General features: G+C 59.5%; 56 protein-coding genes and 2 riboswitches (2 of these 58 only partly in view). Of the genes, 29 read left to right on the forward strand and 27 right to left on the reverse strand.

Going from position 1 to position 56,569, the window contains the following annotated elements; translation table 11 throughout:
• Window positions 1-564, reverse strand: the 5' portion of a protein-coding gene (gene thiB, locus WGT02_RS00290) for a thiamine ABC transporter substrate binding subunit (RefSeq protein WP_029709898.1). 465 nt of this gene lie to the left of the window's left edge; 564 of the gene's 1,029 nt are visible here — the first part of the coding sequence; it begins with the start codon at window positions 562-564; its stop codon lies beyond the left edge, outside the window.
• A gap of 44 nt (window positions 565-608) precedes the next feature.
• Window positions 609-720, reverse strand: a riboswitch (TPP riboswitch).
• Window positions 721-780: 60 nt separating this feature from the next.
• Window positions 781-2,313 (reverse strand): MDR family MFS transporter, encoded by a 1,533-nt coding sequence (locus WGT02_RS00295; RefSeq protein ID WP_208249463.1) that lies wholly within the window; start codon window positions 2,311-2,313, stop codon window positions 781-783.
• 119 nt (window positions 2,314-2,432) lie between these two features.
• On the opposite strand from WGT02_RS00295, the gene WGT02_RS00300 reads away from it, so the two are divergent.
• The 4 genes from WGT02_RS00300 to WGT02_RS00315 all read left to right on the forward strand — a co-directional run bounded on the left by WGT02_RS00300 (window position 2,433) and on the right by WGT02_RS00315 (window position 6,251).
• On the forward strand, window positions 2,433-2,963 hold the full coding sequence (locus WGT02_RS00300; protein WP_208250534.1) for a MarR family winged helix-turn-helix transcriptional regulator: 531 nt from the start codon (window positions 2,433-2,435) through the stop codon (window positions 2,961-2,963).
• 48 nt (window positions 2,964-3,011) lie between these two features.
• On the forward strand, window positions 3,012-3,662 hold the full coding sequence (locus tag WGT02_RS00305) for a thiamine diphosphokinase (protein WP_024313334.1): 651 nt from the start codon (window positions 3,012-3,014) through the stop codon (window positions 3,660-3,662).
• A gap of 3 nt (window positions 3,663-3,665) precedes the next feature.
• Window positions 3,666-5,492, forward strand: coding sequence for an ABC-F family ATP-binding cassette domain-containing protein (locus WGT02_RS00310; RefSeq protein WP_208249462.1), 1,827 nt, complete (start codon window positions 3,666-3,668; stop codon window positions 5,490-5,492).
• Between the two features lie 141 nt (window positions 5,493-5,633).
• On the forward strand, window positions 5,634-6,251 hold the full coding sequence (locus WGT02_RS00315) for a DUF5666 domain-containing protein (protein WP_208249461.1): 618 nt from the start codon (window positions 5,634-5,636) through the stop codon (window positions 6,249-6,251).
• 4 nt (window positions 6,252-6,255) lie between these two features.
• Here WGT02_RS00315 and WGT02_RS00320 read toward each other — a convergent pair whose 3' ends face one another.
• Entirely contained in the window at window positions 6,256-8,082 is a 1,827-nt protein-coding gene (locus WGT02_RS00320) for an ABC transporter ATP-binding protein/permease (RefSeq protein WP_024313331.1), read from the reverse strand.
• Between the two features lie 150 nt (window positions 8,083-8,232).
• Window positions 8,233-8,310, forward strand: a riboswitch (SAM riboswitch).
• Window positions 8,311-8,345: 35 nt separating this feature from the next.
• Between WGT02_RS00320 and metA the strand changes: the two genes are divergently transcribed.
• The 8 genes from metA to WGT02_RS00360 all read left to right on the forward strand — a co-directional run bounded on the left by metA (window position 8,346) and on the right by WGT02_RS00360 (window position 14,764).
• Window positions 8,346-9,269: a homoserine O-succinyltransferase gene (metA, locus tag WGT02_RS00325; RefSeq protein WP_024313330.1), complete on the forward strand. Its 924-nt coding sequence runs from the start codon at window positions 8,346-8,348 to the stop codon at window positions 9,267-9,269.
• Between the two features lie 136 nt (window positions 9,270-9,405).
• Window positions 9,406-10,428, forward strand: a complete 1,023-nt coding sequence (locus tag WGT02_RS00330) for an aldose epimerase family protein (RefSeq protein ID WP_024313329.1) — start codon at window positions 9,406-9,408, stop codon at window positions 10,426-10,428.
• Window positions 10,429-10,542: 114 nt separating this feature from the next.
• Entirely contained in the window at window positions 10,543-11,316 is a 774-nt protein-coding gene (locus tag WGT02_RS00335; RefSeq protein WP_024313328.1) for a GntR family transcriptional regulator, read from the forward strand.
• Window positions 11,313-12,344, forward strand: a complete 1,032-nt coding sequence (locus WGT02_RS00340) for an SIS domain-containing protein (protein WP_024313327.1) — start codon at window positions 11,313-11,315, stop codon at window positions 12,342-12,344. The genes WGT02_RS00335 and WGT02_RS00340 overlap by 4 nt, the downstream gene beginning before the upstream one ends.
• Window positions 12,344-13,495 (forward strand): N-acetylglucosamine-6-phosphate deacetylase, encoded by a 1,152-nt coding sequence (nagA, locus tag WGT02_RS00345; RefSeq protein ID WP_208249460.1) that lies wholly within the window; start codon window positions 12,344-12,346, stop codon window positions 13,493-13,495. Before WGT02_RS00340 ends, nagA begins: the two co-directional genes overlap by 1 nt.
• Before the next feature lie 14 nt (window positions 13,496-13,509).
• Window positions 13,510-14,238, forward strand: coding sequence for an SIS domain-containing protein (locus WGT02_RS00350; protein ID WP_024313325.1), 729 nt, complete (start codon window positions 13,510-13,512; stop codon window positions 14,236-14,238).
• A gap of 137 nt (window positions 14,239-14,375) precedes the next feature.
• Window positions 14,376-14,522 (forward strand): hypothetical protein, encoded by a 147-nt coding sequence (locus tag WGT02_RS00355; protein WP_167546214.1) that lies wholly within the window; start codon window positions 14,376-14,378, stop codon window positions 14,520-14,522.
• A gap of 89 nt (window positions 14,523-14,611) precedes the next feature.
• Window positions 14,612-14,764 (forward strand): hypothetical protein, encoded by a 153-nt coding sequence (locus WGT02_RS00360; protein WP_167546215.1) that lies wholly within the window; start codon window positions 14,612-14,614, stop codon window positions 14,762-14,764.
• On the opposite strand, the gene WGT02_RS00365 is transcribed toward WGT02_RS00360, so the two are convergent.
• Window positions 14,761-15,486, reverse strand: coding sequence for a beta-ketoacyl-ACP reductase (locus WGT02_RS00365; protein ID WP_024313324.1), 726 nt, complete (start codon window positions 15,484-15,486; stop codon window positions 14,761-14,763). The genes WGT02_RS00360 and WGT02_RS00365 overlap by 4 nt on opposite strands.
• A gap of 68 nt (window positions 15,487-15,554) precedes the next feature.
• Window positions 15,555-16,736, reverse strand: a complete 1,182-nt coding sequence (locus WGT02_RS00370) for an acetyl-CoA C-acetyltransferase (RefSeq protein WP_024313323.1) — start codon at window positions 16,734-16,736, stop codon at window positions 15,555-15,557.
• A 235-nt stretch (window positions 16,737-16,971) separates the two neighbouring features.
• Between WGT02_RS00370 and phaR the strand changes: the two genes are divergently transcribed.
• Window positions 16,972-17,544, forward strand: a complete 573-nt coding sequence (phaR, locus tag WGT02_RS00375; protein WP_007528399.1) for a polyhydroxyalkanoate synthesis repressor PhaR — start codon at window positions 16,972-16,974, stop codon at window positions 17,542-17,544.
• A 3-nt stretch (window positions 17,545-17,547) separates the two neighbouring features.
• Here phaR and WGT02_RS00380 read toward each other — a convergent pair whose 3' ends face one another.
• The 5 genes from WGT02_RS00380 to mtgA form a co-directional block, all read right to left on the reverse strand.
• Window positions 17,548-17,955 (reverse strand): hypothetical protein, encoded by a 408-nt coding sequence (locus WGT02_RS00380; RefSeq protein WP_024313322.1) that lies wholly within the window; start codon window positions 17,953-17,955, stop codon window positions 17,548-17,550.
• Window positions 17,956-18,102: 147 nt separating this feature from the next.
• A complete protein-coding gene (gene rpmF, locus WGT02_RS00385; RefSeq protein WP_003543812.1) occupies window positions 18,103-18,288 on the reverse strand; it encodes a 50S ribosomal protein L32 in 186 nt (61 codons plus the stop codon).
• A 156-nt stretch (window positions 18,289-18,444) separates the two neighbouring features.
• The gene (locus WGT02_RS00390; RefSeq protein WP_024313321.1) at window positions 18,445-19,092 is read right to left on the reverse strand and encodes a glutathione S-transferase family protein; all 648 of its coding nucleotides are present in this window, start codon (window positions 19,090-19,092) and stop codon (window positions 18,445-18,447) included.
• A 13-nt stretch (window positions 19,093-19,105) separates the two neighbouring features.
• Window positions 19,106-19,825, reverse strand: a complete 720-nt coding sequence (locus WGT02_RS00395) for a DUF1868 domain-containing protein (protein ID WP_024313320.1) — start codon at window positions 19,823-19,825, stop codon at window positions 19,106-19,108.
• A 97-nt stretch (window positions 19,826-19,922) separates the two neighbouring features.
• Entirely contained in the window at window positions 19,923-20,669 is a 747-nt protein-coding gene (gene mtgA / locus WGT02_RS00400; protein ID WP_024313319.1) for a monofunctional biosynthetic peptidoglycan transglycosylase, read from the reverse strand.
• Window positions 20,670-20,803: 134 nt separating this feature from the next.
• Here mtgA and WGT02_RS00405 point away from each other — a divergent pair, with 134 nt between their 5' ends.
• Entirely contained in the window at window positions 20,804-21,718 is a 915-nt protein-coding gene (locus WGT02_RS00405; protein WP_024313318.1) for a polyprenyl synthetase family protein, read from the forward strand.
• Between the two features lie 117 nt (window positions 21,719-21,835).
• Window positions 21,836-22,474 (forward strand): LysE family translocator, encoded by a 639-nt coding sequence (locus tag WGT02_RS00410; RefSeq protein WP_024313317.1) that lies wholly within the window; start codon window positions 21,836-21,838, stop codon window positions 22,472-22,474.
• A 17-nt stretch (window positions 22,475-22,491) separates the two neighbouring features.
• Here WGT02_RS00410 and ispG read toward each other — a convergent pair whose 3' ends face one another.
• From ispG to WGT02_RS00425, 3 genes are all read right to left on the reverse strand, one after another.
• On the reverse strand, window positions 22,492-23,742 hold the full coding sequence (gene ispG / locus WGT02_RS00415; RefSeq protein ID WP_024313316.1) for a flavodoxin-dependent (E)-4-hydroxy-3-methylbut-2-enyl-diphosphate synthase: 1,251 nt from the start codon (window positions 23,740-23,742) through the stop codon (window positions 22,492-22,494).
• A 97-nt stretch (window positions 23,743-23,839) separates the two neighbouring features.
• Window positions 23,840-25,033 (reverse strand): MFS transporter, encoded by a 1,194-nt coding sequence (locus tag WGT02_RS00420; RefSeq protein ID WP_024313315.1) that lies wholly within the window; start codon window positions 25,031-25,033, stop codon window positions 23,840-23,842.
• Between the two features lie 58 nt (window positions 25,034-25,091).
• The gene (locus WGT02_RS00425; RefSeq protein WP_208249459.1) at window positions 25,092-25,868 is read right to left on the reverse strand and encodes a DeoR/GlpR family DNA-binding transcription regulator; all 777 of its coding nucleotides are present in this window, start codon (window positions 25,866-25,868) and stop codon (window positions 25,092-25,094) included.
• A gap of 246 nt (window positions 25,869-26,114) precedes the next feature.
• Here WGT02_RS00425 and WGT02_RS00430 point away from each other — a divergent pair, with 246 nt between their 5' ends.
• The 3 genes from WGT02_RS00430 to WGT02_RS00440 all read left to right on the forward strand — a co-directional run bounded on the left by WGT02_RS00430 (window position 26,115) and on the right by WGT02_RS00440 (window position 28,430).
• Entirely contained in the window at window positions 26,115-26,888 is a 774-nt protein-coding gene (locus WGT02_RS00430; protein ID WP_208249457.1) for an amino acid ABC transporter substrate-binding protein, read from the forward strand.
• A 103-nt stretch (window positions 26,889-26,991) separates the two neighbouring features.
• Complete coding sequence (locus WGT02_RS00435) at window positions 26,992-27,672, forward strand: amino acid ABC transporter permease (protein WP_024313312.1); 681 nt, start codon at window positions 26,992-26,994, stop codon at window positions 27,670-27,672.
• Window positions 27,669-28,430, forward strand: coding sequence for an amino acid ABC transporter ATP-binding protein (locus WGT02_RS00440; protein ID WP_024313311.1), 762 nt, complete (start codon window positions 27,669-27,671; stop codon window positions 28,428-28,430). Before WGT02_RS00435 ends, WGT02_RS00440 begins: the two co-directional genes overlap by 4 nt.
• Window positions 28,431-28,452: 22 nt before the next feature.
• On the opposite strand, the gene WGT02_RS00445 is transcribed toward WGT02_RS00440, so the two are convergent.
• The 3 genes from WGT02_RS00445 to WGT02_RS00455 form a co-directional block, all read right to left on the reverse strand.
• The gene (locus WGT02_RS00445) at window positions 28,453-29,013 is read right to left on the reverse strand and encodes an NADPH-dependent FMN reductase (RefSeq protein ID WP_024313310.1); all 561 of its coding nucleotides are present in this window, start codon (window positions 29,011-29,013) and stop codon (window positions 28,453-28,455) included.
• Between the two features lie 63 nt (window positions 29,014-29,076).
• Window positions 29,077-32,541 (reverse strand): pyruvate carboxylase, encoded by a 3,465-nt coding sequence (pyc, locus tag WGT02_RS00450; RefSeq protein WP_208249454.1) that lies wholly within the window; start codon window positions 32,539-32,541, stop codon window positions 29,077-29,079.
• Window positions 32,542-32,657: 116 nt separating this feature from the next.
• Entirely contained in the window at window positions 32,658-33,398 is a 741-nt protein-coding gene (locus WGT02_RS00455) for a LuxR family transcriptional regulator (RefSeq protein ID WP_024313308.1), read from the reverse strand.
• A gap of 322 nt (window positions 33,399-33,720) precedes the next feature.
• On the opposite strand from WGT02_RS00455, the gene WGT02_RS00460 reads away from it, so the two are divergent.
• The 3 genes from WGT02_RS00460 to WGT02_RS00470 all read left to right on the forward strand — a co-directional run bounded on the left by WGT02_RS00460 (window position 33,721) and on the right by WGT02_RS00470 (window position 38,057).
• Entirely contained in the window at window positions 33,721-35,484 is a 1,764-nt protein-coding gene (locus WGT02_RS00460) for a glucan ABC transporter ATP-binding protein/ permease (protein WP_024313307.1), read from the forward strand.
• Between the two features lie 112 nt (window positions 35,485-35,596).
• Complete coding sequence (locus WGT02_RS00465) at window positions 35,597-35,950, forward strand: VOC family protein (protein ID WP_024313306.1); 354 nt, start codon at window positions 35,597-35,599, stop codon at window positions 35,948-35,950.
• Window positions 35,951-36,170: 220 nt separating this feature from the next.
• Entirely contained in the window at window positions 36,171-38,057 is a 1,887-nt protein-coding gene (locus WGT02_RS00470) for an MFS transporter (RefSeq protein ID WP_024313305.1), read from the forward strand.
• Between the two features lie 72 nt (window positions 38,058-38,129).
• Here WGT02_RS00470 and WGT02_RS00475 read toward each other — a convergent pair whose 3' ends face one another.
• On the reverse strand, window positions 38,130-38,888 hold the full coding sequence (locus tag WGT02_RS00475) for a phosphatase PAP2 family protein (protein WP_208249452.1): 759 nt from the start codon (window positions 38,886-38,888) through the stop codon (window positions 38,130-38,132).
• Window positions 38,889-39,006: 118 nt separating this feature from the next.
• Complete coding sequence (gene leuB / locus WGT02_RS00480) at window positions 39,007-40,119, reverse strand: 3-isopropylmalate dehydrogenase (protein WP_208249450.1); 1,113 nt, start codon at window positions 40,117-40,119, stop codon at window positions 39,007-39,009.
• Window positions 40,120-40,299: 180 nt separating this feature from the next.
• Here leuB and WGT02_RS00485 point away from each other — a divergent pair, with 180 nt between their 5' ends.
• Window positions 40,300-41,232 carry a pyridoxal-phosphate dependent enzyme gene (locus WGT02_RS00485; protein WP_208249448.1) on the forward strand — a complete coding sequence of 311 codons (933 nt, stop codon included), beginning with the start codon at window positions 40,300-40,302 and terminating at the stop codon, window positions 41,230-41,232.
• A 30-nt stretch (window positions 41,233-41,262) separates the two neighbouring features.
• Here the strand turns inward: WGT02_RS00485 and leuD are convergent, their stop codons facing one another.
• The 3 genes from leuD to WGT02_RS00500 all read right to left on the reverse strand — a co-directional run bounded on the left by leuD (window position 41,263) and on the right by WGT02_RS00500 (window position 42,792).
• Window positions 41,263-41,871, reverse strand: a complete 609-nt coding sequence (gene leuD, locus WGT02_RS00490) for a 3-isopropylmalate dehydratase small subunit (RefSeq protein ID WP_037116583.1) — start codon at window positions 41,869-41,871, stop codon at window positions 41,263-41,265.
• A 138-nt stretch (window positions 41,872-42,009) separates the two neighbouring features.
• Window positions 42,010-42,438, reverse strand: a complete 429-nt coding sequence (locus tag WGT02_RS00495; protein WP_024313300.1) for a glyoxalase/bleomycin resistance/extradiol dioxygenase family protein — start codon at window positions 42,436-42,438, stop codon at window positions 42,010-42,012.
• Between the two features lie 111 nt (window positions 42,439-42,549).
• On the reverse strand, window positions 42,550-42,792 hold the full coding sequence (locus tag WGT02_RS00500; protein WP_208249445.1) for a hypothetical protein: 243 nt from the start codon (window positions 42,790-42,792) through the stop codon (window positions 42,550-42,552).
• A gap of 113 nt (window positions 42,793-42,905) precedes the next feature.
• Between WGT02_RS00500 and WGT02_RS00505 the strand changes: the two genes are divergently transcribed.
• The gene (locus WGT02_RS00505) at window positions 42,906-43,814 is read left to right on the forward strand and encodes a CoA ester lyase (protein WP_024313298.1); all 909 of its coding nucleotides are present in this window, start codon (window positions 42,906-42,908) and stop codon (window positions 43,812-43,814) included.
• A gap of 13 nt (window positions 43,815-43,827) precedes the next feature.
• Window positions 43,828-44,034 carry a DUF1737 domain-containing protein gene (locus WGT02_RS00510; protein ID WP_018855932.1) on the forward strand — a complete coding sequence of 69 codons (207 nt, stop codon included), beginning with the start codon at window positions 43,828-43,830 and terminating at the stop codon, window positions 44,032-44,034.
• 14 nt (window positions 44,035-44,048) lie between these two features.
• Here WGT02_RS00510 and WGT02_RS00515 read toward each other — a convergent pair whose 3' ends face one another.
• On the reverse strand, window positions 44,049-44,486 hold the full coding sequence (locus WGT02_RS00515; RefSeq protein WP_018855933.1) for a metallopeptidase family protein: 438 nt from the start codon (window positions 44,484-44,486) through the stop codon (window positions 44,049-44,051).
• A 161-nt stretch (window positions 44,487-44,647) separates the two neighbouring features.
• Here WGT02_RS00515 and WGT02_RS00520 point away from each other — a divergent pair, with 161 nt between their 5' ends.
• The 5 genes from WGT02_RS00520 to bfr are packed head-to-tail and all read left to right on the forward strand — an operon-like array spanning window position 44,648 to window position 51,412.
• Entirely contained in the window at window positions 44,648-45,595 is a 948-nt protein-coding gene (locus WGT02_RS00520) for an ImuA family protein (protein WP_024313297.1), read from the forward strand.
• A gap of 40 nt (window positions 45,596-45,635) precedes the next feature.
• Complete coding sequence (locus WGT02_RS00525) at window positions 45,636-47,051, forward strand: DNA polymerase Y family protein (protein WP_024313296.1); 1,416 nt, start codon at window positions 45,636-45,638, stop codon at window positions 47,049-47,051.
• The gene (locus WGT02_RS00530; RefSeq protein ID WP_208249443.1) at window positions 47,051-50,479 is read left to right on the forward strand and encodes an error-prone DNA polymerase; all 3,429 of its coding nucleotides are present in this window, start codon (window positions 47,051-47,053) and stop codon (window positions 50,477-50,479) included. The genes WGT02_RS00525 and WGT02_RS00530 overlap by 1 nt, the downstream gene beginning before the upstream one ends.
• A 59-nt stretch (window positions 50,480-50,538) precedes the next feature.
• Window positions 50,539-50,961, forward strand: coding sequence for a (2Fe-2S)-binding protein (locus WGT02_RS00535; protein ID WP_082321269.1), 423 nt, complete (start codon window positions 50,539-50,541; stop codon window positions 50,959-50,961).
• The gene (bfr, locus tag WGT02_RS00540) at window positions 50,927-51,412 is read left to right on the forward strand and encodes a bacterioferritin (protein WP_024313293.1); all 486 of its coding nucleotides are present in this window, start codon (window positions 50,927-50,929) and stop codon (window positions 51,410-51,412) included. The genes WGT02_RS00535 and bfr overlap by 35 nt, the downstream gene beginning before the upstream one ends.
• A gap of 36 nt (window positions 51,413-51,448) precedes the next feature.
• Here bfr and WGT02_RS00545 read toward each other — a convergent pair whose 3' ends face one another.
• From WGT02_RS00545 to rlmH, 5 genes are all read right to left on the reverse strand, one after another.
• Complete coding sequence (locus WGT02_RS00545) at window positions 51,449-51,982, reverse strand: RNA pyrophosphohydrolase (RefSeq protein ID WP_024313292.1); 534 nt, start codon at window positions 51,980-51,982, stop codon at window positions 51,449-51,451.
• 12 nt (window positions 51,983-51,994) lie between these two features.
• Window positions 51,995-53,200: a divergent polysaccharide deacetylase family protein gene (locus WGT02_RS00550; RefSeq protein WP_024313291.1), complete on the reverse strand. Its 1,206-nt coding sequence runs from the start codon at window positions 53,198-53,200 to the stop codon at window positions 51,995-51,997.
• 81 nt (window positions 53,201-53,281) lie between these two features.
• Window positions 53,282-54,604 carry a S41 family peptidase gene (locus WGT02_RS00555; protein WP_024313290.1) on the reverse strand — a complete coding sequence of 441 codons (1,323 nt, stop codon included), beginning with the start codon at window positions 54,602-54,604 and terminating at the stop codon, window positions 53,282-53,284.
• A complete protein-coding gene (locus WGT02_RS00560) occupies window positions 54,594-56,057 on the reverse strand; it encodes a murein hydrolase activator EnvC (RefSeq protein WP_024313289.1) in 1,464 nt (487 codons plus the stop codon). The genes WGT02_RS00555 and WGT02_RS00560 overlap by 11 nt, the downstream gene beginning before the upstream one ends.
• Window positions 56,058-56,149: 92 nt before the next feature.
• Window positions 56,150-56,569, reverse strand: the 3' portion of a protein-coding gene (rlmH, locus tag WGT02_RS00565) for a 23S rRNA (pseudouridine(1915)-N(3))-methyltransferase RlmH (protein WP_024313288.1). The gene runs 63 nt beyond the window's last position; the window shows 420 of its 483 coding nt (coding positions 64-483); the start codon falls outside the window, past its right edge; it ends in the stop codon at window positions 56,150-56,152.

Genomic DNA, 56,569 nt, shown 5'->3' on the forward strand with positions numbered 1-56,569 from the left:
GCCATAAACAGACTTTACCCACAGCAAGAGCCCGAGCCCGGGCGTCGAGGTGCGCGGATCCTCTATGACTATCTTCTGCGAAGGGTCGCCTTCGACCAGCTCCTTCATGCTTTGCGGTGGGTTCTTGATTGTCTGCGTGTCGTAGACGACGGCGAAGTGGCCATAATCATAAGGCACGAACACGTCGTCCCTGTAGTCGCCCGGCACCTCAAGCGCGGTGACATCGACACCACTTGCCTCGAACAGGCCGGTTGCTTTCGCTTCCGTAGTCAGGTTCGTGTCCAGGCCGAGCACGACGTCTGCCTTCGTAGTGGCGCCTTCGAGCTTGAGACGCGACAACAGCGCCACGCCATCGGCCACGCTGACGAAATTGACGCTGCAGCCGCAGGTCTTCTCGAATGCTTCCTTGACCTTCGGCCCCGGTCCCCATTCGGATGTGAAGCTCTCGTAGGTGTAGACGGTGAGTGTCTTGTCCGCTGCCTGCGCGCTTACGCCGGCAAGGCCGACAGACGCGACAAAGGCCGCAGCAAGCAGCGAACGGCTCGTCAATATGTGTTCGAACATGGCACCTCTCCTCTGGTTTGCTTGAAGGGGAAAAGGGCGGTGCCAGATGTCACGCGTCTAATCCCTCCGCCGGTGTTAGCCGGATCAGGTTCCGCGGGTTGGCTTTCAGCCTCTCAGCCGCGCACCGAATGGCACGAGGCACCCCGTTAGAGCGTTTGAAGATGTATCGCCACGCTTGGTCTCTTGCAAGTGGCGGCCTCAGTCCGCCACCGGCATTTACTCCGCTGCCTCGGCACTGGCAGCCGGCCGTACCTCGGCCGCGCGAGGCAACTGCGTCGGCTTCAGCATCAAGGCGGCACAAAGGCCGATGAGAGCGATCGCGCAGGAAGCCATGAAAAGCGGAATGAAGGCATTGGCATAGGCTTCGGCCACAGCCTGACGCGCAACCTCCGGCAAAGCTGCCAGCATCTTCGGCGTCAGCTGCTCGATATCGGTCACGCCGGGAATGGAAAGTCCCGTCTTGCCGAGCTGTGAGCCAACGATCGCGCCATAAATGGAGATGGCGATCGATGCGCCGCCCATGCGCGAGAGCGTTACCGACCCGGTCGCCGCGCCGACGTCGCGAGCGGGCGCCGCATTCTGAACGCCAACGACGGGCACCTGTTGTGCGAGGCCCACACCAAAGCCGTGCAGCGCCATCACCGCCCCGATAAGCAAGACCGGCGTTCCTGCATGAACCTGAGTGAGCAGCACGAATGCGATGGCACTGCAGGTCAAGCTTGCTATTGCAAACGGCTTGTAGCGCCCGGTGATGGAGATGATGCGCCCGGCCGAGAGCGACCCGCAAACGATGCCGCCGGTCAGGAGAATAAAGAACGCTCCGGCTGCCGACGGTGAAAGGCCGGTCGTCGTCTGCAGGAACAGCGCAAAATAATTGACCATGCCAATGCCGATCGCGCCGCTCATGATCGACATCACAAGCAACAGGCTGAACGTGGAATTGCGGAACAGCGACAGAGGAACAATCGGTTCGGCGGCGCGACGCTCGACGAAAACCCATCCGATGACTGCAGCGACGCCGAGCACCACCATGGCGAGGTTCTGCGGTGCCACCAGCGAACCGAAGAGCTGAGCGCCATCGGCGGCCAGCACGATGCTTGCGGTCGTCAAGGCGAGCAGCAGAGCGCCGGCATAATCGATCCTCGGACGACGATTCGGCTTTCGGTAAGGCAGCATCACAGCCAGACCGACAAGGACAACAAAACCGATCGGAACGTTGACGAGGAAGATCGAGCGCCAACCGAAGAGATCGCTCATCGCACCACCGAGCACCGGTCCGATAGCGCCGGACGCCATCAACACAAGGCTCGAATAGCTCTGGTAACGCGCGCGTTCGCGGGGCTCAAACAAATCTGCGTTGACCGCAAAGATCGATACCATGATCCCACCCCCGCCAAGCCCCTGCAGCACGCGGGCCGCAATCAGCGTGTTCATGGATATAGCCAGTCCGCAGACGGCGGAGCCGACCGTGAAGATCATGATCGCGGCCATCATCACATACTTGCGGCCGAAGAGATCACCAAGCTTGCCGTAAAGCGGCATCACTGCGCTCACAGCGAGAAGATAGGCCGAGCCGATCCAGCCAAACCGCTCGAGATGACCGAACTCGCCGACGATCGTCGGCAGGGCCGTTGCAACGATCTGGTTGTCGAGCGTCGCCATGAACATGGCTGCCATCAGGAAAAGGAAGAGGATGAACCGCCGACGATGATCTGTCACAAGCGGCGCCGCGGCAATTTGAGTGTTCATGAAGCGTCGTTCCGAATGGATGTTGAGACAACTCATGTGCTATTAGCATATATTTGTCAATGTCACTTGATTGACCTCGGCATATTCTCAATCGACATATGACATGCTATATTTCCGGAATGAACGAGAGCTTGATAAACCTCACCAACACGGACCCCGCCACCAACGAACCGGGCATTCTGCGCATCGGTCAAAGCATGACACGCATGCGCCTCATGACCGGGCGCCGACTGATCGGGCGGCTCGCCATCCAGAGTGTGGCTCCCGGTCTTGAGCTATCGCACCTTGACGTACTGGACGCTGTGCGGCGCGCTCAGGAGACCGGTGAAGTAACAGTCGGGACGATCGCCGAGATGATGCGGATCGATCCGTCGCGCGCAAGCCGCATCGTCGCGGATATGGTCGGACGCAATATTCTGCGGCGAAAGGCATCACAGACCGACGCGCGACGGATCATTGTGGTGATGACCCCACTCGGACAGAGGCTGTTGTCGGAGATACGCGCGCAGAAGCTCACGTTCGTTTCCGAAGTGGTCAAAGACTGGAAACCGGAAGAGATCGAGGCGTTCGGGGAGCTGTTCGAGAAGTTCATTTCCGGCTACGGGGACGTTTTTCAAGCGCGCATCAAGGATATCGTCGACGAAGCCTGAACGGCGGCCCTTTCCCTTCCCCCCCGCTTTGCGCTATGGGCAATGCGCATGAGCCAATCCACCTACACCATTCTGCTTGGCGGCGAGTTGCAGGTAACCGATCGTCTGCGCGACGCCATCTCGGACAGCCGTTTCATTGCGGCCGACGGGGGAATGCGTCATGCGGCTGCGCTCGGCGTCGTTCCGGAGCTCTGGGTCGGTGATTTCGACTCGACGCCGGTTGATCTTGCGGGCGCCTTTCCGGCTGTGCCGAGACAACCCTACCCCGCAGCAAAGGCTTCCACCGATGGTGAGATCGCCGTCTCCGAAGCGATCGCACGTGGGGCGAAACGACTTATTTTGGCAGGCGCCCTCGCGGGTGAGCGTTCCGACCATGCCATCCAGCACCTGCTCTATGCCGTCAGTCTTGCAGAACAGGGCTATGACATGCTTCTGACGTCGGGCCGGGAGGAGGCTGTGCCACTGGTTGCCGGTGCAATCGAGTTGGACCTGCCCCCTGACAGTCTCTTTTCGGTTCCCGGTTTCAGCGAACTTCGCGGCCTGACGATCGAGAACGCGCGCTACCCGCTGGCCGATTTCCATTTGCCCTTCGGCTCGTCGCGCACCATTTCCAATGTCGCGAAGGGCAAGGTGCGCTTTTCGCTCGAGAGCGGTCGGGCCATTGTGCTCGCCCGCCCCTATGACCTTTCCGGAGTCTGATCTTTGGCGCCCCCCATTCTGAAACTCGATGACGTCTTTCTCAGCTTCGGCGGCACCCCATTGCTTGCCGGCGCCGCCCTGCAGGTGGAGCCTGGAGACAAGATCTGTCTCGTCGGCCGCAACGGCTCTGGAAAGTCGACGCTTCTCAAAATCGCCGCCGGCATCGTCGAAGCGCAGTCGGGCGAGGTCTTCCGCCACCCGTCGTCAACGGTGCGCTACCTCGAACAGGCCCCTGATTTCGCAGGCTACAAGACCGTCCAGGCCTATGCCGAAGCGGGGCTTGGTCCTGGCGACGACCACTATCGTGTTACCTATCTCCTCTCGCACCTCGGGCTCACCGGCGACGAGGATCCCAACAACCTCTCAGGAGGCGAGGCGCGCCGCGCCGCCCTGGCACGTGTCCTGGCGCCCGAGCCCGATATCCTGCTCCTCGACGAGCCGACCAACCATCTCGACCTGCCGACCATCGAATGGCTGGAAAGCGAACTGCAGAAGAGCCGCAGTGCGCTCGTCCTGATCTCCCACGACCGGCGCTTCCTCGAGAAGGTTTCGACGGCGACCGTCTGGCTGGACCGCGGCACCTCGCGGCGGCTCGACAAGGGCTTCGCCCATTTCGAAGCCTGGCGTGACCAGGTGCTGGAAGCGGAAGAACTTGAACAGCACAAGCTCGGCAAGGCAATCGAGCGCGAAGAGCACTGGCTGCGTTACGGTGTCACCGCACGGCGAAAGCGCAACATGCGCCGCCTCGGCGAACTGCAGACCATGCGCACGCAATATCGCGGCCACAAAGGCCCGCAAGGGACCGTGCAGGCCACGGTTTCCGACGCGCAGGAATCCGGCAAACTCGTTATCGAGGCCGACAAGATCACGAAGACCTTCGGGGATAGGCCCATTGTCGCACCCTTCTCCATCCGCGTGCATCGCGGGGATTGCATCGGTCTCGTCGGCCCGAACGGCGCCGGCAAGACGACGCTCCTGAAGATGCTGACCGGACAACTCGCGCCGGACAGCGGCACGATAAAACTCGGGACCAATCTGGAAATCGCGACCCTGGATCAGAAGCGCGAAGACCTCGATCCCGACGAAACGCTCGCCCACTACCTGACAGATGGCCGCGGCGAGAATCTGATTGTCAACGGTGAACAGAGGCACGTGACCGGCTACATGAAGGAGTTCCTGTTCCAGCCTGAACAGACGCGTACGCCGATCAGGAATCTATCCGGTGGCGAGCGCGCGCGACTGATGCTGGCGCGGATCATGTCGCGTCCGGCAAACCTATTTATCCTCGACGAGCCGACCAACGATCTAGATATCGAGACGCTGGATCTGCTGCAGGAAATCGTTGCAGGCTTCCCCGGCACCGTCATCCTCGTCAGCCACGACCGCGACTTTCTCGACCGCACGGTAACGTCGACGATCGCTCCGGCGGTCCCGGATGCGCCTGATGGACGTTGGATCGAATATGCGGGCGGCTATTCGGACATGCTCGCGCAACGAAAGGGCATCGCCGACGAGCGAAGGAAGGCCGAGAAGGCGGCGCAACGATCGAAACCGCAGGAAGCAACTGCCCCGGCCGAGACGGCGAAAGGAAGGGCTAAGCTGTCCTTCAAGCAGAAGTTCGCGCTCGAAAATCTCCCGAAGGAAATGGCCAAGGCCGAAGCCGAGATCGCAAAACGGGAGGAGCGGATGACGGACTCCGGCCTGTTCACCAAGGACCCCACCACATTCAACCGTCTGGCAGCGGAGATGGAGAAGCTCCGGGACAGCCTGACGAACATGGAAGAGGAATGGCTGGAACTCGAGATGCTGCGGGAGGAATTGGAGGGCTAAGATCCTTTCGCGCCCGCTCAATCCGACCCGTCTTTGCCGCGCGAACTGGCTTTCACGTTTCATTGATTCGTCAGCGTTCGACCGGCAGGACTAAGCTGCGCCCCGTATCCGCAGCTTGCACGACGGCAAGGAAAGCAGACTATGCCACACAATCTCAAAGCATCTACCGCGCTCGTCTGGGCCGCGGGTTTCCTCGTTATTACGTCGCACGGCGCGCTTGCCCAGGAAGCGCAACGCGTGCGTGGCGCGATTGAAAGCCTGAGCGGCGACACGTTGGTGGTCAAAACACGAGAAGGCACCGAGCAAACGGTGACATTGAAGCCAGACTGGAAGGTGCGCGGCATCAAGAAGGCCGCCGTGGAAGATATCAAGCCGGGCGATTTCGTTGGGGTTGCATCACTGCCAAAAGCTGATGGCGGCGATGGCGCTCTCGAAGTGCTGATCTTTCCAGGAGCGATGAAGGGCACCGGAGAAGGCAGTCGCCCTTGGGACTTGAGGCCAAACAGCACGATGACCAACGCGACGGTCGCGAAAGCCGTCAAGGCAGTCGATGGCCACACCATCACGCTGACATATCAGGGCAAGGAAAAGACGATATCGATCGCCGACGATACACCGATCGTCACCTTCACCCCTGCCGGAAAGGCAGACCTTGTCGCAGGAGCGCGCGTGATCGTGATGGGAGAAAGAGCTGCAGACGGCACGGTGTGCGCAGCAAACGTCACAGTCGGTAAAAACGGCGTCGTGCCGCCGATGTAAGCCGTCAGAGCGCGGGTGCGGGTGCGTTTGGCGCTTTTGCCACGACCTTCACTTCCGGCTTCGCATGCAGAGCTTCCAGATGCAGCACGCGGGGCTTGAAAGTGTCGACGAAGGCGTCCGAGCGACCGATGTAGATCATCGTGGTGTCAGGCATCGAAGCCAGGACGTCCATCATCGATGATTGCCATTCCGGCTCCATGCCTTCCAGCACTTCGTCGAACACGATCCATTTCGGTCGTACGAGAAGCAGGCGAGCAAAACCGATCGCGCGCTGCTCGTCGGAATCGAGCAGCTTGTCCCACCGGGCCCGGGTATCGAGCCGGGAAACCAGATGGTGGAGGCCTGCCTTCTCCAGTGCTGCCACAACGTCGGCATTCTGATAGGTGTCCGCAGACTCGGGAAACGCCAGCGCTTCGCGGAGCGAACCCCCGGGGATGTAGGCCGATTGCGCGACGAAAAGCATGTCGTCCGTGGGCGGCAAGCCGATCTTACCGCCCCCGCATGGCCAAAGCTCGGAGAGTGCAAGGAAGAGCAGTTTGCGGTTCACGTTGTGATCGCCGTTGATCATGACCTTTTCGCCGGCCTTGATCGTCACGGCGCCTTCGTGGACGCGGAACCCGCCGCACTGGTCGATCTCTTCGCCAATCTTAGAAGCGATCCGTACATGGTCCAGCGTCAGTGTTCCAGGCGGGTTGCGCTCGTAGCTAATCGTGCCCCTGAGATTGATCTCGTCGCTCATGGTGGTGAGCGCTTGACGAAAATCGGTGACACGCATCAGTGTGGCGCGCCATTCGGCAATGGGACCGAAGTTCGCCACATACCAGCGAAGGGCCGTGTTGACCTGGTTGAAAGCACCGACCGATACCATCAGCTCGCCAAACGTCAGGCCGCCGGAGAAGTATGCCGGTGCGGCTACAATGATCGGGATGACCACGACAAGCCAGCCGTAGCCGGCTGACACCCAGGTGAGGTTGACGTTGGCCATCGCCACCCGCTTGATGACGGCGAGCACCGCGCTGATGTCGGTATTGATACGCTGCTGCTCATTCTCCTCGCCGCGCGCCACCGTGATCGCCGGCATGTTCTCGTTGGCATGCATCAGCGCAAAGCGAAGTTCCGCCTCCTTCGAGAAACGATCCGCATTGAGCTTCACAAGCTTGCGGCCTACCAGCTGGCTGAGAATCGATGCGGACGCCGCATAGAAGATTGCGGCCCAAACCATATAGCCCGGAATGGAGAAGGCATAGGTGCCGAAACGGAAGATAAAGCCGCTGGACAATTCCCATAGCACGCCGATGAAACTGATCAGCAAGATCGTCGCCTGCACCAGCCCGATCATCAGGGTCGTCGTGCTTTCCGCGAGGTTGCGGGCATCTTCGTGTAGGCGCTGATCGGGATTGACGCCGATGAGGCCGCTGGCCGAAAGCCGCAGCGCACGCTTGCGCTGGAGCCATTGGTTGACGAGATCGCGCGTCAGACCTTCGCGCATGTAGAGCGCGGTCATCTGGTTCAGCCAGGCCTGCACGACGTTGAGCAAGAGCAGCATGCCCGCGATCAGCGCGAAGACCTTCAGCTGATGAAAGAACCCATGCAAATCGCGCCGAGCGATGCTGTCGTAAAAGGGCGCGTTCCACTGGTTGAGGATGACGGTCGCATAGGCGGTGGCGAGAATGATGGCGATCAGCGCCGTTGCGATCAGCAAGACCCTTCCGCGCACGGGTGAATGCCAGAAAGCCGAGAACATGACCTTCAAGCGATAGCCCAGGCTCAGATCGTATCCTACTCTGTCTTGCCCTTGAATGCTTGGCCTGCCTTCGAGGTCATCTGCCATTACGCGTCCCTAGCCGTCATTCTACTTCAATAAACATCGTGATTCGTTGTGTCCACCAACAGATTCTAGCAGTCATTAACGTGGGAGTGACTTCGCATCGACCCCTCCGTTCGTTTGGGCAATTGATTCGCAGGTCGACTAACGCTATTTAGAACGCTCCGTGGTGATTTGGCCGGCCGGCTTGCAGCCACGTTAAAGAAGTCGCTAAAGGGCCGCGTGCGGACCGATAGCGATGTATTCGTTGTTTTGATCGAGTGACCGCAATGCCCATCAAGATCCCCGATACCTTGCCTGCATTTGAAACCCTGGTTCAGGAAGGCGTGCGCGTGATGACCGAGACGGTGGCTATCCGTCAGGACATCCGACCGCTGCAGATCGGGCTTCTCAACCTCATGCCGAACAAGATCAAGACGGAATTGCAGATGGCCCGCCTGGTCGGCGCGTCTCCACTGCAGGTGGAGCTTTCGCTCATCCGCGTGGGTAACCACAAAGCAAAGAACACCTCGGAAGACCATCTTCTCGCCTTCTACCAGACGTGGGAGGAAGTGAAGCACCGCAAGTTCGATGGCTTCATCACTACCGGCGCGCCGATCGAGACGCTGCCCTACGAGGACGTGAACTATTGGCGCGAAATGCAGCAGATTTTCGACTGGACGGAAACCAACGTCCATTCGTCGATGAACGTCTGCTGGGGCGCGATGGCCGCGATCTATCATTTCCACGGTGTTGCGAAGTATGAGCTCAAGGAGAAGGCCTTCGGCGTCTACCGGCACCGGAACCTGAAGCCGTCATCCGTTTACCTGAACGGTTTCTCGGACAATTTCGAAGTGCCGGTGTCGCGCTGGACCGAAGTCCGCCGCGGCGACATCGAAAAGTCGGAAAGCCTTGAGATCCTGATGGAATCCAACGAAATGGGCGTCTGCCTCGTGCATGAGCGGAAGGGCAAGCGGCTCTATATGTTCAATCATGTGGAATATGATTCAACGTCGCTTTCCGACGAATATTTCCGCGACGTGAATGCCGGCGTTCCGATCAAGATGCCGCACAACTACTTCCCGCACAACGATCCGTCGCTGACGCCGCAAAACCGCTGGCGCAGCCACGCGCACCTGTTGTTCGGCAACTGGATCAACGAGATCTACCAGACCACGCCGTACGATCTCAACGATATCGGCAAGAGCGACTGACACGAGCAACGCCAGGCCACTGGGCGGAGCGTGTCCCCGGCCTGGCAGCGTTTCTTTTTTGCGGCACACCGTTGCGGTTTGCGGCAAATGGGGGCAGGTTCGCTGCCTCACTCGAAGATAGATCTGGACGGTCGTTATGGCGGAATTGTTGAAACGGGAAGTTTTTGGGCAAACCAAGTCGGGAGAAACTGTCTATCGGATCGAGATCAAAGGTGGCGGGCTGACAGCCAAGATCATCACCTGGGGTGCCGTCATTCAGGATCTCCGCCTCGACGACCACGATGCCCCGCTTCTGCTCGGCTTCGACGATTTCGACAGCTACCCCGCTCACTCCTCCTACTTTGGCGCAACGCCCGGGCGCTGCGCAAACCGCATCGGCGGCGGCAGGTTCACGCTGGATGGCAAGAACTATCAGCTCGATCTCAACGAGAAGGGCGTGACCCATCTTCATGGCGGCAGCGACAACATCGCCAAGCAGAACTGGACAATCGTCGAGCATGATGTCGACCGCGTTGTGCTGAAGATCGTCGATCCGGACGGCCGCGCCGGCTATCCGGGCAACTGCACCATCCAGGCAACCTACTGGGTGCATGGCAACGGCGAATTCTCCGTCGTCTACGAATCGACCAGTGATCAGCCGACGATCGCCAACGTTTGCCAGCATGCCTATTTCAACCTCGACGGCCGCGACGATGCGCTCGGCCACGACATCATGATCGCAGCCGACGGCTACCTCGTCACCGATGAACTGCAGGTCCCGACGGGTGAGATCCGACCCGTCGCCGGAACTGTCTTCGACTTCCGCGAGATGTCGCCGATGAAGCGGTTCGACGGCAGCGAGCAGGCGCTCTACGATCACAATTTCTGCCTTTCCGACGACCGGACCGCCAAGCGGTCCGTCGCGCTTGCCCGCAGCCTGAACTCGGGCGTTTCGCTGGAAGTACGCACCACGGAGCCCGGCGTCCAGTTCTATGCCGCCTTCAAGCTCAACGTGCCTGTGCCCGGCCTCGGCGGACGCAAGTATGGTCCGTTCGCCGGCTTCTGCCTGGAAACGCAGATCTGGCCTGATGCAATCAATCACGAGGGATTTCCGGACGCCGTTCTGCGCCCGGGCGAAGTCCTGCGTCAGGAAACGGACTACGTTTTCACGAAGAGTTGACGCTCTGATCTTGTGCTCGAATGAACAAACCCTCGCAGGCCGCCTGCGAGGGTTTTTCTTTTTGGAGTTATTTCCCGCTTGCGATTGGTTCTAAATAGGTTCTATTACTGGAACATGGATAGAACCAGTTTGATAGCCGAGCTGAACAGCCGTGGTCTGCGCGACGAGGCGTTGACGGGACCGCTTTACAAGCGGCTGGCGCAGGCCTTGACTGGCCTGGTTCAGGAAGGATTGCTGAAGCCTGGAACGGCACTCCCCGGCGAGCGCGATATGGCCGAAGCGCTGAAGGTCGGACGCGTGACTGTTCGAACCGCCTATCGTGACCTGATGAACGCTGGCACGCTCGAGTCTCGGCACGGGAGCGGCACCTTCGTTTCCAGCAAGGTCGAACGCATGGAACAATCGCTGTGGCGGCTCTCTTCGTTCTCCGCCGACATGCGCTTGCGCGGTCGCGCCCCTGCCGCAAGGATCTTGTCTCGGACGGTCAATACGCCATCTCCTGAGGAGGCGTTCCTGCTTGGCCTCGGCCTTGATGAACCCGTCCTTCGCCTCGATCGTCTGCGTCTTGCCGACGGGCTGCCGCTTGCGATCGAACGCGCTGTCGTGCCGATAAAATTCCTTGGAGAAAATGGTGGTGGAGAGGGATCTCTTTACGAAGCACTCGCGGCAAACGGCCACCGGCCCGTTCGGGCGCTGCAGAGATTGACGGCGGTCACGCTCGATCCATCATCGGCCGCCGCGCTGCACGTGAATGCCGGCGCGCCCGCGCTACTGATTGAACGCGTCTCGCGCCTGGAAGACCAGCGTGTCGTCGAATACACCCGCTCCCACTATCGTGGCGATGCATATGATTTTGTTGCGGAATTGAGAATTGGAGATGACCTATGAGTGAAAGCCAGTCGCTAATGTTGCAGGAAGCCGGCCAATCGCCGGAGGTCGTCGCAACCTTGCTTCAGAAAGAAAAGTCCGCCTTCGATGAAATCGCGAAGCTGTTTGCATCGGGCGCTCCGACCGTGGTGACGACGGCAGCGCGCGGGTCGTCGGACCATGCCGCGACCTTCTTCAAATACCTGTTCGAGATCACCTGTGGCGTGCCGGTCGCATCGCTTGGCCCATCGATCGCGTCGGTCTATGGTGCGTCTCTGCATCTGAAGGGGGGCATCCACTTCACGGTGTCGCAATCCGGCGCAAGCCCCGACATCATTGCCCTGCAGGATGCGGCAAAGCATGGCGGCGCAACGACGATCGCCGTCGTCAACGTCACCGACAGCCCGCTCGCCAAGCAGGCCGACATCGTTCTCGGCCTCAATGCTGGCCCGGAGAAGAGCGTGGCAGCGACCAAGTCCTTCATCGCCTCGGTCGCCGCGCTTTCCGGTGTCACGGCTGCCATCAGCGGCAAGCGCGATCTGCATGCCTCCTTGGAAAAGCTGCCGGAAGCCCTCCAGGCGACCAGTGGGATCGATACGAAGGCAGCAGAGGACGTTCTTTTCGACGCCAGCTCACTTTATACGGCCGGTCGCGGCCCCGCTTTCGCCATTGCGCTCGAGGCAGCATTGAAAGCCAAGGAGACGGCCAGCTTGCACGCGGAAGCCTTCTCGCTTGCCGAACTGATGCATGGGCCGATGCGTCTTGTTCAGCCGGGCTTCCCGATCGTCGCCTTCACGCCTGATGATCCGGCATTCAGCAACAACGTCCAAGCACTTGAGCGGCTGCGGAAGCTCGGCGCAACCACCGTGCCGTTCTCGGGCCAGCCGGTCTCCGGCATCAATTTGCAGGTGCCGACGACGGGCAGCGGTCTGCTCGACCCGCTCGTTTCGCTGCTCGTCTACTATCGGCTGATCGAGTCAGTCACGCGTCGCAAGGGCTTCGACCCGGACAAGCCGGCCAATCTGCTCAAGGTCACGGAGACGATGTGATGGTTCGCAAGATCTTCTCCGGCGCCCGGATCTTCGACGGCCAACGCTTCTACGACGATAAGGCACTCATTGTGTCGGACGGGCGCGTTGAGGCCATTGCGACGGCAAGCGAACTGCCCGACGGCGAGCACACGCGGTTCGAAGGCGGCGTTCTTTCGGCAGGCTTCATCGATGCGCAGGTAAATGGGGGTGGCGGGCGAATGCTCAACGACGAGCCCTCTGCAGCCTCCATGTACATGATTGCCGACGGTCATCGGCCCTATGGCACGACTGCGCTGCTGCCGACGCTGATCACCGATACGGCGGACGCGACGGAGGCGGCGATCGAGGCGGCCAAGGAAGCCGTCAAGACGAATCGCGGCGTGTCGGGTCTCCATCTTGAAGGCCCACATCTGGCGCCGGCCCGCAAGGGGGCACATCTTGCCGAACTCATGCGCCCCGTTGAAGGCAAGGACGTGACAGCCTTCATTGCGGCCAAGGAAGCAATCGGTACCTTGCTGGTAACGATGGCGGCCGAGCAAGTAACCTCAAAACAGGTACGCGAACTCAGCGAAGCCGGCGTCACCATCAGCATTGGCCATTCCGATTGTTCCAGCGAGGTGGCGGAGGCTCGCTTCGACGCCGGCGCGCGAGGTGTCACCCATCTTTTCAACGCCATGAGCCAACTCGGCCACCGGGCACCCGGCCTCGTCGGTGCCGCCATCGATCATCCTTCGGTCTGGTGCGGCATCATTGCCGATGGCCATCATGTTGATCCGAAGGCGCTTCGAACCGCTCTTCGCGCCAAACGGGGTGAAGGCAGGCTCTTTTTCGTCACCGACGCGATGTCGCTGGTTGGATCGGAGCAAGACTCCTTCACGTTGAATGGCCGCACCGTCCGACGCGAGAGAGGTGGCTTCTGCTCGAAGCTGGTTCTGTCCGACGGCACGCTTGCCGGCTCCGACGTGGATATGGCGTCGACTATCCGCTATGGCGTTACCTATCTGGAACTGCCGCTCGCAGAGGCCCTTCGCATGGCGACGCTCTACCCGGCGCGCTTCCTGCGGCTTGAAGACCACGGCCACCTTTCGCCGGGTGCCCGAGCCGATCTGGTGCATCTGACCGATGCTCTCGAGGTCACTCGGACCTTCATCAGCGGCGAAGCGGCTTAGAAATCGAGGACGTGATGACAGCGATCACCGATGCTTACTTCTCCAATCTGATTGGCCGACTCGAGACTTTGAAGACGGAGCTCGCTGAGCCCATGGCTTTGGCGGCCAATGCGATCCTAGAAGCCGCACGCAATGACAAGCGGGTCTATGTGTTCGGCACCGGACACTCACATATGCTGGCAGAAGAGGTGCACTATCGGGCAGGTGGCCTCGCTTTCACCGTTCCGATTCTCGTTGGCTCCGCGATGCTGCACGAGGGCGCGGTGATCAGCTCCGTCTATGAGCGGACAGAAGGATTGGTGCGGCCGGTGCTGGAACGCTACGGCATGCAGCCGGGCGATGTCATCATCATCGCATCGAACTCCGGCGTGAACGCAGCGCCGATCGAAGCCGCCGATTATGGCCGCGAGATCGGCGCCAAGGTGATCGCGATCACGTCTGTCTCCTATTCGAGTGCGGTCGCGAACGGCCGACGCCGCCTTGCGGACATCGCCGATGTCGTGTTGGACAACGGTCTTCCTCCCGGCGATGCAGTGATTGCGCTCCCAGGCACGGAGCTAAAAGTCGGCCCGGTTTCGACCGCAATCGGCGCGACGGTGCTCAACGCCATCTTCGCTGACGTCGCTTTGGAGCTGTCGAAAGGCGGCGACGCACCGATTTATCTCAGTGCCAATATGCCTGGCGCTGCCGCGGTGAATCAGCGACTGGTGACGAAATATCGACCGCGCAATCCTCATCTCTAAGAGCGACCGATTGTCAACGCCACGCTGACAGTCGGTCGCCAAAGTTCAATCTACCGGGCTGTGAGGGCGAGGCGCATATTTCTTTCAAGAACAGCGGCGGAGGCTAAGCCCCGCCAGACTTTGAAAGGAACGGTCGCATGACTGAGATCATCTTGAATTCAGCGGTTGCCATCCTCATTGCGGCCGCCTTCGTAACCACAGCCACCGCCGCTCTTCGCGGCGAAGGCCGTGCAATGCAGAAGGTGCCGGTCAGGGCTAAAACAAAGCGCCACCCAAAGGGCTGAAAGACAGCCAAATAATTCCTCAAATCGGCCCCAATATCGACACCAGGTTGAACGACCAATGCGTCGTGGGGAATTTGGAGTGCAGGGCAATGACGAGAATTATCGGTGCGGCCGCAATGTTGACAATCGCCATGGCGGCCTATGCGGCATACTTGAATCCATACGATACGCGTAGCCAGCAAGGCCGCTATTCGCAGCAGATCGAGAGCCACGATAACGGCCTTACGGCGTCCATCCGCTAAACGAACAACTGACCGCCATTGGCGCTTAGCGTCGATCCGGTGATGAAACCTGCGTCGTCGGAAACCAGGAAGACGACACAGCGCGCCACCTCTTCCGGTTCGCCGAGACGGCCAACCGGAATCTGCGGAATGATCCGCTCGTTCAGCACTTTCTCCGGCACTGCAAGAACCATTTCCGTACCGATATAGCCTGGGCAGATCGCGTTCACGGTGATGTTCTTGGCAGCACCTTCCTGCGCAAGCGCCTTGGTGAAGCCGAGGTCTCCGGCCTTCGCAGCCGAATAGTTCGCCTGTCCCATCTGACCCTTTTGGCCGTTGATCGAGGAAATGTTGACGATCCGCCCGTAGCTTCGGTCGCGCATGCCGCCCCAGACCTGGTGTGTCATGTTGAAGAGACCGGTGAGGTTGGTGTTGACGACCTCGTGCCACTGCTGCGGTGTCATCTTGTGGAACATTGCGTCCCGGGTGATGCCGGCGTTATTGACAAGGACATCGATCACACCCAGTTCGGCCTCGACCTTCGCGATGCCTTCGCCGCATGACGCATAGTCGGAAACATCCCATTTGAAGACCGGAATGCCTGTGGCGCCGTGAAAGGCGCTCGCCTTTTCGTCGTTGCCAGCGTAGTTGGCGGCAACCGTATAGCCGGCATTCTTCAGCGCGAGAGAAATCGCGGCGCCAATGCCGCGGGTACCACCTGTGACAACAGCCACCCTGCTCATGTTCCGCTCCCTTATTTGAGGGCCCCGCTATGCTGCGGGGCTCAGGTTCTAGTTGGACTGCCTGCTATTCAAAGAGCTTCGAAACACATTGCGACGCCCATCCCGCCACCGATGCAGAGCGTCGCCAATCCCTTCTTCGCGCCACGGCGCTTCATCTCGAAAAGGAGCGTATTGAGCACCCGCGCGCCGGAAGCGCCGATTGGATGGCCGATCGCGATCGCACCACCGTTGACGTTGACAATCGAAGGATCCCAGCCGAGGTCCTTGTTGACCGCACAGGCCTGCGCGGCGAAGGCTTCGTTCGCTTCGACGAGATCGAGATCGCCGACAGACCAGCCCGCCTTCTCCAGCGCCTTGCGCGACGCCGGGATCGGGCCGGTTCCCATGAGCTGCGGATCAACGCCTGCTGTCGCCCAGGAGACAACGCGGACGAGCGGCTGGATGCCCCGACGGGAGGCTTCGGCCTCGGTCATCAGCACGGCTGCGGCGGCGCCATCGTTCAGGCCGGAGGCATTCGCTGCGGTAACCGTGCCGTCCTTGTCGAAAGCCGGGCGCAGTTTGGCCATCGAGTCCAACGTCGCGCCGTAGCGGATGTACTCGTCGGCATCAACCGTCACGTCGCCCTTTCGTGTCTGGATGACGAAGGGGATGATTTCATCGCTGAATCGGCCGGCCTTTTGCGCGGCTTCCGCCTTATTCTGCGACGCGACGGCAAATCGGTCCTGCTCCTCGCGGGAGAGCTGCCACTGGCGCGCGATGTTCTCGGCGGTGATGCCCATGTGATAGCCATAGAAGGCATCTGTCAGGCCGTCCTTGATCATGGTGTCGACCATCTTCATGTCGCCCATTTTCACGCCGCCTCGCAAATGCGCCGCATGCGGCGCCATCGACATCGACTCTTGGCCGCCCGCGACGATGATCTTTGCATCACCGAGCGCGATCTGCTGCATGCCGAGCGCGACGGCGCGAAGACCCGAGCCACAGAGCTGGTTGACGCCCCATGCGGTCGCTTCCTTGGGAACGCCGGCCTTCATGGCCGCCTGGCGGGCGGGGTTCTGGCCTTCGCCGGCCGGAAGAACCTGACCGAGAATGACTTCATCGACTTCGCCGGCCTCGACACCTGCACGCTCCAGCGCGCCCTTGACCGCAGCCGCACCCAGTTCATGGGCCGGAACGGTGGCGAAGGCGCCATTGAATGAGCCAACGGCAGTGCGACCTGCACTAGCGATGACGATGGATGAACTCGACATGACGATCTCCTCGTTAACTCCACCAGATACATCGAAACTGACAAAGCTTCATCGCCAAGTCAAACGACAAGACTCTACCATTGCATTTTAGGGATTGCTTACGCTGAGGCAAATTATCTCTGACTTAAAAGGGGTTGCCGCATCGCACAAAGAGATTGTCACTGGGCTTCGTTTGCGTCTACATTCCTCGGTGGAGGAATTTCCATAACAATCAGACGGGCTTCGGGAGACTGATATGGCGAAGAATGACGGGCAGATCGTAATCAAGAAATACGCCAATCGCCGCCTCTATAACACAGGCACCAGCACTTACGTGACGTTGGAAGACCTGGCGGAGATGGTGAAGAAGGGTGAGGATTTTACAGTCCAGGATGCAAAGAGCGGCGACGACATTACCCACTCGGTACTGACGCAAATCATTTTCGAACAGGAATCCAAGACGGGCAACACGCTCCTGCCGATCTCGTTCCTCCGCCAGCTGATTACCTACTACGGCGACCAGATGCAGATGGTCGTTCCGAGCTTCCTGGAACATTCCATGCGCGCCTTTACCGAACAGCAGGCGCAGATGCGCGAGCAGGTCACGCGCGCTTTCGGCGAAACGCCTATCGGCAAGAACCTGCAACTACCGATGCAGATGGTCGAAGACCAGGTCCGTCGCAATACCGAGATGTTCCAGCAAGCGATGCAGATGTTCTCGCCGTTCATGACACCGCCGGCTAAGGAGAGCCGCAAGGCGGAGGCAAAAGACATCGACGAGCTGAAAGAACAGCTGCGCGCGCTTCAGAACAAACTCGACAATCTATGAGCTTCAGAGCCCGATCGAAACATCGCGCCCGGCGGTGCGAATAGATACGGCAAAGCCGCCAATCACATCGATCAACGCAATCGTCATCAGGATGAAGAAAACCTGGGTGGCTGCATCTTGGACGAGAAGAAACTCGACCAGGAAGGCTATGAAGACGAGCATTGACAGCATGTGATTGGCCAGGCTGCCGCCAGCATTGCGCGTCGCCCTCAGTATTTCGAAGAATAGCACCGCAAGTGCGATGACGATGAAAAGATCGCCAAGCGACATGCTCCACATGGCTCCCGAAATCATCGACAAAACGATGACGTCGTTTTGCAACGAGGGAAGCCCGCCGCCGCCCATCAAGCCCAGCATCGACATATTGTAAAGAATGAATGGAATAATCATCAGCGGCACAGCATTGAACATCTGGCATATCTCCCCTCAGCGAGAGAATAGTGCCGTAAACAGCCGCATCACTTCAAGGCATCAAAAGAATGTATTTTTCGCGGGAAAAAGCAAAAGGCCGGCACAGGGCCGACCTCGCAAATCCTACTCAGGCAGAACGCAAATGTATTATGCGCTTTCCTTCGGCGTCAGAACCTGACGGCCGCGATACATACCGGTCTTCAGATCGATATGGTGGGGGCGGCGCAGTTCGCCGGAGTTCTTGTCTTCAACGTAGGTCGGAGCCTTCAGTGCGTCTGCAGAGCGGCGCATACCGCGCTTGGACGGGCTCGTTTTTCTCTTCGGTACAGCCATTTTTCTTACTCCACTTCACGGGCAAACACATCCAACGGCCAGACTGGCGGCCGAAACGACGGATCGCGATTTCGGAAATTTTTCGCGCTTATACATGCCTTGGGGGAGCTTGACCAGTCCCCAAGCTTATTTTTTGAGATTCACGCGATTCAGAGGTCAGACCTCGTCTTCCTCGACGATCCAGGCCTCGGCCCGCGCCGCCTCTTCCCACTTCTTCCAGGCCGGATGCCCCTTGACGGCGGCGATATAGCTCAGAGTATCGCTGGCAGAGACCAGGTCGTAGACGTCGAAGCGGTTGACAACAGGCGCGAACATCGCATCGGCGCCGGAAAAATCGCCAAAAAGGAACGGTCCGCCGGAGTGAGCGCGCAGGTCACGCCAGATCGTCTCGATGCGGGCGACGTCGGCCATGACGCCGTCAGCGAGCGCGATCTTGCCCTTCCTCCGCCGGATATTCATCGGACAAGCGTTGCGCAAGGCCCTGAAACCCGAAAGCATCTCCATGGAAACAGCGCGCGCCACCGCTCTCTTGTCGCGCTCCTTTGGCCAGATCCCGGCTTCCGGGAAAAGCTCGGCAACATACTCGATGATCGCCAGCGACTGCCAGACACGAACGTCGCTGTGCTGGAGCACCGGCACCTGACCCGTTGGCGAGAACTCCTTGAAGTGCAGATTGCCGGCCGCGAAATCGAAAGGGACAAGCACTTCCTCGAAAGGAACACCCGCGGCCGTCATGGCGATCCATGGCCGAAACGACCACGACGAATAGTTCTTGTTGCCGATATAGAGCGTCAGCTTGTCCAATAGGGTCTTCCTTTTAGGCTGCGGGCGCGAGCACAAGCCGCTCCTCGAAATGGTTCATATCGTCGAAAGTGCAGAAGGCCGGCGGCTTCAATCTTATCACGGGAGCGTTTTCGCGCAGCGCCGCGAGCGTGCTGTCGATCATCGCCTGCCATTCCGGGAGCGCTGCTTCCGGCAGTCGAATGATTGGATAGCAGAATGTGATGTGGAACGCATAGGCATCATGGTCCGGGTGCCGGTAGCGAAAGACATGCGCAAGAGCGTCCCGCCATTCCTTCATGGTTTGCCGATCTGCGACCGTAGCACCGTTGACTGTAAGCCCCACCGGCGTCACTTCGGTAACTTCAACATCGAAGGGGCCGAGCGGGTCGAAGGATTGCAATCGATCCAGATACATTTCGCTCATGTGCTCGATCGCAGTATCAAGCGCTACATCCTGCGGCCAGTAGGGCAACCTGCGGCGATACTCGATAATGCCCTGAAAAAGCGTCATGTGCAGACTGGAGATCGGAGTGAAGGCGAACCGAGATGCTTCCGGCGTCTCTAGAAAGCGCCGGCGCGCTTCAATGATCATCTGCTGCGCTGGCGATCCCTCGATCAGATGGCACACGACGGTATTGCCCGGCTCGCGCAGAAACGTGCCGGTTGCGTCGTAGCGCGTCCCGAAATGACTTGGCGGAGTAGGGTTATGGGTGGCGGAATAAGTCAGAAGTGCGGGCGAAAAGGCAGAAATCATTGCTGGTAGTCTAGTCGTTAGTGGCGGGATTTCCGTCCATACTTTTAAAGCACGAATGCCAGATGACACTCATGAACACCAACGACTTATTGCGATCTCAATCATAAATGCATCTGATGTAATCGCCCGACCCTCGCGCGCGCCGCTCGATGAGGCTGGCGAGCCGTCGCAATCCCCGCCCGGGCTTGCCGGCATTGCGATCAAAGGGGTTGGGAAGCGCCACGGCGAGAAGGGCAGCCTGCCGGCTGGTCAACTTCGATGCCGGCACTTTGAAATGGTGGCGCGCGGCAGCCTCGATGCCATAGATCCCGGGCCCCCATTCGGCAATGTTGAGGTAGATTTCCATCAGCCGTCGCTTTGACCAGATAACGTCTGCCGTCACAGCCAATGGCAGCTCCAGCGCCTTGCGAACGAAGGAACGGCTATTCCACAAAAACAGGTTCTTTGCCGTCTGCATCGGGATCGTGCTGCCGCCACGGGTGGAGTGACCGCTTAGCGTATCCTCCAAGAGCATGCGCATCTCACCCCAATCGACGCCACCATGGAAGCAGTACTGTCCGTCTTCGGACATCATTACCGACTGAACAAGAACCGGTGAGATATTATCGATTGAGACCCATTGCCGGTCGTAACCGCGCAGCAGCACCAGATCGCGAAGCATGAGCGTGGAAACCGGGTGGATGAAGGGCAGCAGGTAAAGGACGATCAAGACGTACGGAAGGATGACGAGCGCCGCCAGCGCGACAACGATGCGCATGATCACAGGGCGACCTTTAAGCCAAAGAAACACGTGCCTGTGAAACGGCACGGTAATGCGATCCTCTGTCTCCGGCGTTATGTCCAATTCCCCGACCCAGTCTCTTGCCCTTCTCCTCCATACCGTTTGCGAACTGGCATTGCCAGAGACAAAGGAAATCTTCGCCGCACCATCGACAATTCCGTTGCAAGCAGAAGGCGGCTCATGCCAAACAGCGCGCCATGGACGCAAGCTCTGAAACATTCGAAGCCAGACTGGCCGCCACCGCGCGCGAGGTCGAGGCTGTGCTCGACATCCTGCTGTCACCGGCTGCGCTGAACGACGAAATCGCTCGGCCGGAGAGCCTGTGTTCGGCGATGCACTATGCCGTCCTGAACGGCGGCAAGCGACTGCGGCCTTTCCTTGTTGCGGAAACGGCATCATTGCTCGGCGGCAACAGGAGCACGGCGCTGAGGGTGGGAGCGGCACTCGAATGCGTGCACTGTTATTCGCTCGTTCACGATGATTTGCCGGCGATGGACGATGACGACCTGCGCCGAGGCAAGCCGACGGTGCACATCGCATACGACGAAGCGACTGCCATTCTCGCTGGGGACAGCCTGCTGACCTATGCCTTTGACATCATCGCAGCGCCTGAAACGAGCTTGCCGGACACAGCCAAAGTGGCGTTGACGCTGGCCCTTGCGCGCGCCGCCGGAATTGGAGGCATGGCAGGCGGCCAGGCTCTCGACCTTGCTGCCGAAAAGCAGGTCCCGGACGAACAGGGCATCGTTACGCTGCAAGCCATGAAGACAGGCGCACTTATCCGCTTCGCCTGCGAGGCAGGCGCCATCATCGCCGGTGCGTCGGCAGAGGATCGCGCGCGATTGCGCCAGTTCGGCGAGAGGATCGGCCTCGCCTTCCAGCTCGCCGACGACATTCTTGATCTCACCTCCGATGCCGCCACAATGGGCAAGGCGACAGGCAAGGATGCCGGTCGCGGAAAAGGCACGCTGGTGGCACTGCATGGTATCGCATGGGCGGAAACCAAGCTTGCCGAGCATGTGCGCGAAGCCGAAGCATTGCTGTCTACCTACGCCGAGCGCAGCATCATTCTCGCCGAAGCTGCTCGCTTCATTGCCGGACGCAAGAACTGAAAAAGCGTCACCGGGACAATATTTCCGCCACCACACGAGACACAGTCTCTTGTCGATCGCCGGGAACCGCGCCTAAGAAACGAGGCCAAGATCCACCGACCGAATAAGAGACGTAAGATGCACGAGATCCTGACCTACCTACCGCAGATCCTGCCTGCTTACGTCGCTTATTTGATCGCCGTCATCAGCCCCGGCCCGGCAATCATGGCAATCGTGTCGACGTCGATGACGCATGGCCGGAAGGCAGGCATGACCATCTCGCTCGGCATCTTTGCGGGCTCGTTCACCTGGGCTTGTGCTGCCGCTCTTGGCCTGGCAACCATCCTCCAGACCTACGCCATCGCGCTCGAGATCCTGAAGATTTTCGGCGGCATCTATCTGCTATATCTCGCCTACAAGGCCTTCAAGGCCGTACGCGCCAACGATGGCCTGCCGCAGGCTGTCGTGCAAAAGAGCCTTACGGCGCGCGCCCTGCTGCTGCGCGGCTACGGCATTCACGTTACCAATCCGAAGGCCATCTTTGCGTGGCTGGCGATCATAGCGCTCGGCATGCCGCAGGGCGCCCGAGCATCCGTCGTCGGCCTCATCATCGGCGTCTGCATGGCAACAGGTTTTACCATCTTCATGGGCTACGCAGTATTGTTCTCGACACCGCACGCACTGAAGATTTACCGCAGCCTGCGCCGCTGGATCGAAGGGGCTATGGCCGCCTTCTACTGTGTTGCGGGGCTGAAGCTTCTGGCCAGCCGAATCTGAGTGTTTTCGACCGCGCCTTATTCCGCGGCCGTCTTCTGCCCAAATCGCTTTTCGATGTAGTCGGCGACAAGCGCCTCGAAGTCGGAAGCGATGTTCGGTCCGCGTAGCGTCAATGCCTTGCTGCCATCGATGAACACAGGCGCAGCCGGCGTTTCACCGGTGCCAGGCAATGAAATGCCGATGTCAGCGTGCTTGCTTTCACCCGGCCCGTTGACGATGCAGCCCATGACCGCAACGTTTAGCGCTTCGACGCCCGGATATTTCTCGCGCCAGACCGGCATGTTCTTGCGGATGTCGTTCTGGATGTTCTGCGCCAATTCCTGGAAAACGGTCGAGGTCGTGCGCCCGCAGCCGGGACAAGCGGCAACGACAGGGATAAACTGGCGGAAGCCCATCACCTGCAGCAGCTCTTGGGCGACCTGTACTTCGCGCGTCCTGTCGCCATTCGGCTCCGGCGTCAACGACACGCGGATGGTATCGCCGATCCCCTGTTGCAGCACATAACCCATGGCAGCCGATGAGGCGACAATCCCCTTGCTGCCCATGCCGGCCTCGGTAAGACCGAGATGCAACGCATGATCAGAGCGTTCGGAGAGCATCGAATAGACGGCGATCAGATCCTGTACCTGGCTAACCTTGGCCGACAGGATGATGCGGTTGCGCGGCAGACCTATCTCTTCGGCAAGATTGGCCGAAATCAACGCGGACTGCACGATCGCTTCGCGAGTCACTTGGCGCGCCGATAGCGGTGAGCCAGCTTCCGCGTTCCGATCCATCAGCGTCGTGAGTAGCTCCTGATCGAGCGAACCCCAGTTGACGCCGATGCGCACCGGCTTGTCGTAGCGGATCGCCATCTCAATGATGTCGCCGAACTGCTTGTCCTTCTTGTCCTTGAAGCCGACATTGCCCGGGTTGATACGGTATTTCGCCAACGCCTCGGCACAGGCCGGATGATCGGCAAGAAGCTTGTGGCCAATGTAGTGAAAATCGCCGAGGAGCGGCACGTCCATGCCAAGCCGCAACAGCCGCTCGCGAATCTTGGGAACCGCAGCCGCACTTTCGTCGCGATCCACGGTGATCCGGACAAGCTCCGAACCCGCCTTGAAGAGAGCCGCCACCTGCGTGACGGTCGCGTCGACATCCGCCGTATCGGTATTCGTCATCGACTGGACGACAACGGGCGCGCCGCCGCCCACGATGACGCCGCCAACATCGACGGCGACGGATGCGCGGCGCGGTTTCGGATCAAAATCTGCAGAAGAAGACATATAGAGTTCTTGAACCCCTGAAATTCGTGTCTTTCAGGTGGATCATGCCCGCTTTGTTGTCAACCGCCCCGCACATCACTTTTGCTTGGAACCTGCTTCAGTGCCCGCCGCCCGATATGCCGTCAGCATAGCGCGCCAGATTGGAAAACAGCAATACGACCACCAAGAGCACCGGCAGTGCCATGAACACGACGGTGAAGCCAATATGCTCGGCCACGAAGCCGATTGCCGACGGCGCGACCAGCATGCCGGAATAACCCATGGTGGTGACGACAGAGAGCCCGATCCCGGCTTTCAGACCTGGAATGTTGCCGGCGGCGGAAAAGGCGATCGGCACCATATTGGAAATGCCGATGCCACACAGGGCAAAGCCGACGATCGCCGTTTCGGCATCGGGCGCAAAGGCTGCAAGCAACATGCCGGCGATGGCAAAAAGCGTGCAGATGCGCAACGTTTTCACTCCACCCAGGCGATCACGAACGAGATCCCCCGCAAATCGCATGATGGCCATCGTCAGCGAAAACGCCGCAAAGCCAAAGCCGGAAAGGGCAATCGAGGCATCCAGCTCCTGCCGAAGATACAGAGCGCCCCAATCGAGCACTGCGCCTTCCGGAACCATTGAAAACAACGCCATGAGGCCGAGTAGCCAAGGAAGCGGTACAAGCGGCAGCCGCGCCTTCTCTTTCCTCTCGTCAGGATGCGGCGGATCGGCAAGGATCATCGGCCAGGCGACGCCCAGGAAGATTGCCGCAAGCAATGTTGCCAACTCGGCATGCCCGAGCACGCCGAGCTTGGCGATCAGCAGGCCACCGAGGCCCGAACCGATCAAGCCGCCCAGGCTCCAGAAGGCATGGCAGGACGACATGATCGCGCGCCGCATCGATTTCTCGACGGCGACGGCATTGGCATTCATCGCAACATCCATTGCGCCGATGAAGCCACCGAACAGAAAGAGCGAAACCGCTCCCGTAGCAATATTGGGCGCCAGAGTGAGCGCCAGAAGGATCGGCAGCAGGCAAAAGGCGGCCGCTTGCACGACGAGCCGCGAGCCATGGCGTGCAATTTGCGCGCCGGCAATCGGCATCATTGTCAGTGAGCCCAGACCGAAGACCAGGATCATGAGTCCAAGCTGGAACTTGCTCAGCTGCAGGCGTTCAGCAAACTCCGGGATCTTTGGCGCCCAGCAGCCGACAAGGAAACCGTTCATCAGGAAGAGCAGCGAAACGGCCGCTCTATTCTTCGTTACAAAACCGGTTCTGACGGCCGACGCCATTTTCGTCTGAGTATCCATCTCTTCTTCCGATATCCCACGAGCATCCGGCTTAAGGCCGATTGCCGCTTTGAATGAATTACGCCGCCTCGCCAGCGACAATCGTTCTGCACCCACGGTCGCGATATTGCGCAAGCACGTCAGGCTCGACATCGCGCTCGACAACCAGGCATTCGCAATGGGCCACCGGCAGCACCGCATGAGGCGCCGCCGTCCCGAATTTTTCTGACGTGGCGGCAACCATAACCTTCCGGCTCCTTGACGTCGCAAAGCGCTTGAATTCGGCGTCCTCGAAACCGAATGTGGTCACTCCCGCAGCCAGGTCGATGCCGCAAGCTCCAAGAATACAGAGATCCGGCGACAGGGATTCCATATCGCGCATCGCCTTGGCGCCCAGCGCGCCGCCAACCTGTCGATCGATCATCCCGCCAATGAGGATGACACTGATCGCAGGTTTCTCGATCAGCGCCGCGGCGATTGCGGGTGCGTTTGTCGCCGCGGTCAGCGTCATGTCCGGAGGTAGCGCGGCCGCAATGGCAAGGTTAGTGCTTCCCGCATCGAAGAAAACCATTGAACCAGGCGTAATCTGTGACACTGCAGCCAGCGCCAGCGCGCGTTTCCGATCACTTGCAACACCCATGCGATGCTTCATGCTGCCACCAGCCGAAGAAACCGGCAACGCGCCCCCGTATACACGTTCGCAAAGGCCCGCAGCCGCCATCTCGCGAAGGTCACGGCGTACCGTATCCTCGGACACGCCGAACTCTACCGCCAGTGTGGCAGCCAGAACGCGCCCATCGGTTTGCAGCTTGCGGGAAATGGCGCTTTGCCGCTCTTGCATCAGAAGTTCGTTCATGTTCGTGCCGGTTCTGTCGATCTCGCCCTCAATTGTGTATAAATACGCATAAACAAGTATGATCGCGCACGCAAGACCCGTCACTGACACGTTTCCTCGCAGCCTGAAACAAGCCGCGCCAAACTCGCCATAAATGAGAAAAATATTCGCACGTGCCCATTTTCTTTGCAGTTTTCTACGCTTCCCCTCACATGCTTTTCTGCGATTTTCGCAACATCGAACACACCGGGTGAATTGGATACAAAAATGAACCTTCTGAAGACCATCGCCGCCGCAGCGCTCATTCAGGCCGCCGCGCTTCTTCCTGCCGTTGCCGGCGAAAACCTCGCCGCCATCAAATCATCAGGCGTCTTCAAGATCGGCACCGAGGGAACCTACGCTCCGTTCACCTATCATGACGACAGCAGCAAGCTCGTCGGCTTCGACGTGGAGATCGGCGAAGCGGTTGCTGCCAAGCTTGGCGTCAAGGCAGAATTCGTCGAAGGCAAATGGGACGGGCTGATCGCCGGTCTCGATGCGAAGCGCTACGACACCGTCATCAACCAGGTCGGTATTACCGAGGCGCGCAAGCAGAAATACGACTTCTCCGAGCCGTATATTGCGTCAAAGGCCGTCCTCATCGTCCGCGATGGCGACGACAGCATTAAGGGCTTTGCAGACCTCAAGGGCAAGAAGTCGGCTCAGTCGCTGACCAGCAACTTCGGCAAGCTCGCCGAGCAGTCCGGCGCCGAACTCGTCGGCACCGATGGCTTCGACCAATCGATCCAACTCGTAATAACCAAGCGCGCAGACGCGACGATCAACGACAGCCTTTCCTTCCTCGACTTCAAAAAGCACAAGCCGGAAGCTCCGGTGAAGATCGTCGCCCGGCAGGAAAATGCCGACTATTCCGGTATCATCATCCGCAAGAGCGAGCCGGAACTGCTGGAAGCAATCAACAAGGCGCTTGCCGACATCAAGGCTGACGGCACCTACAAAAAGATCTCCGACAAATACTTCGGCCAGGACGTTTCGAAGTAAGTCATACCGCCGGCGGCTTGCTGCCGCCGCCACATCCTTTATATGTGCCTGAAAAGCGTTCAGCGAAATCTCGCTGGACGCATCTTTCTTTGGGGATTGCACCGTGCCGAACTGGCTTCAATTGATGGCGGATTCGCTCGGACCGCTCCTCTGGGCCGGCCTGATCTTCACGATCCCGCTGACACTCCTTTCCTTTGCGTTCGGCCTGATCCTCGGGCTGATCACCGCAATCGGGCGGCTCTTCGGACCAGCGCCGGTTGCCGCGATCGCCCGCTTCTATGTCTGGGCTATCAGAGGCACGCCGCTTCTGGTGCAGCTTTTCGTGATCTTCTATGGACTGCCGAGCATCGGCATCCTGCTCGATGCCTTTCCGGCAGCACTGATCGGCTTCACCCTCAACATCGGCGCCTACAGCTCCGAGATCATCCGCGCCGTCATCTCCTCCGTACCGAAGGGGCAGTGGGAAGCGGCCTACTCGATCGGCATGAGCTGGCGTCAGGCAATGAGCCGCACGATCCTGCCGCAGGCCGGGCGCGTTGCGGTGCCGCCACTTTCCAACACGTTCATTTCGCTGGTGAAGGATACCTCGCTTGCAGCCGCCATTACGGTCCCGGAGCTGTTCCAGGCTGCGCAGCGCATCGTCGCGACCACTTACGAGCCGCTGATCCTCTACATCGAGGCTGCATTGATATACCTTGCATTGAGCTCCGTCCTATCAGCGCTGCAGGTCCGCCTCGAGCGTCGCTTTGCGCGCTACGGCGGTATGCTGGAGGCAAACGCATGATCGAGCTTTCCCACATCGAAAAGCGCTTCGGCGACGCCGTCATCTTGAAAGATATCAGCATCCGCATTCCGGAAGGTAGCGTTACGGCCCTCGTCGGCCCGTCAGGTGGTGGCAAGAGCACGCTGCTGCGCTGCATCAACCTGCTCGAAATCCCGACAGCAGGCATGATCCGCCTCGGCGAGGAGAAGCTGAGCTTTGCGCCGGGCCAGAAGACCGGCTGGCAGGCGATCCAGAAGATCCGCCGGCAGACCGGCATGGTATTCCAGAACTTCCAGCTCTTTCCGCATCAGACAACCATCGAGAATGTGATGGAAGGGCTCGTCACGGTTCTGAGGTGGCCGAAGGAGAAGGCACGGGAGCGGGCAATGGAATTGCTGACGAAGGTCGGAATGGCGCACAAGGCCGATGCCTGGCCCTCGACGCTCTCGGGTGGTCAGCAACAGCGTGTTGCAATCGCCCGCGCGCTTGCCCCGTCTCCGCGCGTTCTTCTCTGCGATGAACCGACATCGGCGCTCGACCCCGAACTCTCCGCCGAAGTCGTCGACGTTCTCGGTCGTCTCGCCCGCGAAGGCACAACCATGGTGATGGCGACGCATGACCTGCGCCTCGCCTCCAAGATCGCCAACGACGTGGTCTTCCTCGAGGCCGGCAGCGTGGTGGAGACGGGAAGCGCAAGGAACATCTTCACGGCGCCGGAGCGCGAGCGCACCAAGCGCTTCATCTCGACGATCAACGCCGCCCATACCTACGACATATAGGCATGCGCGGCGACAGGATCCTTTAGACCGCGCGCGCCGCCTTCAGCGCCTTGCCCCACCAGATAAGCTGGTCGATTTGGTTCTTGGCGGCCTCGACGAGATGCGCGTAGTCGTTCAGGCTCTTTGCCTCCTTGGCGACCGAGAGATATTCCGGGAAAGATATGTGAACGCCCGTCTTCACGGAAACGGCGCTCATTTCCACGAAAATCAGCCGCAGCTGCTCGACTGCGCGGGCGCCCCCGACACCGCCATAGCCGACGAAAGCGACTGGCTTATGCACGAACTCCCCTAGATCGATCGCATTCTTGAGAACTGCGGTCGGGCCGTGGTTGTACTCGGCGGCTGTGAAGATATAGCCGTCGAACGCGCGCAGCTTCTTCTTCCAGCGCTCCGCCGTTTCGTTTTCAGCCGAGCTCGCGCTCGCCTGCCCGAGGAAAGACATCGGGTAATCCAACAGATCGAGAACTTCAACCTCGAGTTCGGGGCGGCTTACGGCAATTTCGGCAATCCAATTGGCGGGGTGCTCCGCAAAGCGGCCGATTCGTGTGCTTCCGACGATAACGGCAATCTTGAGCTTACTCATATCAACCCTTTCATGAAAAAAAGGCGGCCCCGAAGGCCGCCCCTCGGTCATTCTAAATGTTGGTCAGCCGGCGTAGCTGACCAACAGATCCTTGGCATCGATCTGATCGCCGGCCTTGACGAGCACTTCCGCGATCGTGCCGTCCTTCTCGGCATGAATTGCCGTTTCCATCTTCATGGCCTCGATGGAAACCAGCACGTCGCCGGCATTGACCGCCTGGCCCGGTGAGACGAAGACGCGCGAGATGACGCCCGGCATCGGCGCACCGACATGCGCGGCATTGCCCGGCTCCGCCTTGCGGCGGGCGGCAGCGCCGGTCGCGCCATGCGCACGATCCGGAACCTTGATGCGGCGTGGCTGTCCGTTCAGTTCGAAGAACACCGTGACCATACCCTGGCTGTCCGTGCCGCTCATCGCCTGGTTGACGATGACCAGCGTCTTGCCCTTCTCGATGTCGGCAAACAGTTCCTCGCCATCAGCAAGGCCGTAGAAATAGGCAGGCGTCGGCAGCACCGAGACCGGACCGTAGGTGTCGGAGGCCAGTGCAAAGTCGGTGAAGACCTTCGGATACATCAGATAGGAGGCGAATTCATAGTCGCTGACCTCGCGCTCCAGCTTGGTCTCGATCGTCTTGCGCTCGGCATTAAGATCGGCATCCTCGAGCAGCGAGCCAGGGCGGACCGTATAGGGCGCCTCACCCTTCAACGCCTTCTTCTGCAGCGCTGCCGGCCAGCCCGACGGCGGCTGGCCGAGGTCGCCCTTGAGCATCGAAACGACCGATTCCGGGAAGGAGACCTCCTTGTCGGCGCTGAAGACGTCGGCAACGGTCAGGTCCTGCGACACCATCATCAACGCCATGTCGCCGACGACCTTGGAGGACGGCGTCACCTTGACGATGTCGCCGAACATCTGGTTGGCGTCGGCATAGGCCTGCGCCACTTCGTGCCAGCGGGCTTCCAGGCCAAGCGAGCGGGCCTGCTCCTTGAGGTTGGTGAACTGGCCGCCTGGCATTTCGTGCAGATAGACTTCCGATGCCGGCCCCTTGAGGTCGCTTTCGAAGGCAGCGTACTGGTGACGGACCGCTTCCCAATAGAACGAGATGCGGCGGATCCATTCCGGATCGAGGCCGGGATCGCGTTCGGAGCCGCGCAGCGCCTCAACGATCGAGCCGAGGCAAGGCTGCGAGGTATTGCCGGATAGTGCGTCCATTGCCGCATCGACAGCATCGACGCCGGCGTCCACGGCCGAGAGAACCGTCGCCGCGGCAATGCCCGAGGTGTCGTGCGTGTGGAAATGGATCGGCAGGCTGGTCGCGTCGCGCAGCGCCTTGAACAGGACCTTGGCGGCAGCCGGCTTCAAGAGACCGGCCATATCCTTGAGGGCGATGATATGCGCACCGGCCTTTTCGAGCTCAACGGCGAGATCGGTGTAGTACTTGAGATCGTACTTCGGGCGCGCAGAGTTCAGGATGTCGCCGGTGTAGCAGATCGTGGCTTCGCAGAGCTTGTTCTCTTCGGCGACCGCATCCATCGAGACGCGCATGTTGTCGACCCAGTTCAAGCAGTCGAAGACTCGGAAAAGATCGATGCCGCCCGCTGCGGCCTGCCGGACGAAGTATTTGACGACGTTATCAGGGTAGTTCTTATAGCCGACGCCGTTCGCCCCGCGCAGCAGCATCTGCAAGAGCAGGTTGGGGGCAGCCTCGCGCACGAGCGACAGCCGTTCCCACGGATCTTCCGTCAGGAAGCGCATCGACACATCGAAGGTCGCACCACCCCAGCATTCGAGTGACAAGAGGTTTGGCAGGGCATGCGCGTAGGTGCCGGCGATACGGGCGATATCGTAGGTGCGCATGCGGGTCGCAAGCAGCGACTGATGGCCATCGCGCATCGTCGTATCGGTCATCAGGATGCGCTTTTCGTTGCGCATCCATTCGCCGAACTTCTTCGGGCCGAGCTTGTCGAGACGCTGCTTCGTGCCGTCGGGAATACCGTTGCCGTTGGTATAGGGCACGATCGGCTCGGCGATATCTGCCGATGGCTTCGGGCGATCCTTGGCTTCCGGATGACCGTTGACCGTCACATCGGCGAGGTAGGTCAGAAGCTTGGTTGCGCGGTCCTGTCGCTTGACCTGCTGGAAGAGCTCCGGCGTCGAGTCGATGAAGCGCGTGGTGTAGCTGTTATCCCTAAACTTTGGATGCGTGATGATGGCTTCCAGGAAGGTCAGGTTGGTGGCCACGCCGCGGATGCGGAATTCGCGCAGCGCCCGGTCCATGCGGGCGATCGCCTCCGACGGGTTCGGTGCCCAGGCCGTGACCTTGACCAGCAGCGGATCATAGTAGCGCGTGATGATCGCACCGGAATAGGAGGTGCCGCCATCGAGGCGGATGCCGAAGCCGGACGCCGAACGATAAGCGGTGATACGGCCGTAATCCGGAATGAAGTTGTGCTCCGGGTCTTCGGTGGTGATGCGGCACTGCAGGGCATGGCCGTTGAGGCGAATGTCCTTCTGCTGCGGCACGCCCGATTCCGGCGTCCCGATCGCAAAGCCATCGAGAATATGAATCTGCGCCTTGACGATGTCGATGCCGGTAACGACTTCAGTGACCGTATGCTCGACCTGGATGCGCGGATTGACTTCGATGAAGTAGAACTTGCCGGTATCGACATCCATCAGGTACTCAACGGTGCCGGCACCGACGTAGTTGGTGGCGCCCGCAATCTTCAACGAATAGGCCGCCAGTTCCTGGCGCTGCGCCTCGCTCAGATAGGGGGCCGGCGCACGCTCGACGACCTTCTGGTTGCGGCGCTGGATCGAGCAGTCGCGCTCGAAGAGGTGCACGACGTTGCCATGCGTATCGCCAAGGATCTGGCTTTCGACATGGCGCGCACGCTCGACGAGCTTTTCCAGATAGACCTCGTCCTTGCCGAAGGCAGCCATTGCCTCGCGCTTGGCTTCCGTCACCTCGCGCGCAAGATCGGCCTCCGAGCGAATGACGCGCATGCCACGTCCGCCACCGCCCCAGGAGGCCTTCAGCATCACGGGGTAGCCAATCGCGGCGGCCATGCGGGCGACTTCGGCCATATCATCCGGCAGCGGTTCCGTTGCCGGCACGACAGGCACGCCGACGGAGATCGCCAGATTGCGCGCCGCGACCTTGTTGCCGAGTTGGCGCATGGTATCGGCCGTCGGGCCGATGAAGGTGATACTGGCATTGTTGCAGGCATCGACGAATTCCGGGCTCTCAGACAGCAAGCCGTAGCCCGGATGGATCGCGTCGGCACCGGAAAGCTTGGCGACGCGGATCACCTCATCGATCGACAGATAGCTCTCGATCGGCCCGAGATCACGGGCGAGATGCGGCCCGCGGCCGACCTGATAGCTCTCGTCGGCCTTGAACCTGTGCAGCGCCAGCTTGTCTTCTTCCGCCCATATCGCGACCGTTTTTATCCCGAGCTCGTTGGCCGCGCGAAACACGCGGATGGCAATTTCCGAACGGTTGGCGACAAGTATCTTGGAAATGGGCAATGCAGTCTCCTCACGGCATCGAAACGGGCAATGCTGCACCCGCGAAGAGAAGTCTTAACGCGCTGTCACGGAAAGTTCAATTTCTTGAACCGCCCCAAAATAGAATTTCTCTAAGACTAGGTGATGAGCCCATGCCGGAAGGCGACAGCAACTGCATGCTGCCTATTTTTGGCTTTCAGCTTGTCTTGCAGGCCATTCATGTACCAGTCGACGGTGTGGTTTGAAATCGTGAGGCGTTTGCCGATCTCCACCGACGTCATGCCTTCCGCAAGGTATTGAAGTATTTCCATCTCGCGGCGCGTCAAGCGCGTGTCGATGCCTGAGACGTCTTCAAGTGTCTGCGCCTCCCCCTTCAGATCAAGCAGACGCCAGAACGCCTTTCGGGCAACGGCATCAAAAAGGGAGATCTCGACAGGAGACAGGTCCACCGGCGTTCCGCCGACGCTCATGTTGCCGAGGATGCCGTTTCGGCCGTGGATGGGGAAAATGTAGCCATCCTTCAGGCCATGGCTATGTGCGTCCGCCATCATTTGCTCCATACGGCGGTGGTGCGGATCCTTGCGGAAAGCCGCCAGACTGTCCTTCCAACGAAATGGTCTTTGCGCATATGCGAGATAGCGTATCGTCGGATCGGTCAGAACGTATTTCTTCGAAATATAGATCTGTGGCCATTTCTCTGGCCAATGGCCGGCCAACATAAGACTGATTGGATCTTCAGTCGCTTTCAGATGTCGCAAAAGACCGTAATACTGGAAGCCGTAGGAGCGGATGATATGCTCCAGTTCGCCGACGACTCGCTCGGGCCTCCGACACTCTTCCAGAACGACAAGCAATTGAATTAATGAATGAATATTCACAGAAATGCCCCTACCCCAATTGGGCTCCGTGCCGAATGGTCACGACTAATGGACGTGCCTGGTTTGGGCGCCCTTCGACGCAATCAAAATGTCAATCTATGGTGTGCCAACGCGGCCTCGCAGCGCAAGTGAAAATTGCGAAAATCACGATACGCCCCAAAAAATTTCGGAGCGGTCCCTGGAATGGATCACTGCGGGCGCTGCAGGCGCAAAAGAATCCGGCCACCGGTGCCTGCCTGAACGCTCTGTTAATCGCTGGTTCAGGTACCTTTTTGTAGCGTTGCAGCGTCCCTTATTTCGCAAATGCACAAGAGGTATCGCCGTGTCGCTATTCAAGGTCTATGCAAGAGCTTTGCGCTATCTTGGCGCCTACAAGCTCCGCGTATCCCTGGTCATTATCGCGAACATCGTGCTTGCCGCGATCACAATTGCCGAACCGATTTTGTTCGGCCGCATCATCGATGCGATCTCCGGCAAGGGCGAAGTCAAACCCATCCTTTTCATGTGGGCCGGCTTTGCGGTATTCAACACGATAGCATTTGTTCTTGTCGCTCGTGAGGCTGACCGGCTGGCGCATGGTCGCCGCGCGACGCTTCTGACTGAAGCCTTCGGCCGTATCATTTCGATGCCGCTTTCCTGGCATCACCAGCGCGGCACCTCAAATGCGCTGCACACACTTCTTCGTGCATGTGAAACGTTGTTCGGCCTCTGGCTGGAATTCATGCGCAATCACTTGGCCACCGCCGTTGCGATCGTCATCCTAATCCCGACCGCGATGTCGATGGACCTTCGTCTTTCGGGCGTGCTCGTCGTGCTCGGCGTGGCCTACTGGCTGATCGGTCGTCTTGTCATGAGCCGTACCAAGGATGGCCAGGCGTCGGTCGAAAACCACTACCATTCGGTCTTTTCGCATGTCAGCGACTCGATCAGCAACGTATCGGTCCTGCATAGCTACAACCGCATCGAAGCGGAAACCAAAGCGCTGAAGTCCTTTGCGGAGCGCCTGCTGCAGGCTCAGTATCCGGTTCTAGACTGGTGGGCTCTGGCTGGCGCCATGAACCGCATGGCATCGACCATCGCCATGATGATCATTCTGGTGATCGGCACGCTGATGGTTCAGTCCGGTGAACTCCGCATCGGTGACGTCATTGCCTTCATCGGCTTTGCCAACCTGCTGATCTCGCGTCTCGACCAGATGCGCCAGTTCGCAACGCAGATTTTCGAGGCCCGCTCGAAACTCCAGGACTTCTACTCGCTCGAAGACTCGGTGCGTGAGCGCGAAGAACCGGCCGGCAATTCCGATATCGCCGACGTCAAGGGTGAAGTCGAATTCCGCAACGTGTCGTTCCGCTTCGGCAACACCGCGCATGGCCTGCACAACGTGTCTTTCACCGCCAAGGCTGGCCAGACGGTTGCGATCGTCGGCCCGACCGGCTCGGGCAAGACCACGATGATCAACCTGCTGCAGCGTGTCTATGACCCGGACAGTGGCCAGATCTTGGTCGATGGCCACGATACGACGAAGATCACCCGCAAGTCGCTTCGCCGCTATATCGCAACCGTGTTCCAGGATGCCGGGCTGCTCAACCGCTCGATCAGCGACAACATTCGCCTCGGCCGGGAAGGTGCTTCTGATGAAGACATGCGTCGCGCCGCAGAAGCCGCTGCTGCCGCCGACTTCATCGAGACACGCGAAGATCAGTACGACACCCATGTCGGTGAGCGCGGCAACAAGCTCTCGGGCGGTGAACGCCAGCGTGTGGCGATTGCCCGCGCCATCCTCAAGGATGCGCCGATCCTGGTACTCGACGAAGCCACAAGCGCGCTCGACGTCGAAACGGAGAACCGCGTGAAGGCCGCAATCGACAATCTGCGCCAGAACCGCACGACCTTCATTATCGCCCACCGTCTTTCGACGGTTCGTGAAGCGGACAAGGTCTTGTTCCTGGACGGCGGCCGGGTCGTTGAAGAAGGCAGCTTCGAAGAACTCAGCCATAGCAACGGCCGCTTCGCGGCATTGCTCCGTGCCAGCGGCATTCTCACCGACGAGGAAGTCCGCAAGGCACATACGACTGAAGCCGCCTGATCAAGGCATGCAACCCAATCGATCCAAGCCGGATGGTTCTGCCATCCGGCTTTTTTCTTGCCCGGCGAGAGCCATCTCCTAAAATATCTGAAGCGAAGACGCGGGAGGTCGCATGCAAGTCAGGCGAATTGTCGTCAATCTCGAAACCCCTGATCCGGCTGCCGCAAGGGAATTCTATCAGGGTATCCTCGGACTGGAGCTCCTAATGGATCACGGCTGGATCGTGACCTATGGCTCAAGCCAGCAGATGTCGGTACAGGTAAGCTTCGCGAGCGAGGGCGGCTCGGGCACACCGGTTCCGGGCCTTTCGATCGAGGTCGATGATGTCGATGAGGTCTTCGCAGCCATGAGTGCATCGGCCTTCGAAATCGTCTACGGGCCGACCAACGAGCCTTGGGGTGTTCGACGCTTCTATGTGCGCGACCCCTTCGGAACAATCGTAAATATTCTTTCGCATAGGCCGTGAAGCCGGAATCGCCCCGACCAATCGGGCGATATTGCGAGGCCGCCGCCATCCAGGGACAATCCGTGCAGGCGTTAGACTAAAGTCATAATCCCAAAGCCGCTCTCTGTATGGATGAGCTTTTCTGTCACACTCTCGTCAGGCGAACCGCGACCCCGGGGGTATGCTTTGAGGAGAGTATGGGCGCGCGCCGCGTTTCAAATCGTTCTGTGGAGGACAGAAAATGGCAAATATCACAAGCGTCGACGGCGCCAAGGCCGGTCCGATGACGGGCGAGGAGAAGAAGGTTATCTTCGCCTCATCGCTCGGCACGGTTTTCGAATGGTATGACTTCTATCTTTACGGTTCGCTCGCAACCTATATCGGCGCGACCTACTTCACCCAGTATCCGGAAGCAACGCGAAACATCTTCACGCTTTTGGCCTTTGCCGCCGGCTTCTTGGTGCGCCCGTTCGGCGCGCTCGTCTTCGGCCGCCTCGGCGACCTCGTCGGGCGCAAGTACACGTTCCTGGTGACGATCCTCATCATGGGCCTCTCGACGTTCCTCGTCGGCATTCTTCCCGGTGCGGCGACGATTGGCATCGCAGCGCCGATCATCCTGATCGGGCTTCGCCTGCTGCAGGGTCTTGCACTCGGCGGTGAATATGGCGGTGCGGCAACCTATGTGGCCGAACACGCGCCACATGGGCGGCGCGGCTACTTCACTTCATGGATCCAAACCACTGCAACGCTCGGCCTGTTCCTGTCGCTGATCGTCATCGTCGGTGTTCAGTTCCTGATGGGCAAGGAAGCCTTTGCCGCATGGGGCTGGCGCATTCCGTTCCTGGTCTCCGTCGTGCTTCTCGGCGTCTCCGTCTGGATCCGTCTGAAGATGAACGAGTCACCGGCGTTCCAGAGAATGAAGGCGGAAGGCAAGGGCTCCAAAGCTCCGCTCACCGAAGCCTTCGGCCAATGGAAGAATGCCAAGATCGCGCTGATCGCGCTTCTCGGCGCCACTATGGGTCAGGCAGTCGTCTGGTACGGCGGCCAGTTCTACGCTCTGTTCTTCTTGCAGAACGTGCTCAAGGTCGATCTGCAATCGGCAAACATCATGGTGGCCATTGCCCTTATCCTCGGCACGCCCTTCTTCGTCGTCTTCGGCGGCCTCTCCGACAAGATCGGCCGCAAGCCGATCATCATGGCCGGCCTGCTGATTGCAGCGGTGACCTACAACCCGCTGTTCAAGGCCATGACCTGGACGGCCAACCCGGCGCTTGCCGAAGCCCAAGCATCGGTCCGCGCAACCGTGACGGCCGACCCGGCTGACTGCAAATTCCAGTTCAACCCGACAGGAACGTCGAAGTTCACCAGTTCCTGCGACGTGGCGACGGCCTTCCTGACCAAGAACTCGGTGCCTTACGATGTCGTCCCCGGCCCGGCCGGTCAGCCTGCAACCGTCAAGATCGGCGATGAAACCATCACCAGCTTCGACGCCATTGCGGCCGGCGACAAGGCAAAGGGCCTGACTTCAGCTTTCGAAAAGAGCATCAATATTGCCCTTCATGACGGCGGCTATCCGCTGAACCGCGGCGCCGTCAAGGTCCCGGATGCCAAACTGGAAGCGTTCATTGCCGCCAATCCCGAGCTTGCGCTAAACGCAGATGCGATCCGCGCCGGCACCAAGGACACCATGCCTGCCGACAAGCTCGTGGCCGGCAAGCTTCTGACGGCGGATGAGACAAAGAGCGTCACCGACATGGCGGTCTACAACATTGCCAAGGGCGGCACCTTCGCCATGACGGCCGACCCGGCTCGCGTCAACTGGATCGGCACGATCGCCATTCTGTTCGTGCTCGTTCTCTACGTGACGATGGTCTACGGTCCGATCGCCGCGCTTCTGGTCGAACTCTTCCCGACCCGCATCCGTTACACCGGCATGTCGCTACCGTATCATATCGGCAACGGCTGGTTCGGTGGTCTGTTGCCCGCGACGGCCTTCGCAATGAGTGCCGCAACCGGCGATATCTACTTTGGCCTCTGGTATCCGATCGTCTTCGCAGCGATCACGCTGGTCATCGGTCTCATCTTCCTGCCGGAAACGAAGGACCGCGATATCCACGCCATGGATTGATCCTTGGAATCGAGATCTGAACAATGGCCCGGCGCTCGCAAAGCGCCGGGTTTTTTCGTGCCAGGCAATGACCTAAAGAACGCGGCTGAGCCGCGGTGTCGGCCAACCATCACGACCGATCGAGAACACCAGTCCGAAGCGCGCGAACAGGATGGATGTTGCGAAAGCCAGCCAGCCCCCCAATGCGAGGCCGGCTGCGACGTCGCTCGGATAATGCACACCGATGATGACGCGCGTGGCGCCCAGCCAGAGGCCAATACCGATGAAACCGAGCCGGAATCGAGGAAAGAGGAGCGCCAGGGCCATGAACAACGCGCCGATATTGGAGGAATGGCCCGACGGAAAGCTCTGGTGCAGGAAGTCCGTAGTGAAGGGCGAGAAGCTGAAGATGCCCTCCTGATCATAAAGCAATGGTCGAGCGCGGCCGAGGGCGAACTTCAGCAGATTGGAAATGACGCTGGCAAACAACACCGACAGACCGACATAAGCGGTCATCTGTCCAAGATAGACGAGCCGGAAGCGTCGGCGGACCTTCCATAATCGCCGGCGGACGAAATAGCCCGCAGCCAGGATCGTCGAAAGTCCCACCAGAATCCAGACGAGCCTGCCGATGTCGGTGACATCGCCGGCAATCGATACCAGCGGAGGCGAAAGACTTGTGACCGCCTGCCCCAGCGGCCGGTCGAAGACAAGGAAAGCGATGGCGACCGCGTTGACGGCGAAAAGCGTGAAGCCCTTCCAGGGAACCCGACGATGGATCGAGCGCCGCGCGTCGTAGCGCTTTCGCAGATAGCTCCGGCAGTTCGGCTTGCGATCGATGACTTCGTTCATTCTGCTCCCGCTCTTTGCTCAGTGCAGAACGGAAATAGGATCGGCATCAGTCGCCTTCAAGCAAAGGCCTTCCGCAGCAATCGATGCGGAAGGCTCGAGACGTGTTTCACGTGAAATATCAGATAGAAAGCGCCTTGAACTCAGCGAGGATCGCGTCGCCCATCTCTGTCGTGCCGACCTTTTTGCAGCCTTCGGCCATGATGTCGCCGGTGCGCATGCCCTTGTCGAGCACGTTGGCGATCGCCTTTTCCAGATTGTCGGCTTCATTCACGAGGTTGAAGGAATAGCGCAGGCACATGGCGAAAGAAGCAATCATCGCGATCGGATTGGCAATGCCCTTGCCGGCGATATCGGGTGCCGACCCATGTACCGGCTCGTAGAGCGCCTTGCGCTTGCCGGTCTTGGCGTCCGGTGCTCCGAGCGAGGCCGACGGCAGCATGCCGAGCGAACCGGTCAGCATGGCGGCAACGTCGGACAGCATGTCGCCGAAAAGGTTATCGGTAACAATGACATCGAACTGCTTCGGCTGGCGAACGAGCTGCATGCCGCCGGCATCAGCCAGCATATGCTCGAGCTGGACGTCCGAATACTTGGCCTTGTGCGTTTCCGTCACGACCTGGTTCCAAAGCACACCCGACTTCATGACGTTGCGTTTTTCCATCGAGCAAACGCGGTTCTGGCGGGTACGCGCCATTTCGAAGGCGACACCGGCGATCCGCTCGATCTCGTAAGTGTCGTAGACCTGCGTATCGATGCCGCGCTTCTGGCCATTGCCAAGATCGATGATCTCCTTCGGCTCGCCGAAATAGACGCCGCCGGTCAGCTCGCGGATGATGAGGATGTCGAGACCTTCAACCAGCTCCGGCTTCAGCGACGAAGCTGATGCAAGTGCAGGGTAGCAGATGGCCGGACGCAGGTTCGCAAACAGCTGCAAATCCTTGCGCAGGCGCAGCAGGCCGGCCTCCGGGCGCACCTCATAGGGAACACTATCCCACGTCGGGCCGCCGACGGCGCCGAAGAGAACGGCGTCCGCTGCAAGCGCCTTCTGCATGTCGGCTTCGGAGATCGCAGCACCATGCGCGTCATAGGCGCTGCCGCCGACCAGGCCTTCGTCCGTGACGAAGCCGGCATTCATCGCCTCGTTCATATAGGCAATGATCTTGCGGACCTCACCCATGGCTTCTGGGCCGATGCCGTCACCCGGCAACAGGAAAAGATTGCGCGTTGTCATGAAACCCTCCGCGGAAAAACAAGTTGCGGCTTCTTAGACCCGCAAAAACGGCATTTCAAGCGAGCGGGAGGCCGATTCGGTACGGTTGCGGAATTACTGCCGACATCTCGCGTTGACCAATCGGCGCATGAGGGTCCACACAAGGAGAACCTGTATCGACACGCTCACCTGGATACCATCATGCCATCTACGCCCCTGCATCTCGACACTCCGCTTTTCCGCACATCAGCCGGCTACAGCGCGAGCAACAAGCCGCTATGGCTGAAGCTCGATGCACTGCAGCCATCTGGAAGCTTCAAGCTCCGCGGTGTCGGCCGGCTTTGTCAGCATGAGATCGGGAACGGCGCCCGCGAGATTTTCTGCGCCTCGGGCGGCAATACCGGGATCGCCGCCGCTTATGCCGGACGTGCACTCGGCATTCCGGTTACGATCGTGGTGCCTGAGACGACATCGCCAGAAGTCCGCCAATCTATCGAGGCAACCGGCGCGACTGTCCTCGTGCATGGATCAGTGTTCGACGAAGCCAATGCCTACGCAATCGAACGCGCGAATGCCAGGAAGGCAGCCTATGTGCACCCGTTCGACCATCCGCTTCTGTGGGAAGGGCACGGCACATTGATCGACGAGGTTGTCGCAAAGGGCGCCGACTTTGATTGCGTCATCACGAGCGTCGGCGGTGGCGGCTTGCTTGCGGGCATCGTTGCCGGTCTCAAGCGAAACGGCTTGTCGCATGTGCCCGTCATAGCCGTCGAAACCGAAGGAGCCGAGTCGCTTCATGCGAGCCTCGCGGCCAACGAACGCATCATCTTGCCGGCGATCACCTCAATCGCCAGTTCGCTCGGTGCGCGCCAGGTGGCGCAGCATGTCTTCGATCTGCCGAAGCACCACGCGATCGAAAGCGTCACGGTCACGGATGCACAGGCGCTCGCCGCCTGCCTGAAGTTCGCCGATGCCTATCGCATTCTGGTGGAGCCCGCCTGCGGGGCTGCGCTGGCAGTCGCCGACGTGCATGCCGACATCCTCGCCCGATTCAACAACCCGCTGATCGAAGTCTGCGGCGGCATCGGCGTCTCGCTGGAAAAGCTGAAAGCCTGGAAAGAACGGCTGCTGTAAGCCAACCTTTGAGGCTTGCGCCTTTAAGACTTACGCAGCCCAGGGGTGCGACGCCGCGTTCTGCGCTTCGAAGTTGTCGATCGCCTTGCCCTTTTCGAGCGTCAGGCCGATATCATCGAGGCCGTTCAGCAGGCAGTGGCGCTTGAACTCGTCGAGATCAAACTTGATCGAACCGCCGTCCGGGCCGGTGATCTCAAGATTTTCCAGGTCGATCGTCAGGATCGCGTTGGAACCGCGCGAGGCGTCGTCCATCAGCTTGTCGAGGTTTTCCTGGCTGACCATGATCGGCAAAATGCCGTTCTTGAAACAGTTGTTGTAGAAAATGTCGGCGAAGCTGGTCGAGATGACGCAACGGATGCCGAAGTCGAGAAGCGCCCACGGCGCATGCTCGCGCGAGGAGCCGCAACCGAAATTGTCGCCGGCAACAAGGATCTTCGCATTCTGGTAGGCCGGCTTGTTCAGCACGAAATCCGGGTTCGGGGAACCGTCCTCATTGTAGCGGGCTTCGGCGAAAAGGCCCTTGCCAAGACCGGTGCGTTTGATCGTCTTCAGGTAATCCTTCGGAATGATCATGTCGGTATCGATGTTGACAACCGGCAGAGGGGCAGCGACGCCCGTCAGCTTTACGAATTTGTCCATGGCCTGGCTCCAATGTCAGCAGACGTAGTTTTGTTGATCAGCGTTTAGTCCAGATTTCGACCGAAATGAAGGAAAATTTGCATCGTAGGAGAGGCCGCGCGCGGATTCGACGCGCAGCCAGCCATGGTCATTGTGAGATCAATTTGCATTCGCTGGCGCATTCATCGCCCAGAGAACCCCGAACGGGTCGCGAAGCTGGCCATATCGATCACCCCAGAACATCAGTTGGACGGGAAGGATCACCTCGGCGCCGGCAGCGACGGCACGGTCCCACCAGAAATCGATGTCGTCGACGACCAACTGAAGGGCGAAGCCCTGATGCTTTTCGAAGGGATGACCATGTTCGGGATAGGCATCGCACAACATCAACGAGCTTCCGTTGATGTAAAGATGGACATGCATCGTCCGTCCGTTTTCGTCCACGGGGACCACAAACGCCTCTTCGGCGCCGAAAGCACGCTTGTAAAATTCCGCGGCCTTCAACGCACCATCGACCGTGATATACGGCAGCAAGCCATTCTTGACCGGCGGCATCTTCATTGTGCCGGTTTCCGTTGTGGTATCCATGCTGTCCTCCATTGCTTGATTTGGTTCGGGCAGAAGCCCTGGCCTTCCAAAGACGCAGGAAGATCAGACGAGCCGACAGCGATGCCGAAAATTTTCTGGAAAACGATCCGGTCAGAGATCGATGATCGTGCCGCGGCCGTCATTCCAGATTCGCATGTTCTCGGCGGAATGAGGCTTGGTCTTGGGAGTAGCGCGGACCGGGGCAGGTTTCATCTTCAGTGAAAGCGCGCGGCCGACCATAAGCACCGTCAGAATGCCGCCGACGGCAAGCGTCACCGAAAAGGTGAAGACTGCCAGCGCGACGAAGGCGGTGATGCCTGCGAGCAGGAGGAAGATGGAACGGATGCTTTGCATGAGCTTTAGACCTTTCTTCGGAAAGGAATGTGGTCCTTCACTTTCTTCTCTGCAAGATAAGCATGGCTTTTTGTTGTCTTGCTACTTGCCGCAAAGCTTGGCACAGATGCGTGATGAGCTCAAATTCCATGCCCCGCTCCGTCAGCCTGCGTCGTTCGGTGTTGAGTGTCCCCGCCATCAATAGCCGTGCCTTGGAGAAGACCCATGGACTGGATTGCGATGCGATCATCTTCGACCTGGAGGATTCGGTCGCTCCCGAGAAAAAGGCGGAAGCGCGCGAGAAGCTGAAGGCTTTCTTTTCCGGCAAGCCGCTCGCAAACAAAGAGCGGATCATACGTATCAACACACTCTCTTCGACCTTTGGCCATGCCGACATGGAACTGGTGCGAACCTTGGAACCTGATGCCGTTCTTTTGCCGAAGGTGAACGAGCCGCAGGACGTGATGTCGGTCGGCGATCTTCTCGCTGATGCAGATGCGCCGGAGAGCCTGCGCATCTGGGCAATGATCGAAACGCCGCGCGGCATCCTGAATGCTGCCGCCATCGCCGAGGCGGGGCGCACCCAGGGTTCAAGGCTCGATTGCTTTGTCCTCGGCCTCAACGATCTTCGCAAGGAAACGGGCGTCCTGCCGCAGCCAGGCCGCACCTATCTCGTGCCCTGGCTGATGCAGGTCGTTCTTGCTGTCCGTGCCTATGGCCTCGACGCAATCGACAGTGTCTTCAATGATTTCAGGGACGCCGATGCCTTCGATGCCGAATGCGCGCATGCCCGGGCCATGGGCTTCGATGGCAAGATGCTGATCCATCCGGCCCAGATCGATGCGGCAAACCGGCATTTTGGCCCGGACGCGTCGGCAATTGCCGAGGCGGAGGCGATCATCGCCGCCTTTGCCGACCCCGCTGCCGAAGGCCTCAACGTCATCAATGTCAATGGCCGGATGATCGAGCGGCTGCATCTTGTCCAGGCGGAAGGTCTGGTTCATAAAGCCCGGCTGATTGCAGAACGCCAAACGGCGAAGTGAAAGACGACTTTAGATGAAGCTTTATCGCCTTCTGACCGGCCAGGATGATGCCGCTTTCTGCCACCGCGTGACCGACGCCCTCAACAAGGGTTGGTCGTTGAACGGCTCGCCGTCGCTAACCTTCAATACCCAGACCGGCCAGGTGATGTGCGCTCAGGCGATCGTCAAGGAGGTCGAAGGCAAGGACTACCACCCGGACATGAAGCTGTCCGAACAATAGCGCGGGCGAGCAGCTTAACGCTCTGCCGCCTCTTCGGCGCTCGCCTCGATCCGCTCCATGTCGTCGTCGCTGAGACCGAAGTGGTGGCCGATCTCATGGATGAGGACATGGGTGATGATATCACCCAGCGTCTCGTCGTTCTCGGCCCAATAGTCGAGGATCGGCCGCCGGTAGAGGCGGATGCGGTTCGGCAGTTCGCCGGTTTCCATCGTGAAACGCTCCGAGATGCCCCGGCCTTCAAAGAGGCCGAGAAGGTCGAATGGCGTTTCCAACGCCATGTCCTCGAACACGTCGTCGTCTGGGAAATCCTCGATCTCAATCGTCAGATTGGTGGTCAGCGAGCGGAATTCTTCCGGCAGGTGGCTATACGCCTCCATCGCCAACGACTCGAAAGTGCTGATCGTCGGCGCGTGGCGGTCCCGCCAATCCTCGCTCTGGTCTATGCGGGCCATAAATATTCCTTCCTTTGCGGCCCATATAGAACCTTTGCGCACGATTTTCGAGAGCGGAATCAATGGCAGGAATAAATTCACATCAAATGCCTGTTGACTCTTTCATCTGCCTCTGGAATCCATGAGAACATAACAGGAACATTTAAGAGTTGGAGAACGTCATGGCACAGCCGGCCGTGGCGCGCGAGCGGCTTTTTGCACTCCGCGAAACCATTGCAAAGCTTGAAGGAAAGCCCGCGCCGGCTCTGGCAGCAGCGGAAAGCCAAGCCTTGGCTGAAAGCGGCCTCGCCGCGAAAAACGAAGGTGTCTTACGTCTTCCCCTTAAAATCCCCGCGCTCGACGAGGCGATTGATGGCGGCTTGCCGCTCGATGGAATTACCGAGGTTCGCTCCGACCTCTTGCGGGAGGCCGGTGCCGGCAGCGGCTTTGTGTTGGCGCTTGCCGCCACGCTGCAGCGTCAGGCCGAAGACAACCAAAATGCCTCGCTACCGGTCCTCTGGATTGCCGACACGGTGTCCACGATGGAGGCGGGAGAGCCCTACGCCGTGGGCCTGCGGGATTTTGGCCTGAAGCCGGACCTGTTCTTCTATGCCAGTCCGCGCAAGCTTGAAGACGCCCTCTGGCTTGCGGAAGCGGCAGTCGAAAGCGGCGTCTTTGCCGCGACGATTCTGGAGGTCCGGGGCAACCCGAAGCTCTTCGGCCTGACGGAGAGCCGTCGTTTGAGTTTGCGGGCAAAGGCATCCAGACGCCCGCTTTTCCTGTTGCGGCAGGCTGGAGAGGAAGAAGCCAGCAGCGCTTGTTTCCGCTTCCTTGCAGCACCCGCGCCGGCACAGGCGCGCCCCTTGCCGGATGGCACGATGCTGGGCGGCAGCATCGGCAATCCGGCTTTTCATCTCACCCTGGAGAAGAGCCGCAATCCGGCTCTCCTCTCCTTTCTGCTGGAGTGGAACCCCCATGACCGCCGTTTTTTTGCCGTCTCCCGATCAGCCGACCCTCGCCTTCCAGACGAACGCGCAGCGCATTCTGGCGCTCCATTTTCCGCATCTCCCGACCGACCGGATCGCAAGAAAGAAATGGGGTCTCTCCTGGCGTTCGCGCGGACGTCCTGAGGCGCCGCCAATCGTCTGTTCCAGTCGCCTCAACAATACGATGCGGCTGACGGCGCTGGATGAGGCGGCAGAAGCCCTCAATCTGAGAAAGAGTATGGGCGTCGCCGAGGCCCGCGCCATCTACCCCAAGCTCGATGTGATTGAGGACGACCCGGCCGCCAACCGACGCTTCCTGGAAGCGATTGCCGACTGGTGTGATCGCTATACCCCGCTTGTCGCGCTCGACAGGGTTGACGGCCTGTTTCTCGACATCACCGGCTGTGCCCATCTGTTCGGCGGCGAGACGGCACTTCTCAAGGATATTCTCGCCAGACTTTTCCAGATGGGGATTGACGCACGCGGCGCCGTCTCTTCGTCGCCGGGATTGTCCTGGGCTATCAGCCGTTTCGGTCCAGGCGGGATCATCGAACACGGGGAAGCCGAGCAAGCTCTGGCCTCTTTGCCGGTCGCGGCCCTCCGCCTCCAAGAAGAAATCGTGGGCGCCCTGAATAAAATGGGGCTCAAATATGTGGGCGACCTGCTGGACGCACCACGCGCCCCGCTTGCCCGCCGCTTCGGAGGAGCCTTGCTCTTGAGGCTCGATCAGGCGCTTGGGACAGATGAAGAGCCTGTATCTCCGCGGCTGCCAGTCGCGAGCCTCTCGGTCGAACGTCGCCTGATCGAACCGATCGGAGCCGAAGACGATATTCTCGCGCTCACCGGTCAGGTCGCTGTCTCCCTGAAGCCCTCGCTGGAAGCCCGTGGCGTCGGAGGTCGTATCTTCGAACTGGTCCTGTTCCGCGTCGATGGAAAGGTTTTCCGTATTTCCGCAGGGACGGCCCAGCCCCTGAGAGAGCCCAAGCGTATCGCCGCTCTCTTTGCTGAGCGCCTGCAGGCAATCCACGATGATTTCGATGCAGGCTACGGATTCGAAATCCTTCGTCTCAACGTGCTCCTCCACGAAGATTTCGTGACGTCGCAAGGCGACTTCGAAGCTTGCCAACAAAAGGATGCATCGCTTGCTGCCTTCGTGGATCGGGTTTCCGCCCGCCTTGGGCAAGACTGCCTGCAGACCTTTCAATTGCGGGAAAGCCACGTTCCGGAAAGAGCCGTCATTGCCGTACCCGTAATCGATCACCTATCCGCGCCAGAGATCAGGGAAGGACATCCTCCACCGGCCAGGAGCGAGCGGCCTATCCGATTGCTGCGCAAGCCGGAACGAATGGACGCCTTTGCCGTCGAAGTCCCCGATGGTGCACCCGCCAGCTTTTGCTGGCGACGCATGCAGCATCGGGTCCTGAAGAGCGAAGGGCCTGAACGGCTGGCAATGGAATGGTGGCTCGATGGGTCGGATGCGCGGGATAGGGATTATTTCCGTATCGAAGACGAGCAGGGACGCCGCTTCTGGATCTATCGGCATGGTCACTATGAGCGTGACGCAACACAGAACTGGTACATGCATGGAGTTATTGCCTGATGCCCGCGTTCTTCGAGATCGGCGCCAAGACCAATTTTTCGTTTCTGGAGGGTGCATCCAAGCCCGAAGAAATGATCGTCCAGGCTGCAGTTCTGAAGCTTGGAGGACTTGGCATTGCCGACCGCAATTCGGTTGCAGGCGTTGTCAGGGCGCATGCCCAGTCAAAGGCGATCCAACAGAAATTCGAGCGAATGAAAGCCGGGCTTCTGGAGGAGCATGAAAAGAAGGACGTCATTCTCGATCCGATCCGTTTTCAGCCGGGCGTCCGCCTGGTCTTCGCGGATGGAACGCCGGAGATCCTTGCCTATCCGCAGGATCGCAAAGGCTGGGCACATCTCTGCCGATTGCTGAGCGCTGGCAACCTAAGAGCCGAAAAGGGAAAGTGCATCCTGACGGAAGCGGATCTGATGGAATGGGGGGACAACATGATGCTCGCGCTCGTTCCCGATCCGTCCATTGCCGATGATGGCAATCACGCGGCGTTCGAAGCCTGCTTGGAACGCTTCCGAAAGCGTTTCCGAAAAAAATTCCACATGGCGCTCGCCCCCGCCTACGACGGCCGCGACAAGCGCATGTTCGCGACCATCTCCATGCTGGCCGACCGCAATCGCATCCCGCTGATCGCCACCAACCAGCCGCTCTACCACGACGCCAGCCGTCGCCCCCTCGCTGACATCGTAACATCGATCCGGGAACACGTTCCGATTCCCCAGGCCGGCTTTCATCTCGCGCCGAATGCCGAGCGCTATCTCAAGGAGGGGGACGAAATCCTGCGGCTCTTCAGAGACTGTTCGCATGCCATAACCAACACGGAAAAGTTTTTTGGCAGCCTTTCGTTTTCACTTGACGAACTGGAACACAACTATCCCCCCGAGAATGACGAGGGGGAGACGCCTTATGAAACCCTGGAACGCCTTACCAAAACCGGCGCGGCAAAACGCTTCCCCGGCAGCATACCGGAGAAAGTCCGGCGGAACATCGAATACGAACTGAGCCTCGTTCGCCAGAAGCAATATGAACCATACTTCCTGACGGTCCACCGGATCATCCAACACGCTCGCCATGAGAAGAAGATCCTCTGCCAGGGTCGCGGCTCTGCGGCAAACTCGGTCATTTGCTATTGCCTTGAAATAACGGAGGTCAATCCGGAGAAGAGCACGCTGCTCTTCGATAGATTTCTGTCGATGGATCGTGACGAGCCCCCGGATATCGATGTCGATTTTGAACACGAGAGGCGCGAAGAGGTCGTCCAGCATATCTACGAGAAATACGGCAAGGAACATGCCGGCCTGACGGCAGGGGTGACGACCTACCGCACCCGGTCCGCCGGACGCGAAGTCTCGAAAGCCTTTGGCCTTTCGGAGGACGTCCAGTCCGCGATTGGCAGTCTGGTCTGGGGTTGGTCGGAGGAGAAACTATCCGAGCGGGAGGCAAAGGCCGCCGGGCTCGACATTTTCGACCCCATGACTAAGAACGTGCTGAAATACGCATCGGAACTTCTTGGCTTTCCCCGCCACCTCACCCAGCATGTCGGAGGCTTCGTCATCACCAGGGACAGGCTGGATGAAGTCGTTCCAATCATGAAGACGGCAATGCCGGGGCGCTACATGGTCGAGTGGGACAAGGATGACCTCGACAATCTGAAGATCCTCAAGGTCGACATTCTGGCGCTTGGAATGCTGACCGCACTGAAGCGGGCATTCGATCTGCTTCTCCTGCATTACGACGTCAAGAAGACGCTTGCCGATCTCGGCAACGACAAGCATGAAGACGAAGAGCCCGTCTACGAGATGATATGCCGGGCCGATACGCTTGGCGTCTTCCAGATCGAGAGCCGGGCGCAGATGAGTATGCTACCGCGCCTGAAGCCCAAAAAATTCTACGACCTCGTCATCGAGGTCGCCATCGTTCGGCCCGGCCCCATCCAGGGCGACATGGTCCACCGATACCTGAAACGCAGAGAAGAAAAGGCGCGCGGTATCCCAATAGCATATCCAAGCAAGGAGTTGGAAAGTGTCCTGGAGCGAACGCTTGGCGTACCGCTCTTTCAGGAACAGGCGATGCAAATCGCGATCACAGCGGCTGATTTCATGCCGGCCGAAGCCGATCAGCTGAGGCGGGCCATGGCGACCTTCAAACGGACGGGCACCATCGGCAATTTCGAGAAGCGATTCATTGAGGGCATGGTTAAGAAACAATACCCGCGCGATTTCGCCCAGCAATGCTTCAATCAGATAAAGGGTTTTGGCGAATACGGTTTCCCGGAAAGCCACGCCGCCTCATTCGCGCTACTCGTCTACGCCTCGTCCTGGGTAAAGGCTTACTATCCCGACGTCTTCTGCGCCGCGATGCTGAATTCGCAGCCGATGGGCTTTTATGCCCCCGCCCAGCTCGTCAGGGATGCCCGGGAACATGGCGTTGAGATCAGGCCGGTCGATATCAACGAGTCGAACTGGGATTGTCTGCTGGAAGAGGCCGAATTCGACAAAGGCGCAATTGATTTCCGGTATGCCGCCATGCGGGAGGTCATCCAGACAATGCGAGCGGTTCGGCTTGGGTTTCGGCAGATAAAAGGGCTGTCGGAAGCGAACATGCAGCAGCTGGTCGCCAACAAAGGCAAGGGCTATTCCTCGATCCGCGATCTCTGGCTGCGGTCGGGCCTGCAAAAGGCAGATATAGAGCGACTTGCCGATGCAGATGCCTTTCAATCCATCGGACTGTCGCGGCGGGAGGCACTCTGGGCTGTGCGGGCGCTCGATGCGAAGAGTGCTGCCGAAAAGCTCCCTCTGTTCGACCAGGTAAGCCACATCGACCTGCAGGTCGAGCCTGAAACACAGCTGCCGGAAATGCTGCCAGGCGAACAGGTCATTGAGGACTACCGTTATCTCTCGCTCTCCTTGAAGGGCCACCCCGTCTCATTCCTTCGCGATGAATTCCGCAAAGCCGGGGTCGTTCGGAATGTCGATCTTCTCACCGTCCCGAACGGCACAAGGGTGACGATCGCCGGCCTGGTCTTGGTGCGTCAGCGACCGGGCTCGGCCAAGGGCGTCATCTTCATGACATTGGAAGACGAGACGGGCGTTGCCAACGCCATTGTCTGGAAGAAGGCATTCGAAAGATACCGCGCGATCGTCATGGGAGCACGGCTCGTGAAGATTCATGGCAAGCTTCAGAGCCAGAGCGGCGTGATCCACACTGTCGTTGACCATATCGAGGATATGACGCATGCGCTTGGTATCCTGCAGAAGGAAGCCCGTCGATTCGGCGTTAGCGATCGTTCGGATGAAGCGCTGAATCCGACAATGGATCCTCGCCAAAGGAAAATCGCAAACTCACTTGAAAAGGCAGTCATGGAGAAGAGGCTGATTTCAAGCAGCCTTTCTGGAGAAACAACTCAAGTCATGCCGAAAGGCCGCAATTTTCATTGAGGACAGCTCATCAAGCTGCGACCTACTGGATTGCATCATACCTGAAGAGCTTCCTTTTCATTTTCGCAACATGCGACGAATGGTCTAGTCCACGGTTCGATTTTTTCTTGACACTCGCCGTCTTCTTTTGCAGAAAAGACGATAGTGAATGTCATGTTTGGAATGACGCCGTGCTTGTCTGCAGCTGCAACTACATAACTGATCACGAAATCCGGGAAGTCATCAACGAGCTTCTCGAGCAGGACTGTTGGCAGCTCATCGTGCCTGCAAAGGTATACCACGCCATGGAAAAACGGGGCCGCTGCTGTGGCTGCTTCCCGAACGTGGTCGATATTATCATCCAGACAACCGAGGAATATCACGCCCGTCACCACTCGACGGAAGACGAAATATTTGATTTCATGTCCCGCCTGAGAAAATTCCATGAAGAAACCAGGAGAGTGGACATTGAAAGGCGACAAAAAAGTCATCGAGCGGCTTAACGAGGCCCTCTTTCTCGAACTCGGCGCCGTAAACCAATACTGGGTCCATTACCGACTTCTTGAAGATTGGGGCTATACCAAGCTTGCCAAGAGGGAACGGGCGGAATCCATCGAGGAAATGCATCACGCCGACCGCCTGGTCGCACGCATCATCTTCCTCGAAGGTCATCCCAACCTCCAGACCCTTGCACCGCTTCGCATCGGCCAGAACGTCAAGGAAGTTCTGGAAGCCGATCTTGCCGGCGAATACGATGCGCGTACCGCCTACAAGAAATCACGCGACATCTGTCATGAGGCCGGCGACTATGTCTCGATGAAGCTGTTCGAGGAGCTTCTGGCCGACGAGGAAGGTCACATCGACTTCCTCGAAACGCAGCTCGATCTGCTCGGCAAGATCGGCGAATCGAAGTACGGCCAGCTCAACGCCGACTCCGCCGACGAGGCCGAATAAGATCGCCAATGACCGGCAGCCTTGGCCGCCGGTCGTTCACTCTGCGGCACTCAGGTCAGCCAGGTGCCTGAACTCATCGACGACCTGCTCGTAGACAGCCCGTTTGAAGGGCACGATGAGACCGGGCAGGCTTTCCATCGGCTTCCAATCCCAGGCATCGAATTCAGCGGCATGGCCCCCAGGTGGCGGATTGATCGCGATCTCGCTCTCGTCTCCATCGAAACGGAACGCGAACCAGCGCTGTGTTTGGCCGCGGAACTTTCCCTTCAGCCCGATGCCGACCAATTGCGGCGGCAAATCGTAGTTGATCCAGTTCTTGGCTTCCGCGAGCAGCGTCACAGTGCGAATCCCTGTTTCCTCGTAAAGTTCGCGGTAGGCGGCCTGGAGCGGATCCTCGCCCTTGTCCATGCCGCCCTGCGGCATCTGCCAAAGCTGCGGCGATCCATCATACTCGGAATTCTCTTCCGGAATCCTTCGCCCCGCCCATACGAGGCCCTGGCGGTTGAGGATCATAACGCCGACGCAGGGGCGATACGGAAGGTCCTCGGCTTTAGCGATCGGCTTGCTCATCGGCTCTCTCTATCAAGGCCTTTTGGGATCGTTGGTCAGCGCGGCAACACCGACAATCTCAATTCCTCGCATGGCGGCTTCCTGCGTCCATTGCGCGATGGCATCAATGCTCTCATCAAAGGCGGCGGCAACGCCGATTGCCTGGCCATTGCGCTTTGCGACGCGTTCAAGTTCGTCCAGCTTCCCGATGATGGCGTTCACGTCAAGCTGCTTGTCCAGCTGTACATCGGCAAAGGCATAGGGCATCTCCGTCCCCTTTGCGATCACCGCGGTCTTGGTCTGGGCCGAGGTTCCGTCGTCAAGAAACAGCAGCCCGCGCTTTCCGATATCTCGCATGACCGGCTCCATGGCGTTCGGGTCGGCAAGGAAGCGGCCACCCTGATAGTTCATGATGCCCGTATAATTGGTGATCTCGCCCATCGCCCGGTGCAGGCTTTCAATATTCTTCGCAACCGACTTCGACGTCAGAAGCGTGTCGGGTCCGGGATCGTTCGCCGGGTAATCAAAAGGCTCGAATGGAACCTGCAGCAGGATCTCGTGGCCACCGCGGCGCGCTTCCTGCATCCAGCGCTGCAAACTGTTGCCGCTGGCGGCAAACGCGAACGTGACCTCCTCCGGCAATTGCTGGATGGCCCGCTGTGTACCGGTCTGGCTAAGTCCGAGGCCACTGACGACGATAGCGATGCGTGTTCCGTGCGCACCGGACCATGGTCGCGCATACTGGTCCATCGGGCGACGCCCGTCCGGCCCGACGATCGGCAGCCGTCCCAACTGCGTCTCTTCCAGAAGGGTGTCATTCGGTATCGCCGCCATCCGTGGATCCTGCCCGACCTGCGAGGCATCGACCAACACCGGGCCATTGCCGTCGCGTTGTCTCGGAGAGTACTTCGTGACGACAGATCCGTCGCCTGCGACCATCTGCTCTACATTCGCACCCGATCTTGGATTGGAAGACACCACGCCATTGGGAGCAGCAGCGGATGGAGATTGCGGCGGCACCTGGTTCGGAGCGGCGTCTGAAGGTGGCGCGGCCGTCTGGTCTTGCGCCGACGGCGCCTCCCGCTTCAACCCGTCGCCGCGAAACGCCGTATAGAGAGACGAAGCCCCAATCAGGACGAGGCAAATCCCGGCCACAACACGACCCGTACGCAGAATGCCGGGCCGCTGGCGCCTGGCCTTGCGATTCTGTCCCAGAGGTGCGTGCAAATCGGTATTCAAACTTCTTTTCCGCTTCAGAATCAGGACAGCAAAAAGGCGTCAGGCCGGATACACCATTCGGCCTGACGCCTAAAATTGCAATTACTTGGCGCTGACGGCCTTGTCCGGATTGGGCGGGAAGGACGGATCAGTCTTCTTGCCGCGAAGCAGGTCAAGTGCGTAGTTGAGCTGGACGTCGTCCTTCGGATCCGGAGGAACATAGGCAACGGAACCGGAGCCCTCGTCCGTCTCGCTCTTACCCTTGATGTGCCCGCGCAGGCTGGACTCGCCTTCCGTGACCATCTTGCCCTTGAGGTCATCCGGAAGGGGCTCCTCAACCTTGATATCAGGCGTGATGCCTGTGCCTTGGATCGAGCGGCCCGATGGCGTGTAGTACAGCGCCGTCGTCAGTCGCAGCGCTCCGTTTTCGCCGAGTGGGATGATCGTCTGAACCGACCCCTTGCCGAACGAGCGCGTACCGAGAACGGTGGCGCGGCGCAGATCCTGCAACGCACCGGCAACGATTTCCGAAGCAGATGCCGAACCGCCGTTGATAAGCACGATCACTGGCTTTCCATCGGTCAGGTCGCCCGGCCCGGCGTTGAAGCGGCGGGTCTCGTCCGCATTGCGGCCACGGGTGGAAACCACTTCGCCACGCTGCAGCAGCGCATCCGATACCTGGATTGCCTGATCGAGCAGACCGCCAGGGTTCAGACGCAGGTCGAGGACGTAGCCCTTCAGCTTGTCGGCTGGAACCGTCTTCTTGATCTTCTCGATCGCTTTTTCAAGATCGGGGTAGGTCTTTTCCGTAAACGAGATAACGCGCAGGTAGCCGACATCGTCCTCGACGCGCGACTTGACTGCCTGAACCGCGACGACGTCGCGAACGATCGTCAACTCGATCGGTTTATCAGCACCCTTGCGGATCAGAGTGAGCTTGATAGGCGTGTTGACCGGGCCACGCATCTTTTCGACTGCATCTTCCAGCTTCAGGCCGCGGACCGACTGACCATCGATCTCGGAGATGTAATCACCAGCAAGCACGCCGGCCTTGGCTGCGGGCGTGTCGTCGATCGGGGTGATGACCTTGACAAGCTCGTCTTCCATAGTGACCTCGATGCCGAGGCCGCCGAATTCGCCCTTCGTCTGGGTCTGCATATCGGCTGCATCCTTGGCATTCATGTAGCTCGAATGCGGATCCAGCGATGAAAGCATGCCGTTGATGGCATTTTCGATGAGCTTGTCCTCGGCCGGCGGTGTCACATACTGCGCGCGCACGCGCTCAAAGACGTCACCAAAAACGGAAAGCTCCTTGTAAGTGGAGGCTCCAGCCGCTTCCGCAGGAACACCCGCCGAATAGATAACGCTCATCGCGGTCGCACCCATCAATGCGCCGACCAGAACAAGAGAAGCCCTACGAATCATTGCGTGCCTTTCCAGTGTCTTTAGCGGTCCACCAAGGCCGGGAATCGACCGGTTTTCCATCTTTTCGAAATTCAATGTAAAGCGTTGGACGGTTGGTTTCCAGCGCCAATGCTGTTGCGCTCGCCACTCTTTTTGCGCCCATGGCAGCAAGCGGCTCGCCGGAGAAAACGAACTTGCCCTGGCGCGTGCTGATCGTCTCCATTCCGGAGAGGACGAGGTGGTAGCCGTCGCCGGTGTCGAGGATGATCATTTGGCCGTAGCTGCGGAATGCGCCCGCATAGACAACAAGCCCGTCAGCGGGAGCGGTGACCACCGTTTCCGGATTGGTGGCAAGCGTCATTCCCATCGCCTCATGGCCGGTTCCGTCGGCATCGCCGAACTGGCGGAGGATATCGCCTGCCACAGGCAATTCCAGCTTCGCCTTCAATTCTCCGAAGGGATATGCGGGCGCAATGCGGTTTTTATCAGGCACACCGCTCTCTGCGAGCGCCTTGGCTTGGGCGCGCTGCTCGTCGGTCAAGAGCTTGCGGTTCTCCTCGGCCTGGCGGGCTGCAGCGGCGGCTTCGCGAACCGATGCGATCTCGGTTTCCATCGATGCGACCAGACCCTCCAGGCTTGTCGCCTTGCTGGCAAGATCTTCCGAGCGTTTCCTCTCCGCATCCAGTTGCGCGGCGCTGCTGCGGCTCAGCTTTTCGTTCTCGGCGAGAAGCAGGTCCATGCGGCGCTCCTCCTCGATGCTGTTCGTCATCGTTGCGGTGAGGCTGGACTTCTCGGCAGCGCTTGCAGCCTGCAACGAAGAAAGGTTGGCGAGATCGGCGGCGAGCTTGTCGGTCTCCTTCCGGATGCCGGGAACCACCGCGCCAAGCAGGATTGCGCTCCGTACCGAGGCAAGCGCGTCATCAGGCGTGACAAGTAGCGCCGGCGGCGGATTACGCCCCATGCGCTGCAAGGCACCCAGCACCTCGGCCAGCAAGCCGCGCCGTTCATGCAGCGACCCCCGAACCGCATCTTCTTTTACGCCCAGATTGGCAAGCTTCTTTTCGCTCTCCAGGATCTGTTTCTCGAGCGACTTACGCCGCGTCGCCGAATCGATCAGCGCCTGACGAACACTGCTGGTGCTCTTGTCCAAATCGGCGATGCTCTTCTGAAGCTCGGCAACCTTATCGGACGAGAGGCCAATCGTCTTCGACAAGGCTTCAAGCTGAGCCCTTGTCTCGTCCCGTTTCTTCGCCAGGTCGGCCGCCGGATCGGCGGGCGGTTGTGCCACCACGGTCGTCGTCGCAGCAGCCGCCCCGGATGCTGTCGAGGCCGGCGGTCCGGTATCTCTCGACGCGTCCTGCGCGAAGGCGCTGACGGCGAAGGGTCGGTTCGCAATTGCCGTCACAGAGACGCTCAAGCCTGCGGCCAAGGCCGACAGAATGACGTATTTTTGCTTGAACGCACGTGTCGGCATACGAGCTGCGAGATCCTTTAAAATCGCGCGGAGATTAAGCTGATTTGGCATGCTTTGCCAGATCGATTGATGATGCGCGCATACCGCACCGGCTAGGGGCGATGATATGGATGGCCCGAAAGGATCGTAACGGCTCGGTACAACTGTTCTGCAATCAGCGTGCGAACCAACTGATGCGGCCAGGTCATCTTGCCGAGACAAAGGGTGGCATCGGCAAGGTCGTATAGCGACGGATCGAGACCGTCGGCACCGCCGATAGCAATCGTCAGGTCGCGCTTTCCCTGATCGCGATAGTTTCCAAGGAGGCTGGCAAATCCTTCGCTATCCAATGCCTTGCCCCGCTCGTCCAACAGAATGAGAACGCTCCCATCGGCCAGCGACTTTTGCAGCATCGCCGCTTCGTCACGCTTGCGGGTATCGGCATTCGAGGCACGACTTTCGGCAACTTCGGCCACGCGGGAGAATTCGAGGCCAACCGCGGGGCCGGCCTTGGCAAAGCGATCGAAATAGCG

The sequence above is a fragment of the Rhizobium sp. T1470 genome (assembly GCF_042140505.1).
Classification (GTDB): domain Bacteria; phylum Pseudomonadota; class Alphaproteobacteria; order Rhizobiales; family Rhizobiaceae; genus Rhizobium; species Rhizobium favelukesii.

Bases quoted from the DNA above. Each gene is read 5' to 3' on its own strand.
- WGT02_RS00305 (WP_024313334.1), top strand. From the start codon at position 3,012: ATGAGCCAATCCACCTACACCATTCTGCTTGGCGGCGAGTTGCAGGTA.
- WGT02_RS00330 (WP_024313329.1), top strand. From the start codon at position 9,406: ATGGCGGAATTGTTGAAACGGGAAGTTTTTGGGCAAACCAAGTCGGGA.
- WGT02_RS00300 (WP_208250534.1), top strand. From the start codon at position 2,433: ATGAACGAGAGCTTGATAAACCTCACCAACACGGACCCCGCCACCAAC.
- ispG (WP_024313316.1), bottom strand. From the start codon at position 23,742: ATGTCTTCTTCTGCAGATTTTGATCCGAAACCGCGCCGCGCATCCGTC.
- WGT02_RS00335 (WP_024313328.1), top strand. From the start codon at position 10,543: ATGGATAGAACCAGTTTGATAGCCGAGCTGAACAGCCGTGGTCTGCGC.
- WGT02_RS00525 (WP_024313296.1), top strand. From the start codon at position 45,636: ATGCGGCTGACGGCGCTGGATGAGGCGGCAGAAGCCCTCAATCTGAGA.
- WGT02_RS00445 (WP_024313310.1), bottom strand. From the start codon at position 29,013: ATGAGTAAGCTCAAGATTGCCGTTATCGTCGGAAGCACACGAATCGGC.
- WGT02_RS00465 (WP_024313306.1), top strand. From the start codon at position 35,597: ATGCAAGTCAGGCGAATTGTCGTCAATCTCGAAACCCCTGATCCGGCT.
- WGT02_RS00315 (WP_208249461.1), top strand. From the start codon at position 5,634: ATGCCACACAATCTCAAAGCATCTACCGCGCTCGTCTGGGCCGCGGGT.
- WGT02_RS00410 (WP_024313317.1), top strand. From the start codon at position 21,836: ATGCACGAGATCCTGACCTACCTACCGCAGATCCTGCCTGCTTACGTC.
- WGT02_RS00405 (WP_024313318.1), top strand. From the start codon at position 20,804: ATGGACGCAAGCTCTGAAACATTCGAAGCCAGACTGGCCGCCACCGCG.
- WGT02_RS00510 (WP_018855932.1), top strand. From the start codon at position 43,828: ATGAAGCTTTATCGCCTTCTGACCGGCCAGGATGATGCCGCTTTCTGC.
- WGT02_RS00295 (WP_208249463.1), bottom strand. From the start codon at position 2,313: ATGAACACTCAAATTGCCGCGGCGCCGCTTGTGACAGATCATCGTCGG.
- metA (WP_024313330.1), top strand. From the start codon at position 8,346: ATGCCCATCAAGATCCCCGATACCTTGCCTGCATTTGAAACCCTGGTT.
- WGT02_RS00360 (WP_167546215.1), top strand. From the start codon at position 14,612: ATGACGAGAATTATCGGTGCGGCCGCAATGTTGACAATCGCCATGGCG.
- WGT02_RS00425 (WP_208249459.1), bottom strand. From the start codon at position 25,868: ATGAACGAACTTCTGATGCAAGAGCGGCAAAGCGCCATTTCCCGCAAG.
- WGT02_RS00555 (WP_024313290.1), bottom strand. From the start codon at position 54,604: ATGATTCGTAGGGCTTCTCTTGTTCTGGTCGGCGCATTGATGGGTGCG.
- WGT02_RS00545 (WP_024313292.1), bottom strand. From the start codon at position 51,982: ATGAGCAAGCCGATCGCTAAAGCCGAGGACCTTCCGTATCGCCCCTGC.
- WGT02_RS00420 (WP_024313315.1), bottom strand. From the start codon at position 25,033: ATGGATACTCAGACGAAAATGGCGTCGGCCGTCAGAACCGGTTTTGTA.
- WGT02_RS00505 (WP_024313298.1), top strand. From the start codon at position 42,906: ATGAGCTCAAATTCCATGCCCCGCTCCGTCAGCCTGCGTCGTTCGGTG.
- leuD (WP_037116583.1), bottom strand. From the start codon at position 41,871: ATGGACAAATTCGTAAAGCTGACGGGCGTCGCTGCCCCTCTGCCGGTT.
- WGT02_RS00395 (WP_024313320.1), bottom strand. From the start codon at position 19,825: ATGATTTCTGCCTTTTCGCCCGCACTTCTGACTTATTCCGCCACCCAT.
- WGT02_RS00350 (WP_024313325.1), top strand. From the start codon at position 13,510: ATGACAGCGATCACCGATGCTTACTTCTCCAATCTGATTGGCCGACTC.
- WGT02_RS00340 (WP_024313327.1), top strand. From the start codon at position 11,313: ATGAGTGAAAGCCAGTCGCTAATGTTGCAGGAAGCCGGCCAATCGCCG.
- WGT02_RS00520 (WP_024313297.1), top strand. From the start codon at position 44,648: ATGGCACAGCCGGCCGTGGCGCGCGAGCGGCTTTTTGCACTCCGCGAA.
- WGT02_RS00365 (WP_024313324.1), bottom strand. From the start codon at position 15,486: ATGAGCAGGGTGGCTGTTGTCACAGGTGGTACCCGCGGCATTGGCGCC.
- WGT02_RS00430 (WP_208249457.1), top strand. From the start codon at position 26,115: ATGAACCTTCTGAAGACCATCGCCGCCGCAGCGCTCATTCAGGCCGCC.
- WGT02_RS00475 (WP_208249452.1), bottom strand. From the start codon at position 38,888: ATGAACGAAGTCATCGATCGCAAGCCGAACTGCCGGAGCTATCTGCGA.
- phaR (WP_007528399.1), top strand. From the start codon at position 16,972: ATGGCGAAGAATGACGGGCAGATCGTAATCAAGAAATACGCCAATCGC.
- WGT02_RS00495 (WP_024313300.1), bottom strand. From the start codon at position 42,438: ATGGATACCACAACGGAAACCGGCACAATGAAGATGCCGCCGGTCAAG.
- rpmF (WP_003543812.1), bottom strand. From the start codon at position 18,288: ATGGCTGTACCGAAGAGAAAAACGAGCCCGTCCAAGCGCGGTATGCGC.
- nagA (WP_208249460.1), top strand. From the start codon at position 12,344: ATGGTTCGCAAGATCTTCTCCGGCGCCCGGATCTTCGACGGCCAACGC.
- WGT02_RS00370 (WP_024313323.1), bottom strand. From the start codon at position 16,736: ATGTCGAGTTCATCCATCGTCATCGCTAGTGCAGGTCGCACTGCCGTT.
- WGT02_RS00500 (WP_208249445.1), bottom strand. From the start codon at position 42,792: ATGCAAAGCATCCGTTCCATCTTCCTCCTGCTCGCAGGCATCACCGCC.
- WGT02_RS00485 (WP_208249448.1), top strand. From the start codon at position 40,300: ATGCCATCTACGCCCCTGCATCTCGACACTCCGCTTTTCCGCACATCA.
- WGT02_RS00560 (WP_024313289.1), bottom strand. From the start codon at position 56,057: ATGCCGACACGTGCGTTCAAGCAAAAATACGTCATTCTGTCGGCCTTG.
- WGT02_RS00440 (WP_024313311.1), top strand. From the start codon at position 27,669: ATGATCGAGCTTTCCCACATCGAAAAGCGCTTCGGCGACGCCGTCATC.
- WGT02_RS00515 (WP_018855933.1), bottom strand. From the start codon at position 44,486: ATGGCCCGCATAGACCAGAGCGAGGATTGGCGGGACCGCCACGCGCCG.
- leuB (WP_208249450.1), bottom strand. From the start codon at position 40,119: ATGACAACGCGCAATCTTTTCCTGTTGCCGGGTGACGGCATCGGCCCA.
- WGT02_RS00320 (WP_024313331.1), bottom strand. From the start codon at position 8,082: ATGGCAGATGACCTCGAAGGCAGGCCAAGCATTCAAGGGCAAGACAGA.
- WGT02_RS00470 (WP_024313305.1), top strand. From the start codon at position 36,171: ATGGCAAATATCACAAGCGTCGACGGCGCCAAGGCCGGTCCGATGACG.
- WGT02_RS00530 (WP_208249443.1), top strand. From the start codon at position 47,051: ATGCCCGCGTTCTTCGAGATCGGCGCCAAGACCAATTTTTCGTTTCTG.
- WGT02_RS00355 (WP_167546214.1), top strand. From the start codon at position 14,376: ATGACTGAGATCATCTTGAATTCAGCGGTTGCCATCCTCATTGCGGCC.
- WGT02_RS00380 (WP_024313322.1), bottom strand. From the start codon at position 17,955: ATGTTCAATGCTGTGCCGCTGATGATTATTCCATTCATTCTTTACAAT.